This window comes from Microbacterium alcoholitolerans (assembly GCF_050408615.1).
GTDB lineage: Bacteria > Actinomycetota > Actinomycetes > Actinomycetales > Microbacteriaceae > Microbacterium.
The window spans coordinates 2650623-2705354 of sequence record NZ_JBNTKD010000001.1 but is presented as its reverse complement, the minus strand read 5'-3'; the positions used below and the strand labels follow the sequence as shown (position 1 = coordinate 2705354).

Genomic DNA, 54732 nt, shown 5'->3' with positions numbered 1-54732 from the left:
TTCACCGCGGCCTTCGCGATGTCGTCGACGACCAGCACGCTGTCGGCGCGGGTGAGCTCCGCCGACCACCGGGTGGGGATCGCCGATCGCTGCGAGAGCAGGACGCACGTGGGGGTCGTCACCCCCAGGCCCCGCGAGACCGCCGCGTGGCCGGCGAAGACGGCATGCAGCCAGGCGGCGTGCACGATCATCGCCTGCTCCGGCCGCCACTCGGGAACGGTCTCCACAGGATCTTCCGGGTCGGCGACTTCGCGCTGGGCGCGACTGTAGAACCCCAGATCGACCTGCGGTGCGGCATCCATCGGCCACAGCCGCGCGCGCAGCTCCACCATCGGCGCGATCGCGGCGCGCGCGACGCCGAGCTGGAATTCCAGCCACGGCGAGTTGAGGATGATCGCGGACGCCTCTTCCGGGTGGCGGGACGCCCACAGGGTGAGGATCAGCCCGCCGGTCGAATGGCCGAACAGCACCAGGCGGCGACCGGTGGCGTCCCCTCGCGCCGCCAGCGCGGCGGCGATGTCGGCATCGTACTCGGCGAGATCGGTGATGTACCCGGGCGTCTGTCCCGGCCGCAGGCTGCGGCCGTATTTGCGCAGGTCCAAGGCGTAGAAGCGGGCGCCCCGGCTCGTCCAGAACCGAGCCAGCCTCTTCTGGAAGAAGTAGTCCGACCAGCCGTGGACGTAGAGCACGTCGACGTCCTCCAGCGGTCGCTGTCCGACCAGCCGACGCCACCAGGGCGCGCGTTCCGGCAGCGCGCGCACGACAGTCGCGACGATCTCGCCCTCAGTGTCCTCTCCGAGCGGCAGCGTCTGCTGCTCGAAGCCGGCGCCGAGGATGTCGGGAAGCCACTCCGCCATGAGGTCAGCCTGACGCGGCGGCTACTCGCCGCGCGAGATGCGCACCATCTCGTCGCGGGGGACCACCTTCACCCGCGCGCGCTCCTGCGTCGTGCCCAGCTCGATCTCGTGCGCGTCCAGGCGGTGCCAGCCGTCCAGGTCGGTCCACTCCACGCCGCGCTCTGCGAGCAGCGCCGGAATCGCCTCGTCCGAGGGATCCTCAGGCTGCCACCACGAGCCCTGGTCATTGATGAGATGGCGTACCGTCTCCATCGCGTCGGACTTGGTGTGCCCGATCAGACCCACGGGTCCGCGCTTGATCCACCCGGTGGCGTAGATGCCGGGCACGCGCTGATTCGACTTGGCCTCGAGCACCTGACCCTCGCGGTTCGGGATGACGCCGTGCTTCTTGTCGAACGGCACGCCGGGCAGCGGCGAGCCGAAGTAGCCGACCGCGCGGTAGAGCCCCTGCATCGGGATCTCGCGCAGCTCGCCCGTGCCGACCGCGCCGCCGGCGCCGTCCGACTTCGTGCGCTCGTAGACCAGAGCGGCCACGCGACCGTTCTCGTCCTTCTTCACCTCGACGGGGCGCGCCCAGAAGTGCATGTGCAGGCGACGCGATGCCGAGCCGCCGGCGTTGTTCGCCGAATCGAGCTTGCGCCACGACTGCATGACGCGGTCCATGACCATGACCTGCTTGTTGCTCGCGACGGCCTGCTGCGATGCCTCGTCGTAGTCGAAGTCCTCGTCGTACACGACCATGTCGACATCGCGCAGCTCTCCGAGCTCACGCAGCTCGAGGGGAGTGAACTTGACCTGCGCCGGGCCGCGACGGCCGAACACGTGCACGTCCGTGATCGCACTGGCCTTCAGCCCCTGGTAGACGTTGTCCGGCACCTCGGTGACCAGCAGGTCGTCGGCGTGCTTGGCGAGCATGCGCGCGACGTCGAGGGCGACGTTGCCGTTTCCGATGACGCCGACCGATTCCGCATCCAGCGGCCACTCGCGCGGCACGTCGGGGTGTCCGTCGAACCAGCTGACGTACTCCGCGGCGCCGTGGGAGCCCTCCGCGTCGATGCCGGGGATGTCGAGGCTCGAGTCGCGTACGGCGCCGGTGGCGAAGATCACCGCGTTGTAGTGCCGCTTGAGGTCATCGAGGGTCAGGTCCTCGCCGAAGCGCACGTTGCCGAAGATGCGGATGTCTCCCCGATCGAGCACGTCGCGCAGCGCGTTGATGATGCCCTTGATGCGGGGGTGGTCCGGGGCCACGCCGTAGCGGACCAGTCCGTAGGGCGCGGGGAGCTGTTCGAACAGGTCGATGGCGACATCGAACTTGCGCTCGGCCTTGAGCAGGATGTCGGCGGCGTAGATGCCTGCCGGTCCCGCCCCGACGATGGCCAGCCTGAGCTTCGTCATGGGGTTCCTTCCGTCAGCTGCTGCGATCAGCGAGAGTCTCTGCGAACCGGGTCAGCGCCTCGCGGACCGTGCCCTTCGGCAGCGGCGCCAGCGCCGCGATCGCATCGGATGTCCAGGTGCGGGCGAGGTCCATCGTCTGCTCGGTGGCGCGATGATCGCGCAGTTCGGCGAGCGGTCCGTCGAGCAGCTGCGGATCAGCCCCGTCCGAGATGAGGGCGACGCCGTCGTCGATGCGCGCGGCGAGGTCGGCATCCGCCGCGCTCGTCCCGGTCTTCAGCAGCAGCGACGGCATCGTGGGAACGCCGGCCCGGAGATCGGTGCCCGGCACCTTGCCGGTCTGCTCGGCGTCGGCGGACAGATCGATGACGTCATCCAGCAGCTGGAACGCGACGCCGACCTTCTCGCCGTAGACGCGAAGGGGCTCTTCGTACTCCGCGGGGGCGTTGGAGAAGATCACGCCACCCTGGGTCGCCGCGGCGATCAGCGAGCCGGTCTTGTCGGCGAGCACCTGCAGGTAGAACGCGATCGGGTCATCGCCCGGCTGTACGCCGACGGTCTCGTGCATCTGCCCGAGCACCAGCCGCTCGAACGTGTCGGCCTGCAGCCGCATCGCCCGGTCGCCGTAGCGCGACATGATCTGACTCGCGCGTGAGAACAGGATGTCGCCGGTGAGGATGGCGACGTTGTTGCCCCAGACCGCGTGCGCGGCGGGAACTCCACGGCGGGTGTCGGCGCCGTCCATGACGTCGTCGTGGTAGAGCGAGCCGAGGTGGGTGAGCTCGAGCGCCTTGGCGACATCGATCACCGGGGTGATGTTGCCCTCGCCGAGCTGAGCGGTCAGCAGCGCGAGCACGGGTCGGATGCGCTTGCCGCCCGCCTCGTAGAGGTAGCGCGCCGCGGCATCCGCGACCGGGTCGGCGATCTTGAGCTCCTCGGCGAGCCCGGCCTCGACGAGCTCGAGTCCGTCCTCGATGCGCGAGGCGACACGGCGGGAGGCGGGACCGAGAAAGACGCGGTCGCTGAAGCCGAGTCGGCTCGCAAGGCGCGTGCCCGGAGAAGCGGGGCTCGAAGTCACGTAGTCCAGCCTACCTGCGTGCGGCGGCGCTCCCGCCGCATACGACGAGCGGTCACGCGAGTGCGTCGATGAGCGGTCGGAACTTCACGCGCGTCTCCAGCAGCTCGGACTCCGGCTCGCTGCCGGCGACGATGCCCGCACCGGCGTAGGCGGTGACGCGGCGAGCGCCGGACTCGTCCTCCGGGGCGTCGGCGAACTGGGCGCAGCGCAGGGCGATCGCCCATTCCCCGTCGCCGGTCGCGTCGATCCAGCCGACCGGTCCCGCGTATCGCCCGCGGTCGAAGGGCTCGATCCGACTGATCGCGGCGACCGCGACGTCGGTCGGCGTGCCGGCGACGGCGGCCGTAGGATGAAGCGCGCCGACCAGATCGAGGGAGGAGGCACCATCGGTGAGATCGCCCTCGACGTCGGTTGCGAGGTGGAACAGGTTCGGCAGCTCGAGGATGAACGGATCGCCGCTGGCCTCGAGTGCGCGGGTGTGCGGACGCAGTGAGGCGAGCACGCTCTGCACGGCGAAGTCGTGCTCTGCGACGTCCTTCGCGCTGGCGGCCAGTGCGGCGGATGCCGCGGCATCCTCCTCCGGGTCGGCGCCGCGCGCCGCGGTGCCGGCGAGAACGCGCGCTGTCACCGTCCGCTCGTGCGCGGTGACCAGCGTCTCAGGGCTCGCGCCGATCAGCCCGTCGACGGCGAAGGTCCAGGTGTCGGGGTAGCCCGTGGCGAGGGCCCGCACCAGGCGACGCAGATCCGCGTCCCCGGGGATGGTGCCGGTGAGATCACGCGCCAGCACGACCTTGCTGTACGCTCCGTCGGCGATCTCGTCGAGCGCGAGGCGCACCGCGTCCTGATACCCCTGCGGGGTCTGTGCGCCCGGCCCGACGCGCCCTGCCCAGTGCGGGGCGAACGCGGTCGCATCCGGTACGGGCGCGAATTCGGCGTCCGCGGTGCGGATGCGGGTGATCCAGCTCCGGCCGCCCCGGCGGCCGATGATCGTCTGCGGGACGGTGAGGACGCTGTCGGCGTGCGAGCCCTCGTCGAACACGAGCGCCCCGAAGGCGACCAGACCTGTGCCGGGAAGGTCGACCGGGTCGTCGATCTCGGCGTCGGCGGCGATCCCGCGCCACAGGTCGGCGATGATGTCGCTGCGCTTGCCGTCGCGTCCCGCCGGGATGCGGATGGATGCTGCCATCCCGTCGCCTGCGGCCACGATCCCCTCGCCGCGGCGCAGCCATGCCAGGGGCCGGGCGGCGGACGTGTGGACCAGCAGATCGTCGACGGTTGGAATCTCGCGGGTCTGCGCGACCAGGCGGATGCTGCTCACGCCTCCAGCCTACTGGCCCGAGGTTTCAGGGACCGACACGGCGTCGAGGTGGTCGAGCCAGCTGTTCACCGTCGTGTCGTCGAACGGCGGATGCTGGGAGCGGACCTGCTGCTCGAGCTCAAGGGTGAGGGTTTCGAGATGCGTCATCACATCGGCCGGGTAGCCGTAGCGGATGCTGTGCTCCGCCCACTCGTCGCGGTCGTCGACGTAAGTGCCCTGCTCGTTCAGACGCCGCACGACGTCGAGATCCATGTCGATGCCGGTGACCAGCATCGGATCGTCCCATCGCACTTCCCACGCCAAGTCGATGTAGATCCGCAGCGCACGGGGGTGGTCGCGGTGCACCGTCAGGGCGTAGTCCGAACGCCCGCGGGGGATCAGCGTGACGTTGGGGGTCTCGGCTGTGAACTCGTAGCCGGGACGCGTGCTGGTCCAGCCGGTGCGCTGGCCCAGCCAGTCGCCCCACTGATCCGTCCCCAGGTAGATGCACTCGCTGCGCCAGTGCGGCGAGCCGTCCCACTTGCGCCACTGCATGGTCATCACGGTTCCGGGCTCGGGTCGATGTGCATCCACTCGGGGAGTCTACGGCCACGGCATCCGCCTAGGATCGACACATGACCTCGTCGAACCGCGCCGACCTCGGTAAAGACCCCTCGCACGTGAGCGGCATGTTCGACCAGGTCGCGGCCGGGTACGACCGGACGAACACGGTGATGACGTTCGGCAACGATGCGCTGTGGCGCGCGGCGACGACCCGAGCGGTCGCGCCGAAGCGCGGCGAGCGCATCCTGGATCTGGCGGCGGGCACGGCGTCGTCCTCCGCCTCCCTCGCGGGAAGCGGAGCGCACGTCGTCGCGGCGGACTTCTCCCCCGGCATGCTGGCTGAGGGCCGGCGTCGGCACGGCCACCTGCCGAACATCGCCTTCGTCGAGGCGGATGCCACCGACCTGCCCTTCGCAGACGACGAGTTCGACGCCGTGACGATGTCCTACGGCCTGCGCAACGTGCAGGATCCGAAGAAGGCGATCGCCGAGCTGCTCCGGGTGACCAAACCGGGTGGACGCCTGGTGATCAACGAGTTCTCCACCCCGCCTGGCAAGGTGTTCCGCGGGCTGTATCGCTTCTACAACGCGCAGATCCTGCCGAAGGTCGCCCGCCTGGCGGGCACCAACGGCGACGCCTACGACTACCTGAACGAGTCGATCCGCGACTGGCCCGATCAGCGCACCCTCGCGGCCTGGATCCGCGAGGCTGGCTGGACCGGCGTGGAATACCGCAACCTCAGCTTCGGCATCGTCGCCCTGCACCGCGCACGCAAGCCGCGCTGAGCGGCTCCGCGCCCCGCGCGCCCTGTCGACCCGCCCGCCCCGTCGAACCGTCGAGACCCCTACGTATCGCCGACACACCCGGGGCGGGTGCAGGCGCGCATACCCAGGGGTGTGGGCGGGAACTGGGGGTGTCGGCGGCGAGCAGGTCTGCGTCAGCTCGCTTCGAGACGCTTCTTCTCGGCTTCGACGTCGAAGCCGGCCTCTGGCCACTGCGGATCGATGTCCTGCAGCACGTCGATGAGCAGCTCCTGCACGGCCAGCCGCGCGTACCACTTGGCGTTGGCCGGCACGACGTACCAGGGCGCATCAGGTGTCGCGGTGCGTTCGAGGACGGTCTGATACGCGGCCATGTAGCCGTCCCACAGCATCCGCTCGTCGACGTCACCGGGGTTGTACTTCCAGTACTTGTCCGGACGCTCCAGGCGCTCCATCAGCCGCGCCTTCTGCTCGTCACGCGAGATGTGCAGCATCACCTTGACGATGCGGATCCCGGATGCCGTGATGCGGCGCTCGAATTCGACGATCGCCTCGTACCGGCGCTCGATCTCGGCGGCGTCCGCGAGCTCGCGAACCCGGCCGATGAGGACGTCCTCGTAGTGGGAGCGGTCGAAGACGCCGATGAAGCCCGGCCGCGGAAGGCGCTTCTCGACGCGCCACAGGAAGTCGTGCTCGAGCTCCTGGGGTGTCGGCGCCTTGAACGCCGCGAGTTCGACACCCTGCGGATCTACGCCGCCGACGACGTGGCGGACGATCCCGCCCTTGCCCGCCGTGTCCATCGCCTGCAGCACGAGCAGCACGGCCGGACCGCCTTCGTGCCGGCTGGCGAACAGCCGCTCCTGAAGATCGTCGAGCACCTCCTCGCGCCGGAGCAGCTCCTCCTCGCCGTCCTCCTTGTCGCCCGAGAAGCCCGGCGTCGCATCCGCGTCCACCTCCTTCAGCGCGAAGTCCTCGCCGACCCGCAGCAGCTCGGCCGGGTCCTGCTCCCACTCATGCTTCGACATGAACACATCATGCCCGCATAGTCGAAGTGTCGGTGGCCTGCGACACAATCGGAGCCATGGACGCATCGATTCTCATCATCGTGGTCGCCGTGCTGGCCGCAGTCCTGGCCGGCGGGCTCGGGTTCGTGCTGGGCACGCAGCGCGGGCGGGCGTCGGACGCCGCGCAGCGAGCGGCCGCGGAGGCAGCACAGCTGCGCATCCAGTCGCTGGACCGGGATGCCGTGGCGCTGCGCGCCGAGATCGCATCGCGTGTGCAGGACGAGCGGGCCCTCGCCGAGCGACGGGTGGCCGAGGCGAGGCAGCAGGGCGAAGCGGCGGTTGCGGATGCCAGGGCCGAGGCGCAGTCCCGGCTGGAGCACGAGCGCGCCGAGCATGTCCGCCGGCTCGCCGAGGTCCGCGACGAGGCCGACGCCGATGTCGCGGCCGAGCGCCGCCGGGCGGCCGACCGGCTGGAAGAGCTGCGCGCGGATCAGAAGCGCCTCGCCGACCAGTTCGACGCCCTCAGCCGCAAGGCGCTGGAACAGAACACGAAGGCGTTCCTGCAGCAGGCCGAGGAGCGCCTGAAGCGCAGTCACAGCGAGGGAGCGGCCGAGCTGCAGAAGCGACAGGACGCCGTACAGCAGCTGATCGAGCCGATCCAGAAGACGCTCGACACGGTCAAGACCGAGATGACGACGGCCGAGAGATCGCGACTCGAGGCGAACGCCGCGCTCAGCGAGCAGCTGCAGTTCATGCGCCAGTCGTCCGAGACGCTCGGCTCCGAGACCCGCAACCTGGTGAACGCGCTGCGCGCGCCGCAGGTGCGCGGTCGGTGGGGCGAGCTGCAGCTGCGACGCGTTGTCGAGGCGTCCGGCATGGTCAACCATGTCGACTTCGACGAGCAGCTGCATCACACCACCCATGAAGGGGCGCTGCGCCCCGACCTGATCGTGCACCTGGCCGGAGACAAGCGCGTCGTGGTCGACTCGAAGGTGGCCTTCAGCGGCTACCTCGAGGCGATGGAGGCGACCGACGACACGGTGCGCACGCAGCGCCTGCAGGCGCACGCCCGGCACCTGCGCAAGCACATCGACGACCTCGGTGCGAAAGAGTACTGGGACGTCGTCGCCGGCTCCCCCGAGTTCGTAGTGATGTTCGTTCCCGCTGAGCCGTTCCTCGCCGCCGCTCTCGATCAGGATGCCACGCTGTACGAGTACGCCTTCGAGCGCAACGTCGTGATCGCCACCCCGTCGACGCTGATCGCGCTGCTGCGCACGGTCGGACATGCCTGGCGGCAGGATCAGCTCGCGCAGGAGGCACAGCAGATCTTCACCGTGGGCAAGGAGCTGCACAAGCGCCTCGGCACACTCGGGCAGCACCTCGCGAAACTCGGGAAGAGCCTGAACTCCACCGTCGACGCGTACAACCGCTTCGCGGGCTCGCTCGATCGCAACGTCGTCACGCAGGCCCGCCGGTTCAGCGCGCTGCAGGGTCTGGATGAGGTGCTCAGTGACACCTCGCCCGTTGAGGCGCTGGCGATCGCACCGCAGAAGACCGACCTCTACGACGGCGACCAGGGCCCGCAGGAGGATCGCTACGCCTCAGCCGACCTCGGCGAGATCACGCAGCGGCTCGACTGACGTCGCGCAGGCTCAGCGCTCGCGCAGGCTCAGCGCTCGAGCGGGATCTCGATCAGCTGAGGGCCGGGGACCGGCGAGGTCAGGGCCTGCTCGAGCGAGGAGCGCGTGCTGACGTGCGCGAACTCCCAGCCGTACGCCTCCGCGACGGCCCGCAGATTCGCTGTGTGCGGTGTGTAGAACGCCCGATCCAGATCCTCCGCGGCGGCGGCCGCCGCGACCTCGAGTCCGTCGAAGATCGTGCCGCCGCCATCATTGCCGACGATCACCTGGATCCGTGGGGCCGGTTCATCGCCCGGCAGCAGCAGGGCTCCGACATCGTGCAGGAACGCGAGATCGCCGAGCAGAACCCGGGTCACGCCCGGAGAGCCCTCGGCCTGGCTGGCGAGCGCGATGCCGATACCGGTCGAGATGGTGCCGTCGATCCCCGCAAGACCGCGGTTCGCGTGCACCGGGACCTTCTTGCCCCCGAGCACCTGATCGGCCACGCGCACCAGCCGCGAAGACCCGAACACCAGTCGGTCGTGCGGCCACGTCGCGCGCCACGCGGCATCCACCAGCATCTCGCGATCGACGCGCTTGCGCACGACATCGAGCTCGGCGCGCACGGCGCCGAGCCGCGCGGCCTTGTCTGCGGAGTACAGGCCGTCCTGATCCGGCGCGGGTGCACTCAGGTCGACGACCGCGGCCTGCGAGGCAGCCATCCACGCACCCAGCCACTGTCGGTCTGCGGCACCGTCCGCGACGGTCAGGGCATCCACCGCTGTGGTGCACCCGTTGAGGTCGAGCGCCTCGCCTCCGCGACGCACCGCGAGAACGTCCACATCGGTGCGGCTGAGCAGCGCCGTCACCTCACGGCTGAGCGTCGGATGCCCGAAGACCACGGCCCGCTCGATGCGGCCGCCGAGGGACTCGTCCCGCAGCAGCTCACGGTAACCGTGCACGATGAGGCGTCCGAAACGCGCGCCGCTGACGATCTCCGCAATGAGCGGCCAGCCTCCCGCGTGCGACAGCTCTTCGGCATCCGAACCAGCGTCCGCTCCCGCGATCACCACGGTGCGCGGACCACGCGCCAGCTCGACGGGCGTCGATGCATCACGGCGCGGCAGTTCGCCGGCGGCGGCGGTCACCTCGCGCGGTGCGGACAGCGGCTCGCGGGCGGGAAGATTCAGGTGCACGGGTCCGGCGACGCCGACGAGCCCCTCGCCCTCGAGACCGAGTGCGGCGCGAACGGCCTGCGCGCCGAGCCCGTCCCACGCCGTCGGGAGTCCCGCGCCCTCGGGCACCGGAGCATCGATCTGCAGACGCACGAACGGTCCGAAGATGCCGGGCTGGATGCTGGCCTGATTCGCGCCGACCCCGCGCAGCTCGGGCGGGCGGTCCGCGGTCAGCAGCAGTAGCGGAACCCCCGCGTGGAAAGCCTCCATGGTCGCCGGCAGCAGGTTGCCCGCGGCCGTGCCCGAGGTGCACACGATCGCCGCGGGCGCACCGGTCTCGCGCGCGAGGCCAAGGGCTGTGAACCCGGCGACGCGTTCATCGATGCGCACGTGCACACGCACCGCGCCGCTGCGGGCGAGCGAGGTCGCCGCAAGCGCGAGCGCCTGCGAACGAGAGCCCGGTGCGAGCACGAGATCGCGCACGCCGTTGCCGACGAGCTCTGCCAGCAGTGCGGCCGCCGCGTCGCTCGCGGGCGACGTCGTCACGACCGCGGATCCGCGCCGTCGGCCTCGTCATCGAGGCGGGCGAGCTCCTCTTCCAGCTTGCGGATGCGGGCATCGGACTCCGCCGTGCTCATCCGGCGCAGCACCTCGGGATCGTCATCGGGTGCGAGCGGATAGGTCGTGTGAGTATCGCCCTTGCGGCGACGCCCCAGCGCGAACCACAGGATGCCCCCGACCACCGGCAGCAGCACGACGATCAGCACCCAGATGCTCTTGGACACGCCCCGGTGGCGCGACGCCGGCTGGGCGGCCACGTCGACGATGCTGAACACCCAGAAGATGACAGCCAGGAAACCGCCGACGATCAGGAAACGCGCCATGCTCCCAGTGTAGGTCGACTGCGCCGCACGGGCACCGTGCGCAGTGCAGGTCAGCGGCCCGACGCACAGCCGCCGCCTAACCCACGGCTCCTAGACTGGAGCCGTGAAGCTGCCACCCCTCCTCGTCTACACCGTGCTGCGGCTGCTGGCGTTCCTCGTGCCGCTCGCGGTCATGTGGCTCTTCTTCCCCATCTTCCGCGAGTACTGGTGGCTCGCCGCTCTCTTCGCCGCTCTGATCGGCATGAGCATCTCACTGCTGTTCCTGCGCGCGCCGCTGTCGCAGGCATCCCGGGAGCTCTACGAGAGGCGAGCGGGGTCGTCGCGCAACAGCGAGACGGACGAGGATGTCGAGGACCAGGCGGGCTCTGGCGCCTGATGTCAGGCGCCAGGTCGCGAACGTCCTGGATTCTCTTCGCGACGTTCAGCGCCGCTGGAAGGTCACGTGAGTGACGCCGCTCTCGGCGACCTCGCTCGTGATCTCGTAGAGCCGTTCGATTCCCCGCAGTTCGTCCCAGATCCGCTCGCCTCGTCCCAGCACGACGGGAACGACCGCGAGGTGGAGGCGGTCGACCAGGCCTGCCGCGAGGAACTGCCGCACGACGGACACGCCACCGCCGATACGCACGTCGGCATCACCCGCGATCTCGGATGCCCGCGCCAGGGCGTCCAGCGGTGAAGCCTCGACGAAGTGGAACGCTGTGCCGTTCGCGAATTCGATCGTCGGACGCGGGGTGTGCGTGAGCACGAGCACCGGAACGCGGAAGGGCGGCTCCTCCCCCCACCAGCCGCGCCAGTCGGGGTCGTCGCCGTACAGGTGCAGCCCGAACATGCCGGCTCCCATGATCTCGGCGCCAGTGCCCACGAAGTACTGGGCCGCGTACTTCTCATCGACCCCCGTCGTCCCCGCTCCGGACGTCTCGCCCAGCACGCGCTCGCGCATGGTTCGCGTGGCGAGATACGCTTCCACCAGCTTCGACCAGTCCGCACCCATCGGATTCTCGGGTGTGGGGTCGGCCGGTGCGGCGAATCCGTCGAGTGAGATGTTCAGATCGACCTTGACGGTCATGACGCGCCGCCCGATGTCGCCGGATTGGTGTCCTTGCCGTCGAGCCACAGCGTGTCCGCGGCGTCGCCGTGTGAACCTGCCTTCCCGACGTGCTTGTCGCTGATCTTCGGCCCCTTCGTGATCACGTGCACGAGCGCCATGCCGTGCCCCCTGCCGAGGTCGTAGTCGTTCTTCAACCACTCCAGGATGGGCGTCGCCTTGGTGTCCGCGCCGAAGCCGCGCTCGGACGCCAGCTGGATGAACTGCCGGGGCGTGAGGCCCGTCTTGGTCTCGATGTTGTCGAGATAGCTCTGGAAGGACATTGTTCTCCGGTCAGTCGATGTCGGTCTGGATGATGACGGCGGAGGCATGGATGCCGATCAAGCGCATCGTCCCCGTGCCGGTGTTGGTGAACCTGTGCGGGACGTAGGCGGGACCCGTGACGGTGTCCCCGGCGCTCGCGCCGATCTGCGCGTCGCCGACGACGAAGGTGACCTCACCCTCGAGCACGACCCATGTCTCGGGGTACGGATGCCAGTGCAGCTGCGCGCCCTGCCCGGGTTGATTGTCGACGTAGAAGTACGAGACTCCGGCGCCGTGATCGCTGCCCTGGAATCTGCGCGTGCGCCCATTCGACAGCAGGATCTCGTGCGGGGCGACGAGCGTCGGCTCGGCGAGTGTGTTGACCATGTTGCTCCCTTCGTGCGGTTCACTCTTCCGCGCCACGACGCGCACTCCTATAGTTTCGATGTGACTCGAAACATACCGCTCGAGGGTGTCGAGCATCCGGACCATCGGGTGAAGTTCCGACTGAGTCCGGGCGACATCCAGGCGGTGCGCTTCGGGATCTCTCCCGGCCACGAGATGGTGCACGCCGTGCGGGCGATGCTGCGCCCCGCCCAGCATCCGCTGCAGTGGGGCTGGCTGCGACAGGCTCGCGAGCGCGTGCCCGCCGAGCCGTTCCGGCTGCTCGCCGACGTCATCGGCGCCGACGGCTACCTGCCCGACTTCCTCACCGCCACTCCCCGCTGGGATCTCACGCCCGAAGAGGAGCTGCTCGCCCTGCGCACGGCCGCTGTCGCCGGCATGCGCGTGGACTTCGGCAAGATGGTGCTGCGCTCCACGGGCGAGCGCCGGGCGGCACTGCGCCGGATGCAGGGGCATCCCGAGCACGCCAGAGCCCTGATCGCCGAGGCCTGGGAGCGGGTGTGGGATGCGCTGCTCGCCCCGCTCTGGCCACAGCTGGAGCGCATCCTGCGAGCCGACGTCGCAGTGCGCTCGCGCACCAGCGCGACCGAGGGGATCGGACGCATGGCATCCGGCATCCACCCGTCCGTCAGCTGGAGCGACGACGCGGTGCGCGTCTCGCTGCGCCGGCACAGCGAAGACGTCGACTGCCGCGGCTCGGGGCTTGTGCTGGTCCCGTCGGTGATGGGCTCGGCCGGCTGCATGGTGCTCACCGAGCCGCCGGCGCAGCCGACGCTCTTCTACCCGGCGCATGGAGTGACGGCGGGATGGGCGGGCGATACCGCCGACACGGCGTCGGCGCTGGCCGCGCTGATGGGTGGGGCGCGCGCCGAGATCCTGCTCGCCGCACACGTCGCGCGCACGACCTCGCAGGTTGCGGCGGATGCGGGCATCGCCGTGTCGACGGCGTCGCACCACCTCGGCGTGCTGCGTGCGTCAGGGCTGGTGACGAGCACGCGCGACGGCGCTCGGATGCTGCATCTGCGCACCCCGCTCGGCGAAGCCGTCGTCGGCGCGGCGCTCTGACCCCAGCCGCTCAGACATGTTTCAGAACGTCGCGGCCACCAGGGTGATGTCGTCATGGAGCTTGGCGAAGGGCAGCGGGCCCGCGGCATCCTCCGCAGCGCGGACCTGCGCGGCGATCTCGGCGAGATCGCGATCGGATGCCAGTGCCGCGAACCGTTCCAGCGTGTGTGCACCAAGGCGCTGGAACCCGCGGGTGCCGCCGTCGGACGCGGCGACGATCGCGCGCAGCTCTCGAATCGGCGTCAGCCCGGTGAGCGCATGCCGCGCGGCATCCGGTTCGGTGTGCGCACACCAGAAGCCGCCCTCGGTGTTGCGCATCCGATCCAGCGCGGTGAAGCGCATCTCAGCGGGCGCCGCGTCGAGGCCGGCTGCCTTCGCGAGTTCACGCGCGCGCCGGTCGACGGCTGCGTCGATGCGGTCGTCGGTGATCTCACCGGGCATCCCGTCAGCCCCGACGATGATGATCGACGCGTCGCAGAGAACCAAGTGCTCCACGACCTCACCGCTGATGCGCCAGGCCGCGACCGTCGCACTCGGCGAGCCGTGCCGCAGGTCGCACGCATCCGCGTGTGACGCCGTCACCTCCGCGATCGCTGCGGCGAGGGCATCCGACATGCTCGTCGCACGATCGCCGAGCCCGACCCGGAACGCCTCCGCGAGCGTCCGCGCGTACCAGGCGACCGAATGGCCGCATCCGCGACGCAGCGACTTCGGCAGCCCGGCGCCGTCGACGACCACGACGATTCCGTCGCCCATCGCGCAGGCGTCTTCGCTCTCCCGCCCGGGTTCGGCGGCCAGAGCGAAGAGAACGGGATCCATCGATCAGCCGACGAACGCCCAGTAGAGGAAGCCGGCGTAGACGAGCGCCGTCAGCGAGGTGAGCCCCAGTGCGATGACGAGCTCGCGCGGCTGCCGGTACGACCACACGATCACGATCGCCGGAAGTCCTGCCAGCAGGGCGAGCAGCGACAGCCATGCGATCGGGAACAGCAGCGCGATGGTCGCGGCCAGAGCGAACGGCGCCAGCACGAAGAGGGTGAAGAGCACCTGCGTGGCGCGCTTGCCGATCAGCACCGTGAGAGTGCGCTTGCCGGACTCGCGGTCCTGATCGATGTCGCGCAGATTGTTGGCCAGCAGCACGGCGCAGGCGAGCAGGCCCGCCGCGATCGCTCCGAACCACGCCTGCAGCGGCAGCTGGAACGCCTGCACCCAGGTGGTGCCCAGCGTCGCCACGAGACCGAAGAAGATGAACACGAACAGCTCGCCCATGGCGTTGTAGCCGTAGGGCCGCTTGCCGCCGGTGTAGAACCAGGCGGCGACGATGCAGAGCGCGCCGATCGCCAGCATCCACCACTGCTGAGTGCGGATGACGATCGCGAGACCGGCGAGCGCCGCGAGCGCGAAGAACACCAGCGCGACCGTGAGCACCCTGCGGGCGGGCACCCGTCCGGAGGCGGTGAGTCGAGCGGGCCCGACGCGCTCGGCGTCCGTGCCGCGGATGCCGTCGCTGTAGTCGTTGGCGAAGTTGACGCCGACCTGCAGCAGCACGGCGACGGCGAGGCAGAACAGTGCGATCACCCAGTGGAAGTCACGGTCGACGGTCTGCGCGGCCCCGGTGCCGATGACGACAGGCGCGACCGCGAGCGGCAGCGTGCGCAGTCGGGCGGCGCCGATCCAGTCCTTGGTCGTCACCGGGCCGAGTTCGAGAACCGGCCGCTTCGCCGGGTTGCCGCTGGTGCGCCGCTTCGGGTGCGAGGGCTTCTTCGTCTTCTTGGAGGATGCTGCCACGTCCGGCATCCTACTGGCCCGTCCGATGCGGACCCGAGGCTACGTGCGCTCCGTGACGATCGGGCGGCGCTCGTAGAAGGTCTGCAGCACCACGGTGGTGCGCGTGCTCACGTTGGCTGCCAGACGGATGTCGCGCACGAGCTGTTCGAGCGCCCGCGGCGACGCCACTCGCACGAAGAGGATGTACGCGGCATCGCCCGCGATCGAGTGACATGCCTCGATGGCGGTCAGATGCTCCAGCAGCTCAGGCGCGTTGTCCGGCTGGGCTGCATCGAGGGGCGTGATCTCGATGAACGCCGACAGCGGCGCGCCGACCTGCTCGGGGTCGACCACCGCCTGGTACCCGGTGATCACACCGCGTGCCTCCAGGCGCTTCAGCCGCGACTGAACGGCCGACGTCGACAGTCCGACGGCCTGGGACAGCTGTGCGAGCGTCGCGCGCCCGTCCAGCGATATCGCGGCGAGTATGGCGTGGTCGACAGCATCATCCATAGGTGGAAGAATATACGGTGGATCCGGATATTGCCGGAAACATTCCGCCCATTACGCGATCGGAGGTTCACATGTCCATCATCACGCCGAACACGCAGGCCATCATCGGAGAACCTGAGGTTGTTGAGGATGCTGCTCGCGCAGAGCAGAGCGCGGCATGGATGCTGCTGAAGGACGCTGCGATCGCCATCCGCGAGCTGCAGGTGAAGGACGGCTCGATCCCGGCATCCGAAGACCACGACGCAGCCGCCCAGCACGTCGCTTCGATCATCGCCGGCATCCGAGCCCTCTCCCCCGCCTTCCCTCATGACGCCGCCTACCTCGACGCGCTCATCGTCGACTTCCAGCGCTGGGCCGACGACGGCTTCGGCGTGCCGGACTTCCTCGACTCGCTGGTGGCGTTCCAGCCTCAGCAGAACCGGGTCGATGGCATCCGGCACCTCGTCGTCTTCCCGATGTACACGCAGAACGGATCGAGCGACCGCCTCGTCGAGGCACTCATCGTCGAGACCATCTGGCCGGAGTTCATCGGCGAGCTCGAGGCGGGCGACCACGGGAACAAGCTGTTCGTCTCGCTGCGACTGATCGACTTCACTCCCGGTTACGACACGAATTCGGCTGTGCTGTTCCCGGAGACCGTGGCGATGCGCGAGATCCCCGCGTTCACCTGGGGTGCGATCTTCCAGGACCGGGAGGCCGCCCGCTACCGTCGCGTGGTGCGCGCAGCATCCGAGATCACCAAGCTCGACCTGCCAGCCGACGCCGCACGCATGCTCGATGACCAGGCTCTCACCGAGAAGACGTTCGTGATGTGGGACATCATCCACGACCGCACCCACATGCGCGGCGACCTGCCGTTCGACCCGTTCATGATCAAGCAGCGGATGCCGTTCTTCCTGTACTCGCTGGAAGAGCTGAGGTGCGACCTGACCGCGTTCCGCGAGTCGGTGAAGATCCAGAAGGCGCTGACGGCGCGCGCGGCTGAACTGTCGGATGTTGAGCAGGAGATGCTCGATCACGCCGGCCTCGTGCAGTACGCGGTGATCTTCGATCGCATCTTCCGCTTTGCGATCACCGGTTCACGGGTGCGCAACTACGACGGGCTGGGCGGTCAGCTGCTGTTCGCCTGGCTGCACCAGCGCGGCGTGCTGCACTGGACCGACACACAGCTCGCCTTCGACTGGGACGGCGTACCCGACGCGGTCGTCGCGCTGGGAGACGCCATCGACGACCTGTACTGGCGCTCGATCGACCGCCCGAAGACCGCGCACTGGCTGGCGGCGTACGAGCTCGTGCGCTCGACGCTGACGCCGAACCCGGCATCCGCCTGGGCGCGCGGCCTGTCGGACGACGTGCTCGCCGGTGCGCCGAAGGGATACACCGACGCAGTCCTGGACGACGAATTCCCGCTGTCGATGTTCTTCGAGGCGCTGCAGAAGAAGATGAAGCCGGTCATCGAGTCGACCGTCGGCATCCGCGGCACCGATCTGTAGCCGGCACCGATCTGTAGCCGGCACCGATCTGTAGCCGGCACCGACGACTGAGCCGGTTCGACTGAGCCGGTTCGACGCTGCAGGACGGTTTCACTTCTGCAGGATGAAATCAGGCGGAACGTCCTGCAGAGTTGGAATCGTCCTGTGTTCTTGAGCGACGGGAGGCCCGTATGAGCGTCGAGGGACGCATGATCGTGGTCGCGGGGGCGACCAGCGCCGCGGGTGTTGCGGTGGTCGAGGCGCTGCTCGCCGGCGGCGCGCAGGTGGTGGCCACCGGCCGTTCGGCCGAGGGGCTCGTCCCGCTGGCTGCCGCCGGGGCACAGACCGAGGTGTCGGATGCCACGGAGCTGGCCGACATGACGGCGCTCGCAGACCGGCTGGGGGCCGTGGACGCCGTGATCCCGCTGGTCGGCGGCTGGCGCGGCGGCGGCGGCCTGGCCGGACAGAGCGACGAGGACTTCGCCGCGCTGCTTCCCTCGCTGCAGGCCCTGCGCGCGACCTCTCGCGCCTTCGACAGGCTGCTTCAGGCGTCGGATGCCGGCCGCTTCGCGATCGTTTCATCCACGGCGGTGGAGCGCCCCCTCGCCGGCGGCGCGAACTACGCCGCCATGAAGTCCGCCGGCGAAGCCTGGGCCCGAGCGGTCGCCCACGGCTTCGCGAAGGCGGCCAGGGATGCCGAAGTGCCGCTGCGTGCAGCATCCGTCATCTACCGTGCCAAGGGCCCGCTCGATCCGAACGCGCTCGCGCACGCCGTGGTCGCATTGTGGGATCGGGGCGCCGCCGAGCTGAACGATCAGGTCGTCACATTGCGTTGAGGCGGCTCGCCCTCGTCCGGCTCGTCGGATGCCGTCAGCTCCGCGGCCCCGGAACCGGCATCGGCGAAGCCGCCCCGCGCCGCGACCGGATCGAGGGCGACGTCCGATGCCGCCGCCTCCTGCTCGGGAGCCTTCGCGTACAGCGCGCTGAGCGTGCGGTACGACCGTGTGCGGAACGCGAGCAGCGCGACGATCACGATGATCGCTCCGGCGAACAGGCAGATCAGGGCGATGCCGCGCGCCTCGCCCTCCCCCAGCAGCCAGCCCCACCGGTGCTGTCCCTCGTCGCTGCGCATGTACGGGATGATCAGGAACTCGGCGACGGGCGCGATCAGGAAGGCCGTGATCGGAGCGGATGCCGCCTCCATCGCCGATGCCGCGCCGAACACGCGCCCCTGACGCCTGAACGGCACGACCTTCTGGATCACGGTCTGCTCGGCCGCCTCTGCCGGCGGGATCAGCATCATGTAGAGCCACATGCCGATGACGAACAGCGGCCACCATTCGCGCAGCATGAACAGCGAGCCGAGCACGCCCATGGCGATCACGACGAACAGCAGTGTGCGCACCGGCTTCTTCCCGAGACCGAATCTGGCCACCAGCGCACCGCCGATCAGGAACCCGGTCGACGAGAACGCCAGCGCGAACCCCCAGGTCTGCGCATTGAACAGCGTCAGCCCGTATGGGTCCATCAGCGCCATGTACACGCCGCCGATGAGGTTGTTGAACGTCGAGAAGATGATCAGTGCGAACAGCCCCGGCGCCGCGCGGATCGCCGCGACGCTGCCGCGGAAGTCGAGGGCGCCCGGCGCACTCGCGTCGTGTTCGGGCTCGCTCTCGGGGATGCGCACGAACAGCAGATGCAGGAACGTCAGCGCCATCGCGACGATCGCGATGATGAGGGTCCACCCCATGCCGAGGAATCCGATCGCCAGCCCTGAGAACACGCTCGTGATCAGGAAGGCGATGCCCTGCACCGTGCCCACCAGGCCGTTGGCATTCGCCCGGCGATCCTCGGGGATCAGCAGGGTCACGGTCGTCGACAGAGCGATGTTGCGCAGCTGCTCGATCACACCACCCAGCAGGATGATGCCGGAGAACAGCCAGAACCACGGGCCGCCGAGATTCAGCAGCTCGGATTCCGGATGCAACAGATACAGCATCCCGGCCAGAGCGAAGGCCACAGCGGAGACCACGCTCGACATCAGCATCACGGCATGCTTGCGATGCCGATCGACCAGGGTGCCGAACACCATCGAGAAGAACGCGATGAACAGCATGTATGCGCCGCCGATGATCCCGGTCGCGAGCACCGATCGCGTCTCTATGTACACCCAGAACGTCAGGGCGAACCACAGGAAGCTCGTCGTCACGTTGGCGACGAGCGTGTTGATCAGGACGTTCGCGAACGCCCGTCGTGCTGCGGTCTCGATCACGGGTAAGAGCGTAATCACGGCATCCGACATTGCACAGACCCGGTTCCGGCATCCGACCTGGGAATTCACCGCATCGCGAGTGCTCGCGGCCGTCCGCTCGGTCGTAGGCTGGTGCAGTGAGCATTCTGCATGACACCGCCGTGCGCGGCTTCGCATCCGACAACTACTCCGGCATCCATCCCGAGGTCCTCGCGGCGATCGCGGATGCCAACGGCGGCCACCAGGTCGCCTACGGCGAGGATCAGTACACCGAGCGTCTGCAGGAGGTCTTCCGGAACCACTTCGGCGAGGGCGTCGAGGTGTTCCCGGTCTTCAACGGCACCGGGGCGAACGTCGTCGGCCTGCAGTCGATGCTCCCCCGCTGGGGAGCGGTGATATCGGCATCCACCGCCCACATCAACGTCGACGAGGGCGGCGCTCCCGAGCGCGTCGGAGGCATCAAGCTGCTGACCGTGCCGACCGACGACGGCAAGCTCACCCCCGAGCTCGTCGACCGCGAGGCCTGGGGCTGGGGCGACGAGCACCGCGCGCAGCCGCTGGTGGTCTCGATCACTCAGTCGACCGAGCTCGGCACCCTCTACACCGTGGACGAGATCCGCGCGCTGGCCGATCACGCGCACGAGCGCGGGATGAAGCTGCACGTCGACGGTGCGCGCCTGTCGAACGCCGCCGCCGCCCTCGACCTGCCGCTGCGCGCCTTCACGCGCGATGCCGGCGTCGACGTGCTCAGCTTCGGCGGCACGAAGAACGGCGCGATGCTCGGCGAGGCGGTCGTCGCGCTGAACCCGTCGGCCGCCGATGGCCTCGTCTACGGACGCAAGCTCAACATGCAGCTGGCCTCGAAGATGCGCTTCGTGTCGGCGCAGCTGATCGCTCTGCTGGAGGGCGACCTGTGGCTGCGCAACGCCCGCCATGCCAACGCCATGGCCGCACGCCTGCGCTCCGAGATCGAGCAGGGCCTGGCCGATGGCTCGATCCACGGGGTCTCGTTCTCGCAGCCGACCCAGTCGAACGGCGTCTTCGCGATCCTGCCCGACGGCGTCGCCGACAAGCTGCGCGAGAGCTTCCGGTTCTACGACTGGGATGCAGCGCGCAACGAGGTCCGCTGGATGTGCGGCTTCGACACCGAGGAGTCGGACGTCGACGCCTTCGTCGCCGCTCTCTCCGCCCTCACGAAGCGCTGACCATCCCGCGCTGACCGCCCCGCTCGTTCGTCCCGCTTGTTCGTCCCCGCCGCCCCTGCCCGTCGCCGCCGCCCCTGCTGGGTTGCGCAACTCAGCAGGGGCGGGGATGCTCAGCAGGGGCGGTGACGGCGACAGTCGGCGGATGCCGGAGCGCCGTACTCAGGCGGCGGGCGAACCCAGCCACCGGCGGTACGCGTCGACCGTGAACGGGCGACCCAGGAACGCCTCGACCAGGTCCGCGGCGTCGCGCCTGCCGCCCGGCTCTAGGATCTCGCGGCGGTAGCGGGCCGCCGACTCGGCATCCATCAGTCCCGCTCCGAAGCCGGTGAGCAGGTCGCGCGCGATCACGAGGCTCCACTGGTAGGTGTAGTAGCACGAGCCGTAGCCGGTCAGGTGGCCGAACGCCGCGTAGGAGTGCGTCCCCTCAATCGGTCCGAGCGGGCTCGACACCGCGTACCAGTGGTCGGTCGCGGCGGCGAGGTCCGCCGGCCGGTCCATGTGCAGGTGGTACGAGACGCGGGCGTGACCCAGCTGCGTGCGCACCAGCAGCGCGCGTCCGAAGGCATCCGCCTCGCGCATCCGCTCGACGAGCTCTGCGGGGATCGGCTCGCCCGCATCGTCGATGGCGAAGGTCGCAAGCACATCGGCATCCCACACCCACTCCTCGAGCATCTGGCTGGGCGCCTCGACGAAGTCCCACTCGGTCGCCACCCCCGAGAACGGCGCCCACAGCTGGTCGCCGCCGAGGATGTCGTGGACGAGGTGCCCGAACTCGTGGAAGAACGTCTGCACCTCGCGGTGCTCCATCAGCGCGCGCGGGAAGTTGCACACCAGCGCGGCCTCGGGCACGACCTTCCCTCGCACGCCCGGTGCGAGCGGGAAGCAGGCGGCGTGGTTGAACTTGCCCTCGCGCGGATGCAGATCGAGATGGATGCGGCCGATGCGCGCTCCGGCCCGCACGACGTCATAGGAGCGGACGTCATCGTGCCAGGTGGCGACGTGCACCGGCACGTACTCGATGTCGAAGAGCCGACCGGTCGTGGCCAGCAGGCCCTCGAGCACACGCGAGAAGTCGAGGTGGCGGCGCACCTGCTGCGCGTCGACCGCGAAGCGCTCCTCGTGCAGCCGGGTGAGCAGGTACAGACTGTCGGCTGCCGTGACCGATTCCGCGTCGGGCTCGTCCTCGCGCAGGCGTGCGAGCAGCAGCTCGTACTCGGCGTCGGATGCCGTCTTGGACGCACCGTCGACCTCATCGAGGAAGGATGCCACGCGCGCGGCGGAGCCGGCCATGCGGTCTTCGGTCTCGTAGTCGGCCCAGCTGGCGTAGCCGAGCAGTTCAGCGTGCTGCTGCCGGATCTGCAGCAGCTCGGCGAGCACGGCGTCGTTCTCGGGCCAGGCGAGGTCGGCGCGAGCACGACGCAGCGCGATGCGGGTCTCGCGGTCGCGGGCATAGTTCATCACGGCCATGACGTCGAGGTTGTCGGTCGAGATCGCGACCAGGCCGTCATCGCCGACCGGATGCCCGTCGATGAAGTCATGCGGAAGCCCCTCGAGCTTCTCCGGGGCGACGCGCACCTCGCGGCGCCCCTCGCGGATGTTGCGCGCGAACGTGACGCTGAGCTCGGTCTCGCGGGCGGCGAGCTCGCGCAGCCGCTCCCGCGTCGCGGCGTCCCGGTCGGCCCCGCCGCGTCGGAAGTCGCGCAGCATGTGCTCGCGCAGCCGTGCGGCGTCGACGTCGAGTCCCGTGGCATCTGTCGCCGCGAAGACCGCCGCGAGGTCGGCATCCGTCATCAGCTCGGCTTCTTTCGCCTGCGCGGCGGACGTGCGCGACTCCGCCGCCTCACGCACCTCGCGGTCGGGATGCACCTCGCTGAGCACCTCGGCCTCGCTGTGGGCCCGGCGCAGGTCGGTCTGCAGGTCGTTCCACAGCCCAAGCACCTCGAGGGCTGTGCGCTCGGACCCGTCTTTGAGCTGTGCAACGATCTCGTCGATGCCGGCCAGGCGCTCGTCGGTGCGGGTGGCGGCGAACGCAAGCCAGCCGGCGGGATCGGTCGGGAAGACGATGGGTTCAGTCACCCGACCGAGCCTACGCGCGGTGCGACCGCCCCTTCGCACCGGATGCTGTCAGCGCAGCAGCCCGAGGTGGGCGAGCGCCTGGCGGATCAGGGTTCCGCGACCGCCCTCCATGTCTGCCGCGAGAGAGTCTGTCGCCGCCTCCTCGGGAGAGAACCAGGTCACCTCGAGAGCGTCCTGGCGCGGCTCGCAGGTGCCGGTGACCGGCACGACGAACGCGAGCGACACGGCGTGCTGACGATCGTCGTGATAGGCGCTGATGCCCGGGATCGGGAAGTACTCCGCGACCGTGAACGGGTCAGGAGACGGCGGCAGCAGCGGGAAGGCCATCGGCCCGAGGTCGTTCTCGACGTGGCGGAACAGCGCATCGCGGATGCTCTCGCCGTAGCGCACACGGCCCGACACGATCGTGCGGGTCATCTCGCCCATCGGCGTCGAGCGCAGCAGTACGCCGATCGAGATGACCTGCCCGGAGCCGTCGGTGCGCACCGGGATCGCCTCGACGTAGAGCATCGGCAGGCGCCGCCTGGCCTCTTCGAGCTCGATGTCGCTGAGCCAGCCGGGATTCGCGTCGCGCGGCGCATCGTCGAAGCCGAAGTCGTCGTCGGGGTCGGGGTCGGGTGTGCGCACCGTCATGGGTCATGTCTACCAGCGTCGGCGGCTGCTGGCAGGATGGCTCTCGTGACAGTCTCGATCGATTCGACCGCCACACTGTGGTCGCCAGAGCCCCGCGAGGGCAAGCCGCTGCTCGTGCTGCTGCACGGGTATGGAGCCGATGAGAACGACCTGTTCGGTCTCGTCCCCTACCTGCCCGAGGGCATCGCGGTCGCCGCTGTCGCGGCGCCGCTCACTCCGCCGTGGCCGATGCCGGGCAGATCCTGGTACGCGATCGACTCGCTCGACACCAGGGATGCCACCGGCATCACCACCGCCGCCGACGCGCTGCTCGCCTGGCTCGGTGAGGTGGCTGATCCATCGGCATCCGTCGCCCTGCTCGGATTCTCACAGGGTGCCGCGGTGTCGCTGCAGGCGCTGCGACTCGCGCCGGAGCGCATCGACGCCGTCGTCGCGCTGAGCGGCTACGCTGCCGTCGGCGGGATGCCGCTGGACGCCACGCTGCGCGAGACCCGGCCGCCGGTCTTCTGGGGACGCGGAAGCCATGACGACGTGATCTCGGATACTCTCGTCGCGCACACCGCGCAGTGGCTGCCCGAGCATTCGGAGCTCTCGGGCCGGGTCTACCCGGGTCTCACACACAGCATCTCCGAGCAGGAGCTCGCCGACGTGGGAGTGTTCCTCACGAAGTGGCGGGATGCCGCAGCATCAGCTGCGCACGGCGACTCCGGGACTGGCGAGGGCGGCTGAACGTCAGAGCTGATCGCCGGGATCTCCGGAGGCGTCGGAGTCTTCCGGATCCTCGCGATCACGGCCTCGCCGGCCGAGCACCTGCGGGGCCGCACTGATCGCGATGCCGATCGCGAGTCCGATCCCGATGCCGAGTCCCATGTTGTCGAACGACACCCCGAGCGCGACGCCGATGCCCATGCCGACGGCGATGCCCGCCCCCAGTGCGAGGCGGCGCGCTGACTCGTGACCGCTCGGCTGATCATCCATGCTTCGACGCTACGCGCGGCGGAGGTGCGTCGCATCCCCCGCCGGACGGATATCCTCCCGACCGATTAGCGCTTCGGGGTTGCAAACGCGACACGCCCGGGATACAGTCTTCAAGCCCTTGTCCGCCGTGTGAGGAAATCCATTGATCTGAGTCGTCGTCTCCGCGTTCTGTCCACGCGCTGATCCGACGACCCCTGGTCCTCCCCGGCCTCCGGCCCGCCCGTCCTTCGACGTGCTCACGCACTGTCCATCGACCGCCCACGGACCATGCCATCGGCATCTGCGCACCCATTCATCTCGGGAGTCGCCCATGTCATCACACACCACCACCGCCGCGGTCACCATCGACCGCCTCACCTATGCCTGGCCGGACGGCACCGTCGTGCTCGACGGTCTGTCCGGCTCGTTCGGCGAAGGGCGCACGGGCCTCGTCGGCCGAAACGGCTCAGGCAAGACCACATTGCTGCGCCTGATCGCCGGCGCACTGCCGGCCACCACCGGGATCGTCACGGTCACCGGGGAGGTCGCGTACCTGCCTCAGCGGCTGACGCTCGACACCGGTCGCCGCGTCGCCGAGCTGCTGGGCATCTCGGGAGCACTCGACGCCGTCCGCGCCATCACCGCGGGCGACGTCGACCCCGCGCACTTCGACGCCGTCGGCGACGACTGGGACATCGAAGCCCGCGCCGAGGCCTCGCTCGCCGAAGCCGGGCTCGATCCGTCGTTCCTGGACCGCACCGTCGGCGAGCTCTCCGGCGGCGAAGCCGTGCTGGTGGCGATCGCGGGCATCCGGCTTCGACGCTCTCCGATCACCCTGCTGGACGAGCCGACCAACAACCTCGACCGCGGCTCACGCGCGCGGCTGGGCGAGATGGTGCGCGCCTGGAAGGGGACGCTGATCGTCGTGAGCCACGATGTCGCGCTGCTCGAGCTGATGGACGAGACCGCCGAGCTGTACGCGAACGAGCTGAGCGTATTCGGCGGTCCGTACTCGGAGTGGCGGGCGTGGCTGGATGCCGAGCAGCAGGCGGCGCGGCAGGCCGAGGTGGCCGCCGCTCAGGCGCTGAAGAAGGAGAAACGGCAGCGCATCGAGACTGAGACCAAGCTCGCGCACCGGGCGAGCTTCGCCAAGAAGGCTTTCGAAGAGAAACGGCAGCCCAAGATCATCATGAACGGGCGGAAGGCCGAGGCCCAAGTATCGGCCGGCAAGCTGCGCGGCGAGAAGCAGGCACGGGAGGCGGCGGCGCGCCAGGCGCTCGACGACGCCGGACACCGCGTGCGCGACGACGCCACCATGAAGATCGACCTGCCCGATCCGCAGGTGTCCCGAGCGCGGCGCATCGCGACACTCGGCGACGCGGCGCACTCGTGGGTCGTGCAGGGCCCGGAGCAGGTGGCGCTGGTCGGCCCGAACGGGGTCGGCAAGACGACGCTGCTGCGCGGGCTGGTGGCATCCGCCGGCCACAACTCCGGAGAATCCGGCCGAATCGCCTCCGAACCCGCCGTTCCGGACGACATCGGGCCGATTCTCCGGAGTTGTGAAGCGCACACCGACCGCGTCGGGTACCTCTCGCAGCGCGTGGACGGCCTCGACGAGCACGCGTCGGTGATCGCGAACATCGCGGCGGCGGCTCCGCACGTGCCGGAGAAGCAGCTGCGCAACCGTCTGGCCCGGTTCCTCATCAGAGGCGCCACAGTCGACCGGCCGGTGTCTTCGCTGTCGGGCGGCGAGCGGTTCCGCGTCGCGCTGGCGAAGCTGCTGCTTGCGGATCCGGCGCCTCACCTGGTGGTGCTGGACGAGCCGACGAACAACCTCGATCTGGACACCGTCGACCAGCTGGTGCAGGCGCTGCGCGCCTACCGGGGGGCGGTGCTGGTCGTCAGTCACGACGATGCGTTCCTGGCACAGCTCGACATCGATCTCAGGCTGGAGCTCACCACGGGCGAGGACGGAGATCGGATGCTGCGAGAGGTCACCTGACCGGGCGTCGTCCAGATCAGATCGCGGCTTCGGTGCGGGCGCTCGCGCCCGCACCAGGGCTGCCTCGCGTCAGCTCTCCCGCAGCGGCACGCGCACGTCGCCGCCGGACTCCTCCGTCACGCGCTGTCCCATCTGCACATAGGTGGGCTCTGCGATGAAGCCTCCGGCGAACAGCGCCTGCCCCTGGGTGAACCGCTGCGATCGACTGATCTTGTCGCCGGCGAAGCCGAACACATCTGCCAGCTCGGCGAGATCACGGGGTGCGTTCACACGCATCAGCCCGAGGTTGTCGCACTGCGACAGCACGTTGGGGTGGATCTTCGTCGGTCGCTGCGTCGACAGCAGCATCCACAGCCCGAACTTCCGTCCCTCTGCCGCGATCTGAACCAGCTGTTCGGTGAGCGCGCGCTCGACGTCCGTGCGCGGATTGGGCGAGCAGAGATTGTGAGCCTCGTCGATGACGATCAGGATCGGCCTGCGCTCCTCCCGGCGCTTCCAGAGATGCTCCAACGCGGCGAGCGCCGCGACTTTCGGCTCATCCGGGTGTGCGAATCCCCCGAGATCCATCACGATGGCGCGCGGACGCTCGTCGATCGCATCAGTGACCGACGAACCGCCGCGTGACCACAGATCCCAGCCGAGCACCTCGAGGTTGTCAATACGGTTGGCGAGACGCAGCATCCCTGGGTCGCCGGATGCCCGCAAGCGGATGAGTATCTCGTCGGTGTCGATCTTGTCGGCGCGATCTTCGAGGTGGAGGAGCACGTTGTACTCCTCGGCGTCCTTGATCGGGTCCAGCTGCAGCAGCGCCGCCTTGGATGCGGCGGACAGTTCGACGTAGCGGGCGTGCAGACGGTCGCCTTCGCCGCGCGAGGAGCGGAACACGCGGATGTCGGCCTCAGCCAGACGAGCGACGGCGGCCTCATCGGCGCCCTCGCGCGCTTCCGGCAGGCGCACGAAGTCGGCGTTCGGATCGAGGATCAGCATGGGCAGTTCGGTGTGCAGCAGCAGCTGCTCGAGCACGACGCCCAGCGCGTAGGTCTTGCCGCTGCCGCTCTGACCGCACCAGAAGGTATGCCGATTGAATCGCCGTGCATCCAGGTGCACCGCAGTGTCAGCGTTCTCCAGCGCGGTTCCGATCGTGAGCTCGGTCATCTTCCACCCTCACCCTCTCGCGCGGCTGCTGCGCATCGCCCGCTTGTGCGTCAGATCCGCATTCGCGGCGAGCGCGGCGTACTCCTCCGACTCGCGCGGGTAGAGCGCCACGCGGCCCTCTGCATCATGGTGCGTGCCCCAGCCGTAGCGCTTGCTGATCGGTGATGCCCGCAGGCAGGCCTGCCCGCGCGAGAAGAACTCCGCCCTCGCGTCGGCGTCATCTGGGTCGATGCCCTTGCGCAGCGCATGCGTCTCGAACAGTACGTCATCGGATGTGCGCGTATACGGCTGCTCGATGATCAGCCGATAGTGCAGCGCCGCGATCGACAGATTCTCGGCGATCGGTGGCTCGATGCCGTACTCGGCCGGGCAGTCCTCCGAGACCTCGATGAACGTGTTCTGATAGTTCGTCGTGTGCGCCATGCCGTCAGCATCCCGCACCTTTCCGACATTGTCGAGAGGTCGAGACGGTTTCTGAGGCCTCAGTGTCGGAGGCTCGGGTCAAGATGGAGAGATGAGCAGCGTGCTCGACCGCTTCACCCCCGCCACGCAGGATTGGTTCCGGGGTGCGTTCGCCGCGCCCACGCCCGCGCAGGAGGGCGCGTGGGAGGCGATCTCCGCCGAGCGCAATGCGCTCGTCGTCGCGCCGACCGGATCGGGCAAGACGCTGTCGGCCTTCCTCTGGGCGATCGACAGCGTGTTCCGTGAGCGCGCCCAGCGGTCCGAACGGTCGGATGCCACAGAGCGCACGGCCCGCACTCGCATCCTCTACATCTCGCCGCTGAAGGCGCTGGGCGTCGACGTCGAGCGCAACCTGCGCTCCCCTCTGGTCGGCATCGGGCAGTCCGCGCGGCGGCTGGGACTCGAGGTGCCCGAGGTCACGGTCGGCGTGCGCTCCGGAGACACCACCGCCGCCGACCGCCGACGGCTGCTGACCGATCCGCCCGACATCCTCATCACCACCCCCGAGTCGCTGTACCTCATGCTCACCAGTCGCGCCGGCGAAACGCTGCGCGGCGTGCACACGGTGATCATCGACGAGGTGCACGCGGTCGCGGCCACCAAGCGCGGCGCCCACCTGGCCGTGAGCCTGGAGCGACTGGACGCGCTGCGCGCCGCGGACGGTGCAGCCCGCCCGGCCCAGCGGATCGGACTGTCTGCGACGGTGCGCCCGATCGACGAGGTGGCGCGCTTCCTCGGCGGCTCGGCGCCGGTCGAGATCGTCGCGCCCCGTGCGGTGAAGACCTTCGATCTGGATGTCGTGGTGCCGATGGAGGACATGCGCAACCCTCCCCCGCCTCCAGGTGCACCGTCGCCGGATGACCAGAGCGAGGCGGAGTACACCGAGGTGACCGGGTCGGTCTGGCCGCACGTCGAAGAAGCGATCGTCGACAAGGTGCTCGAGAATCGCTCGACCATCGTGTTCGCCAACTCCCGCCGGCTCGCAGAGCGGCTCACGGGCCGATTGAACGAGATCTATTCCGAGCGCATCGGCGTTCCGCTGCCCGACGCGAGCTCACCGCCGGCCGCAGGGATGGCGCAGGCCGGCTCGACGGCGGGCGCAGACCCCGTGCTCGCCAAGGCACACCACGGCTCGGTCTCGAAAGAGCAGCGGGCGCAGGTCGAAGACGAACTGAAGTCCGGCGTCCTGCGCTGCGTCGTCGCGACCAGCAGCCTCGAGCTCGGCATCGACATGGGCGCCGTTGACCTGGTCATCCAGGTCGAGGCGCCGCCATCCGCGGCATCCGGACTGCAGCGTGTCGGTCGCGCCGGCCACCAGGTGGGCGAAGTGAGCCGGGCATCCCTCTTCCCCAAGCATCGCGGCGACGTGCTGCATACGGCGATCGTCACCGAGCGGATGCTGGCGGGGCAGATCGAAGCGATCGCCGTGCCGCGCAATCCGCTCGACATCCTCGCGCAGCAGACGATCGCCGCCTGTGCGCTGGGGCCGATCTCGGTCGAGGACTGGTATGAGACCGTGCGGCGCAGCGCGCCGTTCCAGACGCTGCCGCGCTCCGCCTACGAGGCGACGCTCGACCTGCTCGCCGGTCGCTTCCCTTCCGACGAGTTCGCCGAGCTGCGGCCGCGGCTCGTGTGGGATCGGGATGCCGGAACTCTCACCGGACGGCCGGGCGCGCAGCGGATCGCCGTCACGAGCGGCGGCACGATCCCCGACCGCGGCCTGTTCGGAGTGTTCATCGCCGGCGAGACCAGCGGCGCCAGGGTCGGCGAGCTCGACGAGGAGATGGTCTACGAGTCGCGCGTGGGCGACGTCTTCACGCTCGGCACGACCAGTTGGCGGATCGCCGAGATCACCCACGACCGCGTCAACGTGCTGCCCGCCTACGGGCAGCCGGGCAAGGTGCCGTTCTGGCACGGCGACGGCATCGGGCGGCCGTTCGAGCTGGGCGAGGCTCTGGGCCGGTTCTCACGCGAGGTGTCGACCGCGCAACCTGCGAAGGCGCATCAGCGGCTGATCGAGGCCGGGCTCGATGAGAGCGCCCGAGCGAATCTGCTCAGCCACCTCGCCGAGCAGCGCGAGGCCACCGGCACGCTGCCGACCGACCGCACGCTGACCGTGGAACGCGGGCACGACGAGGTCGGCGACTGGCGCGTGATCCTGCATTCCCCGTACGGCATGAAGGTGCACGCGCCGTGGGCGCTGGCCGTCAACGCCCGTGTGCGCGAGCGCCTCGGCGTCGAGGGCTCCGCTGTGGCCAGCGACGACGGCATCATCGTGCGGATACCGGATGCCGATGCCGAGCCGCCCGGTGCCGAGCTGTTCTTCTTCGAGCCCGACGAGCTCGAGCACATCGTGACGGCCGAGGTCGGCGGGTCGGCGCTGTTCGCCTCGCGCTTCCGCGAATGCGCCGCCCGCGCGCTGCTGATGCCGCGCATGAACCCCAGCAAGCGCACGCCGCTGTGGCAGCAGCGACAGCGCTCGGCCCAGCTGCTGGAGGTCGCCCGCCGATATCCGACGTTCCCGATCATTCTCGAGACCCTCCGCGAGGTGCTGCAGGACGTCTACGACCTGCCGTCGCTGCGCCGGCTCATCACCGACATCGGCGAGCGCCGCATCCGCCTCGTCGAGACCGAGCCCGCACAGCCCTCGCCGTTCGCGAGGGACCTGCTGTTCGGCTACGTCGGTGCGTTCATGTACGAGGGCGACTCGCCATTGGCCGAGCGCCGGGCCGCTGCGCTGTCGGTGGATCCGGCGCTGCTGGGCGAACTGCTCGGCACCGTCGAGATGCGCGAACTGCTCGACCCCGATGTCATCGTGCAGTTCGAGCGCGAGGCCCAACGCCTCGATCCGCAGCGCCGAGCGCGCGGCGTCGAGGGCGTCGCCGATCTGCTGCGTCAGCTCGGCCCGCTGGATGCCGCCGAAGTCGGCGAGCGCCTTGAACCTCCCCCCGTCGTTGAGCGAGCGCAGCGAGACGAAACACCGGCTGCGGCATCGGCGCCGACGGCACTGGCATCCGCCCTCCTGTCTGAGCTCGTCGCCGCGCGCCGCGTCATCCCCGTCACGATCGCAGGCCAGTCCCGCTTCGCGGTGATCGAGGATGCCGGACGCCTGCGCGACGCCCTCGGCGCAGCGCTGCCTATCGGCATCCCGGTCGCCTTCCTGGAACCTGTCGCCGATCCGCTCGGCGATCTCGTCTCACGTCACGCGCGCACGCACGGGCCGTTCACGACGGATGCCGTCGCCAGCCGCTTCGGGATCGGCGCGGCCGTCGCCCGGCACACTCTGCAGCGACTCGAGTCGGCGGGGCGACTGACCAGCGGATACTTCCTCCCTTCGACGGACTCCGCCTCCTCCGGCTCGAACGGGACGAAGGAGTGGTGCGACACCGAGGTGCTGCGCAAGCTGCGGATGCGCTCGCTCGCAGCGATCCGCGGCAGCGTCGAGCCGGTCAGTCCCCAGGCGTACGCGAGATTCCTGCCGGATTGGCAGCACCTCACCCGTCCGCTGGAGGGCGTCGACGGGGTGCTGAGCGTGATGGAGCAGTTCGCGGGAGTGCCGATCCCGGCGAGTGCCTGGGAGTCGCTCGTGCTGCCAAGTCGTGTGTGCGACTACACGCCAGCGCTGCTCGACGAGCTGACCGCCGCGGGCGAGGTCGTCTGGGCAGGTCACGGTGCGCTGCCCGGCCGTGACGGGTGGGTGTCGCTGCATCCGGCCGACCTTGCGCCGTTCACGCTTCCCTTCCCCGAGGATTCACCCGCCGCAGGCTCGCTTGAAGAGAGGGTGCTCGATGTGCTGCGGCTGAGCGGCGCATCGTTCGCCGAGCCTCTGAGAGCGCTGACGGATGCCGAGAACACCCAATCCGTGCTCGAAGCGCTGTGGTCGCTCACCTGGCAGGGGCGCATCACCAATGACACGTTCTCTCCCGTCCGCGCACTGCTCGCCGGAGGCTCACAGGCGCACAAGTCGACCCGGCGGGCGCCGCGCACCCGCACCTACCGAGGCATCTCGCTGGCGCGACCGGCGGGACGTCCGTCGTCGACCGGTTTCGGGGGACGCTGGGCGGTGCTGCCGGAGACCGAGACGGATGCCGCGCGCCGAGCGACCGTCACAGCGGGCCTGCTGCTCGATCGCTATGGCGTGGTCACCCGCGGTGCTGTGCAGGCCGAGGGCGTCCCCGGTGGGTTCGCTCAGGCCTACCGGGTGCTCGCCGGCTTCGAAGAAGCGGGGCACTGTCGTCGCGGCTACGTGATCGAGAGGCTCGGGGCCGCCCAGTTCGCAGCGTCCACCACTGTCGATCGACTGCGCACCTTCGCGGGCCTCGCTGACCCGCCCCCGCGCACCGCCGTCACCCTGGCCGCGACAGACCCCGCGAACCCCTATGGCGCGGCACTCGCCTGGCCGCGGCTCGACGAGGTCTCCCACCGTCCTGGTCGCAAGGCGGGCGGACTGGTCGTGCTCGTCGACGGAGCTCTGGTGCTGTATCTCGAACGCGGCGGACGCACGGTGCTCGCGTTCGACGACGACCCTGAGGTGCTGCGCGCGGCGGCATCCGATCTCGTCGCGACATCCCGCGCGCGGCGCCTCGAGACCCTCACCGTCGAGAAGATCAACGGCGCCGGCGTCTACGGCACCCCGTTCGCGAATGCCCTGCAGGATGCCGGATTCGTCGCCACCCCGCGCGGCTATGCCCTCCGCCGGGTAGTTGTCTGACAGGCACGCGCCTGCAGATGCATGCGGCAGCCGAGGCGGCCGAGACCCGCGACAAATAGCATGGGCTGACAGCACGGCTTCAGATTGGCGTCCTCTTGATCACTGAGTTCATCACCGGCATCCGATTCCTCGGGCGGGGCTTCGGGTACTGGAAGAAGCGCCCGGGGCTCATGGCGCTGGGGCTCGTTCCCGCATTCATCGCGCTCGCCCTGCTGGCTGCGGCGATCGTCCCGCTGCTGCTCTCGCTCGGGGCGATCACCGACTGGATGACGCCCTTCGCCGACGGGTGGGACCCGTTCTGGCGCAGCTCGCTGCGCGCTGCTCTCGGCGTCATCATCGCGATCGCCGCGCTCATTCTGGCGAGCGTCGTGTTCACCGCTCTGACGCTTCTGATCGGCGACCCCTTCTACCAGCGCATCTGGCGCGCGGTCGAGCAGGACCTCGGCGGGGTCGTGCCGGATGGCGATGGCGGCTTCCTGGTCGCTCTGGGCGAGAGCATCCGGCTCGTCGCCCTCGGCCTCCTGGTCGCCGTGCTCGCGCTGCTGCTGGGGTTCATCCCCGTCGTCGGCGCGGTCGTCGCCACCGTGACGAGCGTGCTGCTCACCGGTCGTCTGCTAGCACGTGAGCTCACGGGACGTGCCCTGAACGCGCGCGACATGACCACCTACGACCGCTCGCAGCTCTTCGCCGCCCACCGCGGTCGGCTGCTCGGCTTCGGGGCGGCCACGCAGCTGTGCTTCATGGTTCCGCTGGGTGCTGTCTTCATCATGCCGACCGCGGTGGCGGGAGCGACGCTGCTCGCCCGCGATGTGCTCGATCGCAACACGACAGCGCATGCCTGAGGGTGACACCGTCTTCCAGACGGCCCGGCGCCTGGACGCGGCCCTGCGCGGTCACGAGCTGACGCGCTTCGAGCTGCGCGTCCCTCGGGCCGCCACGATCGAGCTGGCCGGGCAGACCGTGCGCGAAGTCGTCCCGCGCGGCAAGCACCTGCTGATGCGGATCGGCACGTCGACGTTTCATTCCCATCTGCGCATGGACGGCACCTGGCGCATCTACCGGCCGGGTGAGAAGTGGCGGCATCCGGCGTTCAAGGTGCGCGCCATCGTCGTCACCGACACGACCGAGGCCGTGGGCGTCGACCTCGCCGAGGTGAAGGTCGTCCCCACCCGCGACGAGCACGAGCTCGTCGGTCATCTCGGCCCCGATCCGCTGGCCGCGGACTGGGATGCCGCCGAGGCCGTGCGCCGTCTCGGGAGCGATCCGCGCAGCATCCACGTCGCCCTTCTCGACCAGCGCAATGTCGCCGGCTTCGGAAACGAGTACGCCGCCGAGTTGCTGTTCCTGCGCGGAATCCTGCCCGAGACGCCCACCGAAGAGGTCGACGTCGCGACCCTGGTCGACCTCGGAGTGCGCACGATCCGCGCGAATCGCGACCGCGCCGACCGCACCTTCACCGGTCAGACCGGACGCGGTCGAACCGACTGGGTCTACGGGCGCGCGAATCGCCCGTGCCGTCGCTGCGGAACCCTCATCCGCACGGGTTCGATCGGCGCCGATCCGACCCGGGAACGCGTCACCTTCTGGTGTCCGAACTGTCAGAGATGACAGTCATCGCGGTTCGGGAATGAAATCGCGCCCTCATCGGTTGTAGATGTATCGGGACCAACCCGGAGAACCGGAGGGATCGTGGGTAAGAACTACATCGATATCGAGGACGAACAGGGCACGACGCTGCGCTACCGCAAGCACGTGAACGGACGTGGACTCGTCGCGCACGGCGCGAAGGTGAATCCGAAGGCCTTCATCGAGGTCGGCGCCTATATCGAACCGGGTGCGCGTGTCGGCGCCGGCACGCGAGTCGCCCGCGGCGCATGGATCGAGCCTGATGCCGTCATCGGCGAGAACGCGCGAATCGAAGCGCACGCGCACATCGGCCCCGGTGCCGCAGTCGGCGACAACGCCTGGATCGGCGTTCGCACCGAGATCGGCGCGGGCGCACGCGTCGCACGCGGCACGCGCATCGGCCACGACGAGATCGTGGCGCCCGGCCTGACGGTCATCACCGATCAGAAGGGCCTGTGGCTGGCCGCCTGACCAGTCGTCCGGGATGACACGCGAGCTCTGAGTGCGCCGACCGGCGCGCTCAGAGCAGACGTCATTTCTAAAAGCGCGTACGCTCTTCATTAGAGACCGACATGGACATCAGCGCACGCGCGACGAGCATCGGCGCCCTCTCGGATGAGACGAGGCGAGCGCTGTACGACCACGTCGCGGCCCAGCCCGAGCCTGTCACCCGAGACGCCGCGGCTGACGCCGTCGGCATCCCGAGCCACATGGCCAGATTCCACCTCGACAGACTCGTCGAGGTGGGGCTGCTCGAGACCGAGTTCCGTCGGCTGAGTGGTCGCACCGGGCCCGGCGCGGGGCGTCCGTCCAAGCTGTATCGCCGAGCTGGCGGTACGGTCGCCGTCTCACTGCCCGAGCGCCGGTACGACTTGGTGGGGCACCTGCTCGCCGGCGCGATCGAGCGCGCGGGTGACGGGACGCCGCTATCGGATGCTGTCGACGCGGTCGCCCGCGAGGAGGGACGCCGCATCGCGGCATCCGTTCCCGCCCCGACCCCGCCCGCAGCCGAGACGGGCGACGACCTCTCGCGCGTCACCGAGGTCCTCGGCGCGCACGGCTATGAGCCGCGACGCGAGGGCGATGCGCTGACGCTCGCGAACTGCCCGTTCGATTCTCTTGCCCGCGAGCACGCTCAGCTGGTGTGCTCGGCGAACCTCGCGCTGATCGACGGCCTGCTCGACGGCCTCGGCTGCAGCGGACTGTGCGCACACGCCGAGCCGCACGAAGGGCAATGCTGCGTGGCCATTCGCCCCGGCCGCTGAGCGGTTCGCGGCTTCATCCGCGACAGGAGATTCGCCGAGCACAGGACGGATTCCGCGGAACGGGCCTGCTCCGGGTAACCATCCTGTTCTCGGGTGGAGAACGACTCCGACCGCTACGCTGAACCGATGAAGAACGACCGGCGCCGCCCCGCCCGCGCGGGCCGTCCGCGCCCGGGCAAGCCAGCGCAGAAGAAGGGCGCGCAGGGCAAGGGCGCGCAGAAGAAGGCGTCCGCGAGGCGCTTCGACGAACCCAAGCCGGCGCCCGAGGAACCGCGCACGTTCCGACTCGGCGTCATCCCCGGCGCGACGCCGGGCAAGTGGATCGATGCGTGGAAGCAGCGGATGCCGCATGTCGAGATCGAACTGGTGCGGTTGTCGGTGGCCGAGCAGCGCGAGCAGCTTGAAGAGCTGGATGCCGCGATCGTGCGGCTGCCGATCGAGCACGCCGACGACCTGCATGTGATCCCGCTGTACGAGGAGGTGCCGGTCGTGGTCGCGGCGATCGATTCGTTCCTGCTGGCGACCGACCGGCTGACCGCCGACGACCTGGTTGAGCAGGTGCTGATCACCCCGGCCGATGACGTGCTCGGGCCGTTGGATCTGCCGACCGCGGCACCGAGCTTCCCGCAGGTCGCGACGACCGAAGAGGCGATCGCGACCGCCGCGAGCGGGGTGGGGATCGTCGTGGTGCCGATGTCGCTGGCGCGCCTGCATCACCGCAGGGACGTCGACTATCGGCCGCTCCTGGCCGGCCCGGTCTCACCTGTGGCTGTCGCCTGGAGACGCGACGCGACCACGCCCGATGTCGACACGTTCGTCGGCATCGTGCGCGGCCGCACCGCGAACTCCTCCCGCTGACCCCGCAGCACCGCCGAGACCCCCACGTAGCGTCGAGACCCCCAGCTGTGGGCGTCCACAGCTGGGGGTCTCGACGGCAGGAGGCGGTGTCAGCGAACGGAGGTCAGGTCGTCGCGAGCACGACGGTCTCGACGTTCAGGCCGCCGTCGGCGGCGTCGACCCGCACGTGGCCGCCGTCGGTCAGCTCGCCTGTGACCAGCAGGTCGGCGATCCGGTCGTCGACCTCGCGCTGGATCAGCCGGCGCAGCGGCCGGGCGCCGTACTCGGGCTCGTAGCCGTGCTCGCCGAGCCACTCCACGGCAGCATCCGTCACGTCGAGTGCGATCTCGCGCGTGGCGAGGCGCTGCGCGCTGGCATCCAGCATCAGCCGCACGATCTGACCCAGCTCGTCGCGGGAGAGCTTCTGGAACAGCACGATCTCGTCGATGCGGTTCAGGAACTCCGGACGCATCGCCTCACGCAGCTTGCCCATCACCCTCGCCCGGAGGTCGGAAGACGAAGCGAAGCCGTTCGCCGAGGCGTCCTGCGACGCGACGAATCCGAGCGCTCCCGAACGAGAGGCCAGGAACTCCGAGCCGATGTTCGAGGTCATCACGATCACGGTGTTGCGGAAGTCGACTGTGCGGCCCTGACCATCGGTCAGCCGCCCGTCGTCGAGCACCTGCAGCAGCAGGTTGAACACGTCGGGGTGGGCCTTCTCGATCTCGTCGAACAGCACGATCGAATACGGGTTGCGACGCACGCGCTCGGTGAGCTGCCCGGCCTCGTCGTAGCCGACGTATCCCGGAGGCGCTCCGACCAGTCGCGACACCGTGTGCCGCTCGCCGAACTCGCTCATGTCGAAGCGGATGACGGCGCTCTCGTCATCGAACAGGCGATCGGCGAGCGCCTTCGCAAGCTCCGTCTTGCCGACGCCGGTGGGCCCGAGGAACAGGAACGATCCGACCGGACGCCGTGCGTCGCCCATGCCCGTGCGGCTGCGCCGGACGGCGCGCGCCACCGCGGCCACCGCATCCTCCTGCCCGATCACACGGCGGTGCAGGTCGGCCTCGAGGTCGCCGAGGCGCGCACGCTCGGTCTCGGTGAGACGGCTCACCGGGATGCCCGTGGCGCGAGAGATCACCGCGGCGATCTCGACCTCGTCGACGACCGCGTCCGTCTCAGCGCGCGCACTCGGCGCACCCGCTTCATCGATGCGGCGCTGCACGCGGGAGATCTCATCGCGCAGGCGCGACGCCTCCTCGTAGTGCTCCGAGCCGACGGCGGCGTTCTTCTGCGCTTCCAGATCGGCGAGCTCCGCGAACAGCGATTCGACGTCGCTGACGATGCCCAGCTTCAGCCGCAGCCGGGCGCCCGCCTGGTCGATCAGGTCGATCGCCTTGTCGGGCAGCACGCGGTCGGGCAGGTAGCGGGCGCTGAGCTCGACGGCGGCTCGGATCGCCTCATCGGTGTAGGTAACCGCGTGGTGCTCCTGGTATGCGGGCTTCAGTCCCTGCAGGATCAGCACGGCGTTCTCGATCGACGGCTCCGCGACCTTCACGGGCTGGAACCGGCGCTCGAGCGCCGGGTCCTTCTCGATCCGGCGGTACTCGCTGAGCGTGGTCGCGCCGACCAGGTGCAGGTCGCCGCGGGCCAGCCGCGGCTTGAGGATGTTCCCGGCATCCATTCCGCCCTCGCCGGATCCGCCGGCGCCGACGACCGTGTGCACCTCGTCGATGAACACGATGATCTCGCCCTTGTGCGCGGCGATCTCGTCCATGGTCTTGGTGAGGCGCTCCTCGAAGTCTCCGCGGTATCGCGTTCCGGAGATCATCGCGGGAAGGTCCAGCGCGATGACCCGTCGGCCGTGCAGCTGCGCGGGCACGGCATCATCGACGATCGCGCGCGCCAGACCTTCGACGATCGCGGTCTTGCCGACGCCCGCCTCGCCGATCAGCACCGGGTTGTTCTTGGTGCGGCGGCTGAGGATCTCGATGGTCTGCTCGATCTCCTCAGACCGTCCGATCACCGGGTCGAGCTCGCCCGCGCGGGCCTGAGCGGTCAGGTCGAGTCCGTACTGGTCGAGCATGGGGGTGTCGGATGCGCCGCTCGCCGCGGCTTCGGGTGTGCCGGGTTCGGCCTCGCCGCCGGCGTGCACGGGTTCGCGCATCCCCTGAGTGAGCGCTTCGGCGGTGACGCCGGCGCGCGCGAGGATCTGGCCGGCAGGCACGTCCTGCCCGAGCACGAGGGCGAAGAACAGGTGCTCGGGGTCGATGTAGGTGGCACCCGAGGAGCGGGCGACCTGGTAGGCGTGGAAGAGAGCCCGGCTGGCGCTGGGCGTGATGGTCGCCGCGTTCTGCGAGGCGGCGGCTCCGGGCATGGGCAGGCGCGCCTCGACGGCCTCGACGATGGATGCCGGGCGCACGCCGATCCGCTCGATCGCCTGCACGACGGCGTCGTCCTCGACGATCACGCGCAGCACGTGCAGCGCGTCGAGTTCGGTCTGGCCGCGCTCCAGTGCGAAGCGGCCTGCGCGCTGCAGGATGTTCTGGGTGCGCGCGGTGAGGAACCGGCTGAGGTCGATCGAGCGGGCCTGGCGCGCCTGCTCGCCCGCCAGATAGCGGGAGAGGAACTCGTCGAACGAGCCCGAACCCGCGTCGCTGAAGTCGTTGGACATCGCGTTCTCCTAAAAGTTGAGCGTACTTCACTCAAGTTCAACGACGTCAGGTTACAGGTATTCCCTCGTTCCCGGATTCGCGGTCATAGACTCAGATTCATGTCGTCGGTCCTGTACGTGTGCGTCCGTCCTGAGCGCAGTGCCGCGGATGCCGAGCAGCGGTCGTTCAGTCGGGGGCTCGGCCTCGGGATGCTGGATCGGATCGACCTGCTGCACGCCTCGCTCCAGACCGCCGAATGGCAGCAGTATGACGGCTTCGTGATCGGCGGCTCGCCGTTCAACGTGACGGATGCCGGCAAGGGCCGGCAGCAGCTGGCGGTGGAACGCGACCTCGAGCGCATCGCAGGGCGCGCCCTCGACGGCGAGACGACGGCGCTGTTCACCTGTTACGGGATCGGCGTGGTGACTCGGATGCTGGGAGGCGAGGTCCACACCGACCAGCCCGAGCAGGCCGGCGCGACCCGCATCGTGCTCACCGAGGCAGGTCTCGCCGACCCGCTGTTCGGCCCCGGCGGGCCGCACCTGTCGGTGTTCACGGCGCACAAGGAATCCGCCCGCGAAACACCGCCGGGTGCGGTGCTGCTCGCGACGAACGACGTCTGCACCGTGCAGGCGTACCGCGTGGGCGAGCGCCTGTACGCCACGCAGTTCCACCCCGAGGCATCACCCCAGGACTTCGCCGACCGGATGGCCGTGTACCGGGCATCCGGCTATTTCGACCCGACGCAGTACGACGAGACCGAACGCGCCGTGCTGTCGGCATCCGTCGACGGCGATGATCTGCTCGCACGCTTCCCGCGTCTCGTCAGCGTCTGATCCCGCTCGCGTCAGCCGCCGCGCGCGAGCGCGATGCGCTCGTCGAGGTAGGCGGCGAGCGGCACGAATGCGGCCCCCGGCGCCCAGCGCAGGTGCGGCACACCGTCGACGAGCGCGAGAGGACCGGATGCCCCACCCGAATCGACCGCGTCGAGGTCGAGCTCCTGCCAGCCGACGTGAACGACCTCGCCCTCCGCGAAGCCGCCCCTGCGCGCCTGCGCGCGGCGGTCCGCCCTGGCCCGTGCGGACTCGGCGGTGTACCCGCGCCGGGCGGGTGCCGCCGCCCGCAGGATCTCGCCGGTGACGAGCACGCGGTCGTCGGTCAGCAGCAGCACGCCGAGGTGCCATGCCCGTCCCGCTCGGACGATGCGCTGTCCGCGCCATCGCGAGTAGCGCTCGAGGCCGAGTCCTTCCTGCGTGACGTCCGTCAGACGCCGGCGCGCATCTTCGAACAGCTCGGCTGCAGTGCTCACATCTCCCCCTGGGGCGGCGCGCCCTTGGCATTCTGCACGGCGGCCAGATCACCGCGCAGCGTCATGCCGATCAGCGGATACAGCAGCACCGACAGCATGCCCGCCCCGATGAGCGCGGCGGCGATGTGGGAGCCGAGCATCCCCTGATCGACACCGATCGCGGTCACTGCGACGATGATCGGCAGGGCCGTGGCGGAGAGCAGCGACAGCGCCGTCCGGTCGCGGCCGGACATCCCCGCCGTCGCCGAGAACTGGGCGGCGGCCCCGCGGATCACGAGCAGCGCGATCAGCAGCAGCGGAACCAGCGCCAGCGCGCGCGGCGAGGCGATCAGCGCCTGCAGATCGAAGGTCAGGCCGGTGTAGATGAAGAAGATCGGCACCAGGAAGCCGAAGGCGATGCCCTCGAGCTTGCTCTCGACCTGCTCCGCGTCCTCCTCGGACGCGCTCGACATGACGATGCGCCAGACGGCGCCGGCAACGAACGCGCCCAGCAGCATGTCGAGGTCGAGCCACAGGCTCAGCGCCACGAGCGCCGTGACGAGCAGCAGAACGAATCGCACGCCGAACTGCGCTGACGTGTGCAGCGTCGCGTTGACGAGCCGGTGCAGGCGGCCGTGCGGGATGCGGCGGGCGGCGTAGACCGCCAGCAGCGCGAGCCCGACGAACGCGAGCAGGATGACCGCCGCCACCGGTGCCGAGCGCACGCTGAGGAAGATCGAGATCGCGATCAGCGGCAGGAACTCACCCACCGTGCCGATCGCGGTGACTGCCCGACCGAACGGCGTCGCCATCTCGCCGGCATCCCGAAGGATCGGCATCAGGGTGCCCAGCGCTGTCGAGCTGAGAGCGATCGCGATGACGATCATCCCGTCACCGGGCGCAATGAGGAATCCGGCACCTACTCCGAGCACGATGCTGAGCAGCCAGCCGAGCGAGGCGCGTGCAAGCGGCCCGCGGCCGATGGCGCGGAAGTCGATCTCCGTGCCGGCGAGGAAGAACAGCATCGCCAGGCCGAACTCGCTGAGGGCACCGAGGATCGTGCCGGGCTCTGCCCACCCGAGCACCGCCGGGCCGATCAGGATGCCCAGCAGCAGCTCGAACACGACCACCGGAACCCGCAGCACCGGCCCGATCACGCGCGCGAGGATCGGCGCGAGAACGGCCAGCAGCGGGATCAGGACCAGACCCAGCGCGCTCTCTTCCACCCGCTCAGCGTAGTGCGCGAGTACGGGCCCGCATCAGATCATCGGATCACCGGTGCCCCTGGCCGGCGATCCGACGCGGTCACACGGGGTACGGGCTCTCCTTGAGCAGGCGGGCGAGGTGCACGGCATTGCCGATCGCGGTCGTCATCGACGACTGGACCTTCTCCGGCGTCTGCTCGAGGTCCTTGTAGTCGGTCGTGTGCATCGCCTCGCCGTTCCAGTAGGCGCATCCCTGCGCCGGCACGGTGAAGCCGATGTCGTTCAGCGCCTGATACAGGATCGCCACGATGTGGTGCGCACCGTCCTCGTTGCCGACGACGCCCGCGACGGCGACCTTGTCGAACAGGATGGGACGCCCTGCGGCATCCGTCTCCGAGAGTTCCGCGTCGAGGCGTTCGAGAACGCGCTGCGCGACGCTGGAGTGCTGTCCGAGCCACGTTGGAGTCACGAAGACGAGAATGTCGGCGGCGAGCACCTTCTCGCGCAGCGCCGGCCAGTCATCGCCCTCCCCCATGTCCTTCTCGACACCGGGGAGGATGTTGTGATCCACCGCCCGCACGTGAGCGTGGTCGACCCCCTGTGCGGTCAGCTGCTCCTGCAGCTGACCGCACATGACTTCGGAGCTGGATGACCCGGGTGCCGGCTTGAGAGTGCACGAGATGGTGAGTGCAGTCAGCGTCGCAGTCATCGCGAACTCCGATCAGACGTTGGTGTTGCGGCCGCCGATTACTCGGATGAGGAAGGCGATGAGCGCGATCGCACCGATGATCAGCGCGACCCAGAGCAGCCAGCCCAATGCCTCGCCGAGTCCGCCCACGATCGCGAGGACGATCGCGACGACGATGATGATGATGAGAGCGATGTTCATTGTCTGCTCCTTCGGTTGACGTGCGGCACGGGAGCTCCGTGCGTTGCGTGGTGTGCCAACCATGACAGCGCGCGGCCGGGCAGTCGCGGGGGTTGACGGGCTCCCATTCCCGGTGCTATCCGTACGACCCGCCCGGTCATGCACGCGGGTGGCGAGGGGTCATGCACGCGGGAGCCGAGGCGTGTCAACCCCCTGACGACCGGGCTCGCGGGGTGTGCATGCTGGCACGACCGACAACATCAGGAGGACATCATGCCCCGCGGACGCGGTTCGAACAGCCTGAAGGATCCGGAGCTCTATGAGGAGCTGCGCGATGACGGAGCTTCGAAGGAGAAAGCGGCGAGGATCTCCAACGCCGCGGCGCGCGACGGCCGTAAATCGGTCGGTGAGCGCGGCGGTGAAGCGGAGAACTACGAGGACCGCACCGTCGATGAGCTGAAGGCTCGCGCCAAGGAACTCGGCCTCAGCGGCTACTCCGACAAGCGCAAGGCGGAGCTCATCGACATGCTGCGCAACCACTGATTCGAGCGATCGCTCACTTGAACGTCAAGCCCCGACAGAGGAGAAGAACATGGCGAAGAAGCTCACCCAGAAGCAGAACGCAGAGAGCGGCTTCCGCGCATCGGCGAAGCTGAGCACCAGCATGCAGCGCGTACTGGTCGACCTGCTCGACCTGCAGCTGCAGGGAAAGCAGGCGCACTGGAACGTCGTCGGCACGAACTTCCGCGACACGCACCTGCAGCTCGACGAGATCGTCGCGTCAGCGCGCCGGCTGTCGGACACCGTGGCCGAACGGATGCGGGCGCTGCATGCGCTCCCCGACGGCCGCAGCAGCACGATCGCCGAAACGTCATCGCTGCCGGCCTACCCTACGGGCGAGGTGGACACCAAACAGACCATCGACCTCATCACCGAGCGCCTGGAGGCAGCGACCGGGACCGTGCGCGACGTGCACGACTCGGTGGATGAGGAAGACCCCACGACCGCCGACATTCTGCACGTCGTGCTGGAGGAGCTCGAGCAGTTCGCCTGGATGGTGAGCGCGGAGAACCGCAAGCCTGAGAAGTGAGCCGAGCATGACCCACTGAGCGGGGGTGCCGAGCGATTCGCACGGACGGCGACGGACGGGCAGAATCGACAGACACCCCCTCTCAGGAGCATCCATGCCGCATACCGACACTGCACGCCTTCTCATCGCCTGCGACGACCAGCCCGGGATCGTGGCGGCCGTCGCCGGAGTGCTGGCCGAGCACGGAGCGAACATCATCTCGCTGGATCAGCACTCCACGGATGAGGTGGGGGGACGCTTCTTCCAGCGCACCGTCATCCATCTCGACGGACTCTCCGCCAAGCGCCCGGCGCTGGAGGCCTCGATCGCCGGCGTCGCCGAGCGCTTCGGCATGGAGTGGTCGCTGCACGACACCGCCGTGCGCAAGCGGGTCGCGATCTTCGTCTCGAAGTACGACCACTGCCTGATGGAGCTGCTGTGGCGCACCCAGCGCGGTGAGCTCGACATCGACGTGACGATGGTCATCTCGAACCACCCCGATCTCGCCGACCAGGTCCGCTCGTTCGGCGTCCCGTTCGTGCACATCCCGTCCGGCTCGGGCGCGGATGCCAAGGCCGAGATGGAGGCGCGCCAGCTCGCGCTGCTGCAGGGCAACGTCGATCTCGTCGTGCTGGCCAGGTATATGCAGATCCTCACGGACGACTTCATCGAGCGCATCGGCGCCCCGGTGATCAACATCCACCACTCGTTCCTGCCGGCCTTCATCGGCGCGAATCCCTACGCCAGGGCCAAGGATCGGGGTGTGAAGCTGATCGGCGCGACGGCGCACTACGCCACCGCCGACCTCGATGAGGGTCCGATCATCGAGCAGGACGTCACCCGCGTCACACACGCCGAATCCGCCGCCGAGCTGCAGCGTCGCGGCGCGGACGTAGAGCGCTTCGTTCTGGCCCGCGCCGTGAAGTGGCACACCGAGGATCGCGTGATCGTGCACGGCCGCTCGACCGTCATCCTCTGACCGAAGGGACAGCTCAGCGCGGAACGCCTGCGAGCAGCTCCTCGAAGACGTCGGATGCTGCGTCCCACCGCGCGAGGGGTGCGGACTGTCCGAGCCACAGCGACTGCAGGTCGCCGAGACCGCGCTGTCCCGCGACTGCGCGGAAGCGTCCGGTGAGCCAGTTCTGCGCGGGGAACGGTGCGATCGATCCGGATGCCTCGATCGCGCGTACCGCGCGGTTCGACGCTCCGCGCGACAGTCGGCCGCTCATCGCGCGGGTGAGCACACTGGCATCCGCCGACGTCGAGCGGATCGCGGCACGATGCGCCGTGTTCGCCGCTGATTCGGCGGTGGCGAGGAACGACGTCCCCACCTGCACAGCGGCTGCCCCGAGCGCGAACGCCGCCGCGACGCCTCGGCGATCCGCGATGCCTCCCGCAGCGATGACGGGCACGTCGACGGCATCCGACACCTGCGGCAGCAGCGAGATGAGCCCGACGAGCGATTCCTCAGCCGGACGCAGGAACGACACCCGGTGTCCAGCCGCCTCCGCGCCGGTGGCGACGATGGCATCCACTCCGCCGGCCTCGAGAGCGCGTGCCTCGCCGACAGTCGTCGCGGTGCCGATAACGCGGATTCCGCGCCGGTGCGCTTCCTGGATCAGCTCCGGTGACGGCACGCCGAATACGACGCTGAGCACTGCCGGGGCCGCCTCCCAGATCGCGTCGAGCTGCTCGTCGAGCGTCGGCAGATAGCGCGCCGGGCGGGCAGGCGGCTCGATGCCCACCTCGGCGAAGAAGGCGCTGAGCGCGCTGGCGTACGCGTCGTGCTCGGGCCCCGGCGCCGCCTCGTCGCCGACGGACAGCCAGATGTTGAGCGCGAACGGCGCGGCGGTGGCCGCGCGCAGCGCCGCCACTGTCTCGCGGATGCGCTCGCCGTCGTAGCCGTACAGACCGTACGACCCGAGCCCGCCGGCGTCGCTCACCGCAGCGGTGAGCTCGACCGATGACAGTCCGCCGAACGGCGCCAGGACGATCGGATGCCGGATTCCGAGCAGTTCGCGCAGGTCAGTCATGGCACGAGGCTACGCCCGCGGCCTCATCGTGGCCGTGAACATGACGCACCGGACGCGCGCGGAGCACCACCCAGTCACTTCGTCAAGCCCTTGTGGGGGCGGAGAGACGGTTCTAGCGTCAGCCTCACCCGCATCGGGCGCTCCCCCTGTCCGTGCACCTGCGGGCGAGCAGACCGGAGACGAAGATGATCACACGCATGCGGAAGCCCTCGAGGCTTCTCGGTACGGCCGCACTCGCCGTCGCCGCTGTCGCACTGGCCGGATGCGCCGTCGGCACCGGCGGGACCGACGGCGCGCAGGACGTCGACTACGATCCCGACGCAGAGCTGACCGGCACGCTGACGGTGATGGGCTTCTCCGGGGTCGACGAGGTGGCGACTTCACGGGCCGACATGGCGAAGGAGGCGCTCGGCGACACGGAGGTGAAGCTCGTCGAAGGCGAGCTGGATCTGCAGCAGCTTCTCTCTGCGATCGCGGCAGGCGATCCACCCGACCTGATCTACGCGAACCGCAATCAGATCGGCTCCCTGGCGGCGCGCGGAGCGATCATGCCGCTCGAGCAGTGCATCGACGGGGAGCAGATCCCGACCGGAGACTTCCCGGAGCCCGCGCTCGCCCAGGTGACCCTCGACGGGCATCCCTACGGCATCCCGGAGTTCAACAGCGTGCAGGTGACGATGGCGAACCAGCAGCTGCTCGACGCCGCCGGCCTCACCGTCGAGGATGTCAACGGCTCCGACTGGGATGCGGTCAGCGCCGCCAGCAAGGCGCTCACCAAGAATGACGGCGGCAAGCTCAGCGTGATCGGGTTCGACAGCAAGCTGCCGGAGTTCCTGCCGCTGTGGGCCAAGGCGAACGGTGCCGACCTCATTTCCGAGGACGGTCGCACGGCCCAGCTCGATGATCCGAAGGTCGTCGAGGCGCTGACGTGGGCGGTGTCGATCTACGACGACCAGGGCGGGTTCGACAAGGTCAAGGCCTTCCGCGATTCCGCGGACTTCTTCGGCGCGGGCAACCAGTTCGCCACCGGCGTGCTCGGCGCCATGCCGATGGAGCAGTGGTACGTCAACGTGCTCAACGACGTCTCGCCCGATGCTCCGATGGCATTCGACACCGTTCGCGATCGCAACGGCGACACGCTCGCCTATGCGTCGGGGTCGGCCTGGGCGATCCCTGCCGGCAGCGACAATCCGCAGGCCGCCTGCCGCTGGGCGCGCGTGATGACGTCGGTCGACGCCTGGAAGGCGGCGGCTGAGGCGCGCGTCGAGCTGCGCAACGCCGAAGGGAAGCCGTTCACCGGCATCCTCACCGGCAACACGAAGGCTGATGCCGCCATCGAGGACATGCTGACCGAGGGCGGTGAGCCGTGGGACACGGCGGTCGCCAAGGTCTACGAGGCAAACGAGCACACCTTCTCGCTGCCGGCGAATCCCGCTGACGCGGAGTTCACGAACGCCTTGCAGGATGCTGTGAACTCGGTGCTCAACGGTCAGTCGTCGCCGGAGGATGCGCTCGCCGCTGCGCAGGAGAAGGCCCAGAAGGCGCTTGACGACGGGTGGGCAGCGCTCGAGAAGAACCGATGACGGCGACAGCGCGGCGCAGCGATCGGCGCGCCGCCTTCGCCTTCCTCTCGCCGTGGCTGATCGGCTTCGCGGTGTTCACCGCGTGGCCGCTCGGCTACAGCGTCTACCTGTCGCTGACCGACTACGACGTGATCAACGATCCATCGTTCGTGGGCTTCGACAACTACGCGCAGCTGTTCGCGGATCCGAAGATCTCGCTCGCCCTGACGAACACATTCCTGTTCACGATCATGCAGGTACCGGTGCATGTGATCGTCTCGCTCATGCTGGCGCTGCTGCTGAGCCAGGCCGCGCAGCGCTCAGCCGGATTCTTCCGCACCCTGTTCTTCCTGCCGAAGATGACGCCGCCCGTGGCCATCGGGATTCTGTTCCTGCTGCTGTTCAATGGACAGAACGGCCTGATCAACACGGTGCTCGGCTTCTTCGGCATCGACGGGCCGTCGTGGACGACCGATCCGGCATGGGTCAAGCCGGGCCTGGTGCTGATGAGCGCCTGGAGCGTCGGAGCATCGGTGATCATCCTGCTCGCCGCGCTCCAGAACGTTCCGCGTGAGTTGGTCGAGTCGGCGCGCATGGACGGCGCGGGCCCGGTCCGCACGACCTTCAGCATCACGCTCCCGATGATCAGCCCGGCGCTGTTCTTCATCATCATCGTCAACACGATCGCGAGTCTGCAGACGTTCGATGAGGCGTACACCGCGTTCTTCGGCGCGGGCAACACCACCTACAGCAACGACGCGGCGCTGTTCTACGTGATCTATCTGTTCCAGCAGGCGTTCGAGTTCCTGCACATGGGCTACGCCTCGGCGATGGCCTGGGTGCTGTTCGCGATCATCATGGTCATCACGGCCGTGCAGCTCGTGGTCTCGCGGCGCCTGGTCTACTACGAGGGCGAGGCGAAGTGATGAACAGCAGAGTTCCCCCCGGCTCGCATGACGCTCTGCGCGACGCCGACGAGTACCGCCTGGACACCCGTGCCGTCGTCACCGGCGCGACCGGCGCGCGGCACACGCCTCGGCGCACGATCGTGCGGCGGGTGCTGGTCACCACGGCGCTGGTGCTGTTCTCGATCGTCTTCGTGTACCCGTTCGTGTGGCTCGTCAGCGCCTCGTTCAAGCCGCGCGGCGAGGTGTTCGACAACCGGCTGATCCCCGAGACGTTCACGTGGGAGAACTACGTCACCGTCTGGCAGGAGGCGCCGCTGGCTCTGTGGATGCTGAACACGCTGATCGTCACGGCGCTGGCAGCGATCACCGTGACGATCTCGAGCGCGATGGTGGCGTGGGCGTTCTCGTACTACCGGTTCCGCGGCCGCGGGGCGCTGTTCGGCCTCGTGCTCGCGTCGATGATGCTGCCGGGCGCCGTGACGATGATCCCGACGTTCCTGATCTGGAACTCCCTCGGCTTCGTCGGCACACTGGTGCCGCTATGGGCGCAGAACCTGTTCGGCAGCGCGTTCTACATCTTTCTGCTGCGGCAGTTCATGCTCGCCCTGCCGAGAGATCTCTTCGATGCCGCCCGGGTCGACGGGGCCGGGCACTGGCGGGTGTTCTGGAGCATCGGCTTGCCGCTGACCAAGCCGGCTCTCGCCGTGGTCGCGGTGTTCGAGGTGCAGGCGGTCTGGACCGACCTGATGCGCGCCCTGATCTACCTGCGGGACTCCTCGACGTTCACGATCCCGCGCGGCCTGAAGTCGATGGTCGACGCCTTCGGCTTCGGCGGCGAATGGCACTGGGAGATCATCGTGACGGCCAGCGTCATCTCGACGGTGCCGCTGATCATCGTGTTCTTCCTGTTCCAGAAGCAGATCATCGAAGGCGCCACGATGTCAGGGATGAAGGGCTGAGCGGCAGTCGCACTCAGCCCTTCATGGGGATGATCACATCGGCGGGTGATGCCTGATCGGCGAGGGCGCCCGCGAGCGATCCGAGGCGTTCGCCACGGCGAGGTCGAGGGCTGCGAAGAGCCGGTCGAAGTCCTTGAAGCGGGTCGACCGTGGGCACGGCGTGCGCAGCCAGAGCACATCGAGCATGCCCGACGGATGCCGGTCGACGTAGGCGATCAGGCAGTCCGCGTCGGCCTGCCGGCGGGACGGGTCGCAGATGCGCCAGCTGTCGTGGCCCAGCCGGGCGAGCTCCCAGCGTCCGTGGGATGTCGGCGGTCTCGGACCGTCTGAGATCGTGGCGCTCATAGCGGCTTGCCTCCGGTGACGGCCAGCACAGTGCCCGAGGTGTACGACGACTCATCGGATGCCAGGTACACGTATGCTCCGGCGAGTTCTGCCGGCTGGCCGGCCCTGCCGAGCGGGGTGTCCTTGCCGAAGCTCTCCAGCTTCGATGCATCCCAGCCGGTGCCCGGGATGAGCGGGGTCCAGATCGGGCCGGGTGCGACGGCGTTGACGCGGATTCCGCGCTCGCCCGCTTCCTCCGCCAGCGCCTTCACGAACGCGACCTGGGCAGCTTTCGTCATGGCGTAGTCGATCAGTCCGGGCGACGGGTTGTACGCCTGGATCGATGCTGTGACGATGATGCTCGATCCGGGTTCCAGGTGCGGATACGCGGCGCGCGCGGTGACGAGCATGCCGACGAGGTTCGTGTCGAACACGCGACGCATGTTCTCCGTCTTCAGTGATGCGAAGCCGTCGACATCGTGCTGATATCCCGCGTTGAGCACCAGGACGTCGAGCCCGCCGAACGCCTCGCGCGTGCGGTGCACGGCGTCCTCCGCGAACTGCTCATCGCGCAGGTCACCGGAAAGACCCAGCCCTTCTCGGCCCGCGTCGCGGATCTGATCGAGCGTGGCATCCGCGTCCTCCTGCTCTTCGGGCATGTGCACGATCGCGACGTCGGCGCCCTCGCGAGCGAACGCGATGGCGGCGGCGCGGCCGATGCCGGAGTCCCCGCCGGTGATCAGTGCTCGGCGACCGGCGAGCCTGCCATGGCCGCGATAGCTGTCCTCACCGTGATCGGGCGTCGGCCTGGTCTCGTCAGTGAGACCCGGCTGATCCTGCTGCTGGGCGGGGAATCCCTCGTCGTGGTGCTGATCGCGGGGGTCGGACGTGTGGGGAGTCATCGTCGTACCTCTTCCTCCGGGGTGTCGAGTTGTGCCGGTCACTGTGGATGGCCGTGTTCACACTCTTGCCCGGGTTCACTCAGGCATCCAGGGGGTTGACAGTTCGACGCCGCAAGCGCATGCGCGCGCGTCGCGATCTGATCATGCTCGTCAGCGATCTGAGCATGCTCGTCAGCGATTCGCCGCGCCTCCTAGGTCCGATCCGGCGGCCTGTCAACGGGCCTGCGTTCCCGCAGCCCGCGCGCAATGCTGATCGTCACGAGAGGAGCACGCATGAGCGATCCGATGATGAACGACCCTGCTGCAGCGGATGACGTCCCCGAGGAGGACACTGCGGCGACGCGCCTGCCGGGCCTGCAACCCGAGTCTCAGGGTGACGAGCCGCTGGAGACCGCGATCGGCGACGAAGGTCAGGGCGACCTCGGCGAAGGCGATGTCCACCCGCACTCCGGCGACGGCCCGACGGACCTGCGCACGAGCGCTCCGCCGGCCGACGGATGAGGGGCTGGCCGAGGATCGCGTTGGCGGGGAGAACGGCGTTCACGCGGCGGACGAGTTGCGCCGCGCACCTCCGGTGGACCCTCCGGTCTGGCCATGGATGACACGCAGCCAGCGGTACCCGTAGCCGTCCAGCACCTGGTCGCGGTAGTCGGCATCGGCTGCACTCGTCGCCGATTCGATGAGCACCGTGTGGCTGCTTTCCTCACCCAGCGCCGGCAGTCGCACGGTCACCGGCTCGGATGACAGGTTGTGCAGCGCCACGAATTGCACCCGGTCCGCTGTTGTGGTGTGCACGAGCACGCGCGATTCGTTCACGTCCAGCACCCGCAGTGCGCCCCACGCGATCTCGGGAGTCGAACGGTAGCGTGCGGCAAGGCCCGAGATGAACGACCAGAGCGAATCCGGATCGCGACGCTGGTCGTGCACGTTGACGTACTCGGGGGCATACCCGCCTTTGGCGATCCGCCGACGCCTGCGGCGTGTCCCGGCCGCCGTGAAGCCCGCGCTCGGCCCTGAATCCCACTGCATCGCCCCGCGCATCGCCCCGCGGCCGAGGTCGCCCTCGAGCTCGCCCATGCCGATCTCCTCGCCGTAGTACAGCATCGGCGCGCCCGGGAGCGAGAAGAGCAGACTGTACGCCATGCGCAGTCTGCGCGGGTCGTCTCCGAGCATCGGCGCCAGGCGTCGCACGATTCCCCGGCCATACACGCGCTGATGCTCTTCCGGCGCGAAGGCATCGAAGACCTCGTTGCGCTCCTCCTCCGAGAGCAGTGCGAGCGACAGCTCGTCGTGATTGCGCAGGAACATCGACCAGCCGTGGCGGACGTCGACCTCGGGGCGGGCACGGAGCACCTCGGCGAGAGGCGTGGCGTCCTGACGCGCGAACGCGAGGAACGCGGCCTGCGCGGTGAGGAAGTCGAACTGCAGATCGAGCTCGGTGCCGCGGTCGCCGAAGTATGTCAGCTGCTCGTCGTGCGTGAGCCCCACCTCGCCGAGCAGCAGCGCCGACCCCTCTCTGCGTCCCACGAACCGGTGGACCTCCTGCAGGAACGAATGCGGATCATTGGAGTGCGCCTTGCCATCCCCTGTGACCAGGAAGGGCACGGCATCGACACGGAAGCCGTCGATGCCGAGCTTCAGCCAGAATCCGATGACGCGCGCGATCTCCGACCGCACCGCCGGGTTCGCCAGGTTCAGGTCGGGCTGGTGACGGTAGAAGCTGTGCAGGTAGTACTGGTCTGTGCGCTCGTCGTGCTCCCAGGTGCTCGATTCCTCCCCGGGGAACATCGTCGGCTGCTCATTGCGCGGCGGCTTGTCCCGCCAGACGTAATAGTCCCGGTGCGGCGAGTCGCGGGACCGTCGAGCCGAGACGAACCACGGATGGCGATCCGAGGTGTGGTTGATGACGAGGTCGATGACGACACGGATGCCGCGGTCGTGCGCCACACGGATGGTCTCGGTGACATGGCCGAAATCGCCCAGACGAGGGTCCACGGCATAGAAGTCGGAGATGTCGTAGCCGTCATCGCGATCCGGCGTCTTCTGGAAGGGCATCAGCCAGATGCACGTCACGCCGAGCGCCGCCAGGTCGTCGATGCGCGAAGCCAGGCCCGCGAAGTCGCCGACGCCGTCACCGTCGGAGTCCTGGAAGGTCTCGACATCGAGACAGTAGAAGACCGCGGTGCGCCACCACAGATCGCTCGTGTCAGCCGGGTTCACAGGAGCCTCCTCAGCTCGGGCAGCAGATGGTCCTCGCAGCGCTGCAGGAACGCGCGCTGATCGGTGCCGACGTGATGCAGGAACACACCGTCGAAACCGGCGGCCGCGGCGGCGATGCGCCCGGCGACCTCGGCTTCGTCTGATCCGATGATGACGGCGGCATCCAGCTTGGCGTCGGTGGGATCGGCATGCCGCTCGAAGTCCTCGGGCTGCTGCAGGTCCGGCATCAGCCGCGGCGGAACGGTGCCCTGCGCCCACTGGTCGCGCGCGGCCGCCAGTGCCTCCTCGCGCGTGGATGCCAGGCTGACATGCACCTGCAGCAGAGTCCGACCCGTTCCGCCTGCTCTGCGATACGACTCACGAGTGCGGCGCGTGGCGCTCGGGTCCCCTCCGACGGTGATCATCCCATCGGCCCATCGCGCGATACGCGCAGCCGTGCGCGGGCTGATCGCGGCCCCGAGAATGGGCGGCGGGATCTCGGGCCTCGTCCACAGCCGCGCTTCGTGCACGCGAACCAGGCCATCGGCATTGACCTTCTCACCGGACAGAAGCCGGCGCATGACATCGGCGGAACGCACCAGCCGCTCATCTCGCTCCGGTTTGGATGGCCACGCATCACCGGTGACATGTTCGTTCAGCGCTTCGCCGCTGCCGAGCGCGGCCCAGGTGCGGCCGGGGAACATCTCCTCGACGGTCGCAAGCGCCTGAGCGGCGATCACCGGATGGTACCGCTGCCCCGGAGCGGTCACCAGACCGATCGGATACCGCGTGAGGGCCAATGCAGCGGCGATCCAGCTCCACGCGAACCCGGAGTGTCCCTGCGAGGTCAGCCACGGTGCGAAGTGGTCGGAGCACATCGCCTCATCGAACCCGACCTGCTCGGCGGTGCGCACGAACTCGAGCAGGTCGCTCGGCGGGTGCTGCTCGTGGGAGGCGTGGAATCCGATCCGGGTCACGCTTCGACGCTAAGGCGCCTCCACCCGGGCGACACGGGGGTTGACGATCGAGAGCCCACCGCGTACGCGGCGTGCCGCGGTCGCCGTCACTCTTCGACGGTCGTGACCGGGCCCTCCGGCGGCTCGGGCACGAGGTGCAGTCCGGCCGGGGTGTTGGCGGTGTAAGCGAGGGCTTCGATCCACGCGCGGTTCACCTCGGGCTGCCTGCTGCCGTAGTACTTGAAGACGAGCGAACTGCCCGGCTGCACCCATACGGTCGTTCGCCCCCCGCCGACGCTGGCGTCCTCACGCCAGCTGAGCGGAAACGGCTCCCCCCGTCGCAGCTTCGCCGTCATGACCAGCTGCAGATGGGTGAGCGCACGATCCTCGATCTCGGTCTTGACCGAGCCTTCATATACGAACTTTCCCATCGAGATGCCCTTTCGCAAGCAGAGAACTACCACTGGCGTCCCCGGCGTCAGTGCAGCAAGCTTATCGCTATGGGTTGGTTGTTCTATGGCGATACCTCTGAGCCGATTGAGATAGAGGATCGCGCGCTCGCGCATCTCAAGGTCGTCATCTCCACCAAGCTTCGACGCAACGAGAGCTTCACCCTTTCGTGGCGTCATCCTCCCGAGAATCCGACGGGACGCTCCACGATCTGGCTGCACCCCTCGATCCCGCTGCGTTTCGTCTTCGCCGACCCGGAGCGTCCCGAGTTGAGCTCGGAATGGATCACGACACTGGCGAACTCCGCGAGCAGCACCGGAGGGATCACCCTTCTCGCCGAAGACCTCGACGGCAACGGCGACTGACTCAGTCGGACTCCTCGGCCGATACGCCGTGCGGCAGACCGACCGGCTTGGACTCGGCCGATGCTCGCTGACGCAGGAACACCGAGAACGCGACCATCGTGCCCACCGCGAGGAACTCGCTCTGCCAGTTCTGAAGCGTGCGGTCCCAGAACTCCGGGGAGAGCACGTACTGTCCCCAATCGAGCGGGGCGACGCCGTGCTCGGCGTTCTCCTGGTTCATCACGACCAGCCCGCTGAGGGACTGCATGAGCCACGACACGAAGAAGATCGCCCCCATCACGATCACCAGCGAGTTCTCGTACACCGTCCGACGCCAGCCGCCCACCCTCGCCCAGCGCGGGCTGTCCGCGTGCGCATACGCGCCGACCTGCTGCTTCTCATCCGAGTCGATACCCTCATCGCCGGGCTTCTTCGACTCGGGTGACCCGCGCTGCACGAACCAGACCGTGGCCGCGATGAACAGCAGGAACTGCAGGAACTCGCTCTGCCAGTTCTCGGCGACGTCGACGACGAAATCGCTCGAGAACACGAATGAGAGATAGCCCTGCGGCGGCTGCGCGTGCTGGACGAGGTCCTCGTTGTTGCGGAGGTGACCCGCCACCGACT

56 protein-coding genes (2 of these 56 running past the window's edge) are annotated in these 54732 nt (G+C 69.0%); 24 read left to right on the top strand and 32 right to left on the bottom strand.

Annotated features, from left to right (window positions below):
• The 5 genes in view from ACQUSX_RS13015 to ACQUSX_RS12995 are tightly spaced (at most 52 nt apart) and all read right to left on the bottom strand, a layout consistent with a single transcriptional unit that may run on beyond the window.
• Nucleotides 1-857, bottom strand: partial view of an alpha/beta hydrolase gene (locus tag ACQUSX_RS13015; protein ID WP_428907339.1) — the 5' portion only. It extends 160 nt beyond the left edge of the window; only the first 857 of its 1017 coding nucleotides appear in the window; its start codon is at nucleotides 855-857; its stop codon lies off the left edge, out of view.
• 21 nt (nucleotides 858-878) lie between these two features.
• Nucleotides 879-2252, bottom strand: a complete 1374-nt coding sequence (locus tag ACQUSX_RS13010) for an FAD-dependent oxidoreductase (RefSeq protein WP_428907338.1) — start codon at nucleotides 2250-2252, stop codon at nucleotides 879-881.
• Nucleotides 2253-2265: 13 nt separating this feature from the next.
• On the bottom strand, nucleotides 2266-3327 hold the full coding sequence (locus ACQUSX_RS13005; protein ID WP_428907337.1) for a polyprenyl synthetase family protein: 1062 nt from the start codon (nucleotides 3325-3327) through the stop codon (nucleotides 2266-2268).
• Between the two features lie 52 nt (nucleotides 3328-3379).
• Nucleotides 3380-4645 (bottom strand): isochorismate synthase, encoded by a 1266-nt coding sequence (locus tag ACQUSX_RS13000; protein ID WP_428907336.1) that lies wholly within the window; start codon nucleotides 4643-4645, stop codon nucleotides 3380-3382.
• 9 nt (nucleotides 4646-4654) lie between these two features.
• Nucleotides 4655-5218, bottom strand: coding sequence for a DUF402 domain-containing protein (locus ACQUSX_RS12995; protein ID WP_428907335.1), 564 nt, complete (start codon nucleotides 5216-5218; stop codon nucleotides 4655-4657).
• Nucleotides 5219-5259: 41 nt separating this feature from the next.
• On the opposite strand from ACQUSX_RS12995, the gene ACQUSX_RS12990 reads away from it, so the two are divergent.
• Entirely contained in the window at nucleotides 5260-5973 is a 714-nt protein-coding gene (locus tag ACQUSX_RS12990; protein WP_428907334.1) for a class I SAM-dependent methyltransferase, read from the top strand.
• 152 nt (nucleotides 5974-6125) lie between these two features.
• On the opposite strand, the gene ACQUSX_RS12985 is transcribed toward ACQUSX_RS12990, so the two are convergent.
• The gene (locus ACQUSX_RS12985; RefSeq protein ID WP_428907333.1) at nucleotides 6126-6974 is read right to left on the bottom strand and encodes a PPK2 family polyphosphate kinase; all 849 of its coding nucleotides are present in this window, start codon (nucleotides 6972-6974) and stop codon (nucleotides 6126-6128) included.
• Between the two features lie 56 nt (nucleotides 6975-7030).
• Between ACQUSX_RS12985 and ACQUSX_RS12980 the strand changes: the two genes are divergently transcribed.
• Nucleotides 7031-8593: a DNA recombination protein RmuC gene (locus tag ACQUSX_RS12980; protein ID WP_428907332.1), complete on the top strand. Its 1563-nt coding sequence runs from the start codon at nucleotides 7031-7033 to the stop codon at nucleotides 8591-8593.
• 29 nt (nucleotides 8594-8622) lie between these two features.
• Here the strand turns inward: ACQUSX_RS12980 and menD are convergent, their stop codons facing one another.
• Together menD and ACQUSX_RS12970 are read right to left on the bottom strand one after the other, a co-directional pair.
• The gene (gene menD, locus ACQUSX_RS12975; protein WP_428907331.1) at nucleotides 8623-10293 is read right to left on the bottom strand and encodes a 2-succinyl-5-enolpyruvyl-6-hydroxy-3-cyclohexene-1-carboxylic-acid synthase; all 1671 of its coding nucleotides are present in this window, start codon (nucleotides 10291-10293) and stop codon (nucleotides 8623-8625) included.
• Nucleotides 10290-10631, bottom strand: coding sequence for a PLDc N-terminal domain-containing protein (locus tag ACQUSX_RS12970; RefSeq protein WP_428907330.1), 342 nt, complete (start codon nucleotides 10629-10631; stop codon nucleotides 10290-10292). Before ACQUSX_RS12970 ends, menD begins: the two co-directional genes overlap by 4 nt.
• A gap of 103 nt (nucleotides 10632-10734) precedes the next feature.
• Between ACQUSX_RS12970 and ACQUSX_RS12965 the strand changes: the two genes are divergently transcribed.
• Entirely contained in the window at nucleotides 10735-11007 is a 273-nt protein-coding gene (locus ACQUSX_RS12965; protein WP_428907329.1) for a DUF4229 domain-containing protein, read from the top strand.
• Between the two features lie 45 nt (nucleotides 11008-11052).
• On the opposite strand, the gene ACQUSX_RS12960 is transcribed toward ACQUSX_RS12965, so the two are convergent.
• From ACQUSX_RS12960 to ACQUSX_RS12950, 3 genes are read right to left on the bottom strand one after another with little or no spacing between them, the layout of a single operon-like run.
• Complete coding sequence (locus ACQUSX_RS12960) at nucleotides 11053-11697, bottom strand: dihydrofolate reductase family protein (protein WP_428907328.1); 645 nt, start codon at nucleotides 11695-11697, stop codon at nucleotides 11053-11055.
• On the bottom strand, nucleotides 11694-11999 hold the full coding sequence (locus tag ACQUSX_RS12955) for a DUF4287 domain-containing protein (protein WP_428907327.1): 306 nt from the start codon (nucleotides 11997-11999) through the stop codon (nucleotides 11694-11696). Before ACQUSX_RS12955 ends, ACQUSX_RS12960 begins: the two co-directional genes overlap by 4 nt.
• A gap of 10 nt (nucleotides 12000-12009) precedes the next feature.
• On the bottom strand, nucleotides 12010-12366 hold the full coding sequence (locus ACQUSX_RS12950; RefSeq protein WP_428907326.1) for a cupin domain-containing protein: 357 nt from the start codon (nucleotides 12364-12366) through the stop codon (nucleotides 12010-12012).
• A 60-nt stretch (nucleotides 12367-12426) separates the two neighbouring features.
• Here ACQUSX_RS12950 and ACQUSX_RS12945 point away from each other — a divergent pair, with 60 nt between their 5' ends.
• Entirely contained in the window at nucleotides 12427-13449 is a 1023-nt protein-coding gene (locus ACQUSX_RS12945; RefSeq protein ID WP_428907325.1) for an ArsR/SmtB family transcription factor, read from the top strand.
• 21 nt (nucleotides 13450-13470) lie between these two features.
• Here ACQUSX_RS12945 and ACQUSX_RS12940 read toward each other — a convergent pair whose 3' ends face one another.
• From ACQUSX_RS12940 to ACQUSX_RS12930, 3 genes are read right to left on the bottom strand one after another with little or no spacing between them, the layout of a single operon-like run.
• On the bottom strand, nucleotides 13471-14268 hold the full coding sequence (locus tag ACQUSX_RS12940; RefSeq protein ID WP_428907324.1) for a protein phosphatase 2C domain-containing protein: 798 nt from the start codon (nucleotides 14266-14268) through the stop codon (nucleotides 13471-13473).
• 3 nt (nucleotides 14269-14271) lie between these two features.
• Complete coding sequence (locus ACQUSX_RS12935; RefSeq protein ID WP_428907323.1) at nucleotides 14272-15237, bottom strand: 1,4-dihydroxy-2-naphthoate polyprenyltransferase; 966 nt, start codon at nucleotides 15235-15237, stop codon at nucleotides 14272-14274.
• A gap of 39 nt (nucleotides 15238-15276) precedes the next feature.
• Nucleotides 15277-15729 carry an Lrp/AsnC family transcriptional regulator gene (locus ACQUSX_RS12930; protein WP_428907322.1) on the bottom strand — a complete coding sequence of 151 codons (453 nt, stop codon included), beginning with the start codon at nucleotides 15727-15729 and terminating at the stop codon, nucleotides 15277-15279.
• 71 nt (nucleotides 15730-15800) lie between these two features.
• Between ACQUSX_RS12930 and ACQUSX_RS12925 the strand changes: the two genes are divergently transcribed.
• Both ACQUSX_RS12925 and ACQUSX_RS12920 read left to right on the top strand, forming a co-directional pair.
• Nucleotides 15801-17222 (top strand): DUF6421 family protein, encoded by a 1422-nt coding sequence (locus ACQUSX_RS12925; RefSeq protein ID WP_428907321.1) that lies wholly within the window; start codon nucleotides 15801-15803, stop codon nucleotides 17220-17222.
• 170 nt (nucleotides 17223-17392) lie between these two features.
• Entirely contained in the window at nucleotides 17393-18037 is a 645-nt protein-coding gene (locus ACQUSX_RS12920; protein ID WP_428907320.1) for an SDR family NAD(P)-dependent oxidoreductase, read from the top strand.
• Here ACQUSX_RS12920 and ACQUSX_RS12915 read toward each other — a convergent pair.
• Nucleotides 18016-19503 (bottom strand): MFS transporter, encoded by a 1488-nt coding sequence (locus ACQUSX_RS12915; protein WP_428907319.1) that lies wholly within the window; start codon nucleotides 19501-19503, stop codon nucleotides 18016-18018. The two genes, ACQUSX_RS12920 and ACQUSX_RS12915, sit on opposite strands and share 22 nt — an antisense overlap.
• 86 nt (nucleotides 19504-19589) lie before the next feature.
• Here ACQUSX_RS12915 and ACQUSX_RS12910 point away from each other — a divergent pair, with 86 nt between their 5' ends.
• Nucleotides 19590-20657 carry a threonine aldolase family protein gene (locus ACQUSX_RS12910; protein ID WP_428907318.1) on the top strand — a complete coding sequence of 356 codons (1068 nt, stop codon included), beginning with the start codon at nucleotides 19590-19592 and terminating at the stop codon, nucleotides 20655-20657.
• Nucleotides 20658-20816: 159 nt separating this feature from the next.
• Here ACQUSX_RS12910 and ACQUSX_RS12905 read toward each other — a convergent pair whose 3' ends face one another.
• Together ACQUSX_RS12905 and ACQUSX_RS12900 are read right to left on the bottom strand one after the other, a co-directional pair.
• Nucleotides 20817-22733 carry a M3 family metallopeptidase gene (locus ACQUSX_RS12905; RefSeq protein WP_428907317.1) on the bottom strand — a complete coding sequence of 639 codons (1917 nt, stop codon included), beginning with the start codon at nucleotides 22731-22733 and terminating at the stop codon, nucleotides 20817-20819.
• Nucleotides 22734-22781: 48 nt separating this feature from the next.
• Nucleotides 22782-23366 (bottom strand): NUDIX hydrolase family protein, encoded by a 585-nt coding sequence (locus ACQUSX_RS12900; RefSeq protein WP_428907316.1) that lies wholly within the window; start codon nucleotides 23364-23366, stop codon nucleotides 22782-22784.
• 45 nt (nucleotides 23367-23411) lie between these two features.
• On the opposite strand from ACQUSX_RS12900, the gene ACQUSX_RS12895 reads away from it, so the two are divergent.
• Nucleotides 23412-24095, top strand: a complete 684-nt coding sequence (locus tag ACQUSX_RS12895) for an alpha/beta hydrolase (protein ID WP_428907315.1) — start codon at nucleotides 23412-23414, stop codon at nucleotides 24093-24095.
• A 3-nt stretch (nucleotides 24096-24098) separates the two neighbouring features.
• On the opposite strand, the gene ACQUSX_RS12890 is transcribed toward ACQUSX_RS12895, so the two are convergent.
• Nucleotides 24099-24344 (bottom strand): glycine zipper domain-containing protein, encoded by a 246-nt coding sequence (locus ACQUSX_RS12890; protein ID WP_428907314.1) that lies wholly within the window; start codon nucleotides 24342-24344, stop codon nucleotides 24099-24101.
• A 310-nt stretch (nucleotides 24345-24654) separates the two neighbouring features.
• Here ACQUSX_RS12890 and ACQUSX_RS12885 point away from each other — a divergent pair, with 310 nt between their 5' ends.
• On the top strand, nucleotides 24655-26325 hold the full coding sequence (locus ACQUSX_RS12885) for an ABC-F family ATP-binding cassette domain-containing protein (protein WP_428907313.1): 1671 nt from the start codon (nucleotides 24655-24657) through the stop codon (nucleotides 26323-26325).
• 69 nt (nucleotides 26326-26394) lie between these two features.
• Here the strand turns inward: ACQUSX_RS12885 and ACQUSX_RS12880 are convergent, their stop codons facing one another.
• Nucleotides 26395-27480, bottom strand: coding sequence for an ATP-binding protein (locus tag ACQUSX_RS12880; protein WP_428907312.1), 1086 nt, complete (start codon nucleotides 27478-27480; stop codon nucleotides 26395-26397).
• Between the two features lie 9 nt (nucleotides 27481-27489).
• Complete coding sequence (locus ACQUSX_RS12875; protein ID WP_428907311.1) at nucleotides 27490-27903, bottom strand: DUF6157 family protein; 414 nt, start codon at nucleotides 27901-27903, stop codon at nucleotides 27490-27492.
• A gap of 91 nt (nucleotides 27904-27994) precedes the next feature.
• On the opposite strand from ACQUSX_RS12875, the gene ACQUSX_RS12870 reads away from it, so the two are divergent.
• The 6 genes from ACQUSX_RS12870 (at nucleotide 27995) to ACQUSX_RS12845 (ending at nucleotide 36402) form a co-directional block, all read left to right on the top strand.
• On the top strand, nucleotides 27995-32653 hold the full coding sequence (locus ACQUSX_RS12870) for an ATP-dependent helicase (protein WP_428907310.1): 4659 nt from the start codon (nucleotides 27995-27997) through the stop codon (nucleotides 32651-32653).
• A gap of 95 nt (nucleotides 32654-32748) precedes the next feature.
• Complete coding sequence (locus ACQUSX_RS12865; protein WP_428907309.1) at nucleotides 32749-33495, top strand: EI24 domain-containing protein; 747 nt, start codon at nucleotides 32749-32751, stop codon at nucleotides 33493-33495.
• A complete protein-coding gene (locus ACQUSX_RS12860) occupies nucleotides 33488-34261 on the top strand; it encodes a DNA-formamidopyrimidine glycosylase family protein (RefSeq protein ID WP_428907308.1) in 774 nt (257 codons plus the stop codon). The genes ACQUSX_RS12865 and ACQUSX_RS12860 overlap by 8 nt, the downstream gene beginning before the upstream one ends.
• 81 nt (nucleotides 34262-34342) lie before the next feature.
• Complete coding sequence (locus tag ACQUSX_RS12855; protein ID WP_428907307.1) at nucleotides 34343-34750, top strand: transferase; 408 nt, start codon at nucleotides 34343-34345, stop codon at nucleotides 34748-34750.
• Between the two features lie 101 nt (nucleotides 34751-34851).
• Nucleotides 34852-35544 (top strand): helix-turn-helix transcriptional regulator, encoded by a 693-nt coding sequence (locus tag ACQUSX_RS12850; RefSeq protein ID WP_428907306.1) that lies wholly within the window; start codon nucleotides 34852-34854, stop codon nucleotides 35542-35544.
• 126 nt (nucleotides 35545-35670) lie between these two features.
• Nucleotides 35671-36402 carry a LysR family substrate-binding domain-containing protein gene (locus tag ACQUSX_RS12845; RefSeq protein ID WP_428907305.1) on the top strand — a complete coding sequence of 244 codons (732 nt, stop codon included), beginning with the start codon at nucleotides 35671-35673 and terminating at the stop codon, nucleotides 36400-36402.
• A 103-nt stretch (nucleotides 36403-36505) separates the two neighbouring features.
• On the opposite strand, the gene ACQUSX_RS12840 is transcribed toward ACQUSX_RS12845, so the two are convergent.
• The gene (locus ACQUSX_RS12840) at nucleotides 36506-39058 is read right to left on the bottom strand and encodes an ATP-dependent Clp protease ATP-binding subunit (protein ID WP_428907304.1); all 2553 of its coding nucleotides are present in this window, start codon (nucleotides 39056-39058) and stop codon (nucleotides 36506-36508) included.
• Nucleotides 39059-39157: 99 nt separating this feature from the next.
• On the opposite strand from ACQUSX_RS12840, the gene ACQUSX_RS12835 reads away from it, so the two are divergent.
• On the top strand, nucleotides 39158-39874 hold the full coding sequence (locus ACQUSX_RS12835; protein WP_428907303.1) for a glutamine amidotransferase-related protein: 717 nt from the start codon (nucleotides 39158-39160) through the stop codon (nucleotides 39872-39874).
• Between the two features lie 11 nt (nucleotides 39875-39885).
• Here ACQUSX_RS12835 and ACQUSX_RS12830 read toward each other — a convergent pair whose 3' ends face one another.
• From ACQUSX_RS12830 to ACQUSX_RS12815, 4 genes are all read right to left on the bottom strand, one after another.
• On the bottom strand, nucleotides 39886-40347 hold the full coding sequence (locus ACQUSX_RS12830) for a glutaminase (RefSeq protein ID WP_428907302.1): 462 nt from the start codon (nucleotides 40345-40347) through the stop codon (nucleotides 39886-39888).
• The gene (locus tag ACQUSX_RS12825) at nucleotides 40344-41552 is read right to left on the bottom strand and encodes a cation:proton antiporter (protein WP_428907301.1); all 1209 of its coding nucleotides are present in this window, start codon (nucleotides 41550-41552) and stop codon (nucleotides 40344-40346) included. The genes ACQUSX_RS12830 and ACQUSX_RS12825 overlap by 4 nt, the downstream gene beginning before the upstream one ends.
• Nucleotides 41553-41631: 79 nt before the next feature.
• A complete protein-coding gene (locus ACQUSX_RS12820) occupies nucleotides 41632-42240 on the bottom strand; it encodes a flavodoxin family protein (protein WP_428907300.1) in 609 nt (202 codons plus the stop codon).
• A 12-nt stretch (nucleotides 42241-42252) separates the two neighbouring features.
• On the bottom strand, nucleotides 42253-42420 hold the full coding sequence (locus ACQUSX_RS12815) for a hypothetical protein (RefSeq protein WP_428907299.1): 168 nt from the start codon (nucleotides 42418-42420) through the stop codon (nucleotides 42253-42255).
• 252 nt (nucleotides 42421-42672) lie between these two features.
• Here ACQUSX_RS12815 and ACQUSX_RS12810 point away from each other — a divergent pair, with 252 nt between their 5' ends.
• From ACQUSX_RS12810 to purU, 3 genes are all read left to right on the top strand, one after another.
• Nucleotides 42673-42942, top strand: a complete 270-nt coding sequence (locus ACQUSX_RS12810; RefSeq protein WP_428907298.1) for a DUF7218 family protein — start codon at nucleotides 42673-42675, stop codon at nucleotides 42940-42942.
• 49 nt (nucleotides 42943-42991) lie between these two features.
• Nucleotides 42992-43489: a Dps family protein gene (locus tag ACQUSX_RS12805; RefSeq protein ID WP_428907297.1), complete on the top strand. Its 498-nt coding sequence runs from the start codon at nucleotides 42992-42994 to the stop codon at nucleotides 43487-43489.
• Nucleotides 43490-43583: 94 nt separating this feature from the next.
• Nucleotides 43584-44447, top strand: a complete 864-nt coding sequence (gene purU / locus ACQUSX_RS12800; protein ID WP_428907296.1) for a formyltetrahydrofolate deformylase — start codon at nucleotides 43584-43586, stop codon at nucleotides 44445-44447.
• A gap of 13 nt (nucleotides 44448-44460) precedes the next feature.
• Here the strand turns inward: purU and ACQUSX_RS12795 are convergent, their stop codons facing one another.
• Nucleotides 44461-45501, bottom strand: a complete 1041-nt coding sequence (locus ACQUSX_RS12795) for an NAD(P)H-dependent flavin oxidoreductase (protein ID WP_428907295.1) — start codon at nucleotides 45499-45501, stop codon at nucleotides 44461-44463.
• A 197-nt stretch (nucleotides 45502-45698) separates the two neighbouring features.
• Here ACQUSX_RS12795 and ACQUSX_RS12790 point away from each other — a divergent pair, with 197 nt between their 5' ends.
• From ACQUSX_RS12790 to ACQUSX_RS12780, 3 genes are read left to right on the top strand one after another with little or no spacing between them, the layout of a single operon-like run.
• Complete coding sequence (locus tag ACQUSX_RS12790) at nucleotides 45699-47084, top strand: ABC transporter substrate-binding protein (protein WP_428907294.1); 1386 nt, start codon at nucleotides 45699-45701, stop codon at nucleotides 47082-47084.
• Nucleotides 47081-47989: a carbohydrate ABC transporter permease gene (locus tag ACQUSX_RS12785; protein WP_428907293.1), complete on the top strand. Its 909-nt coding sequence runs from the start codon at nucleotides 47081-47083 to the stop codon at nucleotides 47987-47989. The genes ACQUSX_RS12790 and ACQUSX_RS12785 overlap by 4 nt, the downstream gene beginning before the upstream one ends.
• Nucleotides 47989-48930 (top strand): carbohydrate ABC transporter permease, encoded by a 942-nt coding sequence (locus tag ACQUSX_RS12780; protein WP_428907292.1) that lies wholly within the window; start codon nucleotides 47989-47991, stop codon nucleotides 48928-48930. The genes ACQUSX_RS12785 and ACQUSX_RS12780 overlap by 1 nt, the downstream gene beginning before the upstream one ends.
• Nucleotides 48931-48963: 33 nt before the next feature.
• On the opposite strand, the gene ACQUSX_RS12775 is transcribed toward ACQUSX_RS12780, so the two are convergent.
• Nucleotides 48964-49275, bottom strand: a complete 312-nt coding sequence (locus ACQUSX_RS12775) for a hypothetical protein (protein ID WP_428907291.1) — start codon at nucleotides 49273-49275, stop codon at nucleotides 48964-48966.
• Complete coding sequence (locus ACQUSX_RS12770; RefSeq protein ID WP_428907290.1) at nucleotides 49272-50156, bottom strand: SDR family oxidoreductase; 885 nt, start codon at nucleotides 50154-50156, stop codon at nucleotides 49272-49274. The genes ACQUSX_RS12775 and ACQUSX_RS12770 overlap by 4 nt, the downstream gene beginning before the upstream one ends.
• Before the next feature lie 273 nt (nucleotides 50157-50429).
• Here ACQUSX_RS12770 and ACQUSX_RS12765 point away from each other — a divergent pair, with 273 nt between their 5' ends.
• The gene (locus tag ACQUSX_RS12765) at nucleotides 50430-50657 is read left to right on the top strand and encodes a hypothetical protein (protein ID WP_428907289.1); all 228 of its coding nucleotides are present in this window, start codon (nucleotides 50430-50432) and stop codon (nucleotides 50655-50657) included.
• A 39-nt stretch (nucleotides 50658-50696) separates the two neighbouring features.
• On the opposite strand, the gene ACQUSX_RS12760 is transcribed toward ACQUSX_RS12765, so the two are convergent.
• From ACQUSX_RS12760 to ACQUSX_RS12750, 3 genes are all read right to left on the bottom strand, one after another.
• Nucleotides 50697-52376 carry an alpha-amylase family protein gene (locus ACQUSX_RS12760; protein ID WP_428907288.1) on the bottom strand — a complete coding sequence of 560 codons (1680 nt, stop codon included), beginning with the start codon at nucleotides 52374-52376 and terminating at the stop codon, nucleotides 50697-50699.
• On the bottom strand, nucleotides 52373-53332 hold the full coding sequence (locus ACQUSX_RS12755) for a TIGR03885 family FMN-dependent LLM class oxidoreductase (RefSeq protein WP_428907287.1): 960 nt from the start codon (nucleotides 53330-53332) through the stop codon (nucleotides 52373-52375). Before ACQUSX_RS12755 ends, ACQUSX_RS12760 begins: the two co-directional genes overlap by 4 nt.
• Before the next feature lie 86 nt (nucleotides 53333-53418).
• Nucleotides 53419-53742, bottom strand: coding sequence for a DUF7882 family protein (locus tag ACQUSX_RS12750; protein ID WP_428907286.1), 324 nt, complete (start codon nucleotides 53740-53742; stop codon nucleotides 53419-53421).
• 69 nt (nucleotides 53743-53811) lie between these two features.
• On the opposite strand from ACQUSX_RS12750, the gene ACQUSX_RS12745 reads away from it, so the two are divergent.
• On the top strand, nucleotides 53812-54126 hold the full coding sequence (locus ACQUSX_RS12745; protein ID WP_428907285.1) for a DUF7882 family protein: 315 nt from the start codon (nucleotides 53812-53814) through the stop codon (nucleotides 54124-54126).
• A 1-nt stretch (nucleotide 54127) separates the two neighbouring features.
• Here ACQUSX_RS12745 and ACQUSX_RS12740 read toward each other — a convergent pair whose 3' ends face one another.
• Nucleotides 54128-54732, bottom strand: partial view of a DUF6766 family protein gene (locus ACQUSX_RS12740; RefSeq protein WP_428907284.1) — the 3' portion only. Its footprint extends 73 nt past the window's final position; the window shows 605 of its 678 coding nt (coding positions 74-678); its start codon lies off the right edge, out of view; its stop codon occupies nucleotides 54128-54130.

Coding starts and splice junctions, on each gene's coding strand:
- ACQUSX_RS12845 (WP_428907305.1), top strand. CDS start 35,671: ATGAAGAACGACCGGCGCCGCCCCGCCCGCGCGGGCCGTCCGCGCCCG.
- ACQUSX_RS12985 (WP_428907333.1), bottom strand. CDS start 6,974: ATGTCGAAGCATGAGTGGGAGCAGGACCCGGCCGAGCTGCTGCGGGTC.
- ACQUSX_RS12850 (WP_428907306.1), top strand. CDS start 34,852: ATGGACATCAGCGCACGCGCGACGAGCATCGGCGCCCTCTCGGATGAG.
- ACQUSX_RS12950 (WP_428907326.1), bottom strand. CDS start 12,366: ATGGTCAACACACTCGCCGAGCCGACGCTCGTCGCCCCGCACGAGATC.
- ACQUSX_RS12810 (WP_428907298.1), top strand. CDS start 42,673: ATGCCCCGCGGACGCGGTTCGAACAGCCTGAAGGATCCGGAGCTCTAT.
- ACQUSX_RS12860 (WP_428907308.1), top strand. CDS start 33,488: ATGCCTGAGGGTGACACCGTCTTCCAGACGGCCCGGCGCCTGGACGCG.
- ACQUSX_RS12790 (WP_428907294.1), top strand. CDS start 45,699: ATGCGGAAGCCCTCGAGGCTTCTCGGTACGGCCGCACTCGCCGTCGCC.
- ACQUSX_RS12770 (WP_428907290.1), bottom strand. CDS start 50,156: ATGACTCCCCACACGTCCGACCCCCGCGATCAGCACCACGACGAGGGA.
- ACQUSX_RS12955 (WP_428907327.1), bottom strand. CDS start 11,999: ATGTCCTTCCAGAGCTATCTCGACAACATCGAGACCAAGACGGGCCTC.
- ACQUSX_RS12990 (WP_428907334.1), top strand. CDS start 5,260: ATGACCTCGTCGAACCGCGCCGACCTCGGTAAAGACCCCTCGCACGTG.
- ACQUSX_RS12900 (WP_428907316.1), bottom strand. CDS start 23,366: ATGACGGTGCGCACACCCGACCCCGACCCCGACGACGACTTCGGCTTC.
- ACQUSX_RS12745 (WP_428907285.1), top strand. CDS start 53,812: ATGGGTTGGTTGTTCTATGGCGATACCTCTGAGCCGATTGAGATAGAG.
- ACQUSX_RS12840 (WP_428907304.1), bottom strand. CDS start 39,058: ATGTCCAACGACTTCAGCGACGCGGGTTCGGGCTCGTTCGACGAGTTC.
- ACQUSX_RS12890 (WP_428907314.1), bottom strand. CDS start 24,344: ATGGATGATCAGCCGAGCGGTCACGAGTCAGCGCGCCGCCTCGCACTG.
- ACQUSX_RS12920 (WP_428907320.1), top strand. CDS start 17,393: ATGAGCGTCGAGGGACGCATGATCGTGGTCGCGGGGGCGACCAGCGCC.
- ACQUSX_RS12785 (WP_428907293.1), top strand. CDS start 47,081: ATGACGGCGACAGCGCGGCGCAGCGATCGGCGCGCCGCCTTCGCCTTC.
- ACQUSX_RS12815 (WP_428907299.1), bottom strand. CDS start 42,420: ATGAACATCGCTCTCATCATCATCATCGTCGTCGCGATCGTCCTCGCG.
- ACQUSX_RS12795 (WP_428907295.1), bottom strand. CDS start 45,501: ATGACTGACCTGCGCGAACTGCTCGGAATCCGGCATCCGATCGTCCTG.
- ACQUSX_RS12835 (WP_428907303.1), top strand. CDS start 39,158: ATGTCGTCGGTCCTGTACGTGTGCGTCCGTCCTGAGCGCAGTGCCGCG.
- ACQUSX_RS12915 (WP_428907319.1), bottom strand. CDS start 19,503: ATGTCGGATGCCGTGATTACGCTCTTACCCGTGATCGAGACCGCAGCA.
- ACQUSX_RS13010 (WP_428907338.1), bottom strand. CDS start 2,252: ATGACGAAGCTCAGGCTGGCCATCGTCGGGGCGGGACCGGCAGGCATC.
- ACQUSX_RS12870 (WP_428907310.1), top strand. CDS start 27,995: ATGAGCAGCGTGCTCGACCGCTTCACCCCCGCCACGCAGGATTGGTTC.
- ACQUSX_RS12875 (WP_428907311.1), bottom strand. CDS start 27,903: ATGGCGCACACGACGAACTATCAGAACACGTTCATCGAGGTCTCGGAG.
- ACQUSX_RS12980 (WP_428907332.1), top strand. CDS start 7,031: ATGGACGCATCGATTCTCATCATCGTGGTCGCCGTGCTGGCCGCAGTC.
- purU (WP_428907296.1), top strand. CDS start 43,584: ATGCCGCATACCGACACTGCACGCCTTCTCATCGCCTGCGACGACCAG.
- ACQUSX_RS12780 (WP_428907292.1), top strand. CDS start 47,989: ATGAACAGCAGAGTTCCCCCCGGCTCGCATGACGCTCTGCGCGACGCC.
- ACQUSX_RS12960 (WP_428907328.1), bottom strand. CDS start 11,697: ATGACCGTCAAGGTCGATCTGAACATCTCACTCGACGGATTCGCCGCA.
- ACQUSX_RS12925 (WP_428907321.1), top strand. CDS start 15,801: ATGTCCATCATCACGCCGAACACGCAGGCCATCATCGGAGAACCTGAG.
- ACQUSX_RS12805 (WP_428907297.1), top strand. CDS start 42,992: ATGGCGAAGAAGCTCACCCAGAAGCAGAACGCAGAGAGCGGCTTCCGC.
- ACQUSX_RS12765 (WP_428907289.1), top strand. CDS start 50,430: ATGAGCGATCCGATGATGAACGACCCTGCTGCAGCGGATGACGTCCCC.
- ACQUSX_RS12930 (WP_428907322.1), bottom strand. CDS start 15,729: ATGGATGATGCTGTCGACCACGCCATACTCGCCGCGATATCGCTGGAC.
- ACQUSX_RS12940 (WP_428907324.1), bottom strand. CDS start 14,268: ATGGATCCCGTTCTCTTCGCTCTGGCCGCCGAACCCGGGCGGGAGAGC.
- ACQUSX_RS12775 (WP_428907291.1), bottom strand. CDS start 49,275: ATGAGCGCCACGATCTCAGACGGTCCGAGACCGCCGACATCCCACGGA.
- ACQUSX_RS12820 (WP_428907300.1), bottom strand. CDS start 42,240: ATGACTGCGACGCTGACTGCACTCACCATCTCGTGCACTCTCAAGCCG.
- ACQUSX_RS12970 (WP_428907330.1), bottom strand. CDS start 10,631: ATGGCGCGTTTCCTGATCGTCGGCGGTTTCCTGGCTGTCATCTTCTGG.
- ACQUSX_RS12885 (WP_428907313.1), top strand. CDS start 24,655: ATGTCATCACACACCACCACCGCCGCGGTCACCATCGACCGCCTCACC.
- ACQUSX_RS12750 (WP_428907286.1), bottom strand. CDS start 53,742: ATGGGAAAGTTCGTATATGAAGGCTCGGTCAAGACCGAGATCGAGGAT.
- ACQUSX_RS12880 (WP_428907312.1), bottom strand. CDS start 27,480: ATGACCGAGCTCACGATCGGAACCGCGCTGGAGAACGCTGACACTGCG.